The organism is Mycolicibacterium chengduense (assembly GCF_033741155.1).
GTDB lineage: Bacteria > Actinomycetota > Actinomycetes > Mycobacteriales > Mycobacteriaceae > Mycobacterium.
Map to the genome: position 1 here is coordinate 170,198 of NZ_JAWQNH010000006.1, position 54,970 is coordinate 225,167.

The 54,970-nt window shown below is 68.7% G+C and carries 58 protein-coding genes and 1 pseudogene (2 of these 59 cut by a window edge); 34 read left to right on the top strand and 25 right to left on the bottom strand.

Translation table 11 applies throughout. The features are described from left to right. Positions 1-441, top strand: the 3' portion of a protein-coding gene (locus SBI67_RS22745) for a ribonuclease J (protein WP_318982740.1). 1,236 nt of this gene lie to the left of the window's left edge; the window shows 441 of its 1,677 coding nt (coding positions 1,237-1,677); the start codon falls outside the window, past its left edge; its stop codon occupies positions 439-441. Here SBI67_RS22745 and SBI67_RS22750 read toward each other — a convergent pair. The 3 genes from SBI67_RS22750 to SBI67_RS22760 are packed head-to-tail and all read right to left on the bottom strand — an operon-like array spanning position 438 to position 2,472. Beyond that, a complete protein-coding gene (locus SBI67_RS22750; RefSeq protein ID WP_318982741.1) occupies positions 438-1,319 on the bottom strand; it encodes an SAM-dependent methyltransferase in 882 nt (293 codons plus the stop codon). The genes SBI67_RS22745 and SBI67_RS22750 overlap by 4 nt on opposite strands. A gap of 15 nt (positions 1,320-1,334) precedes the next feature. Further along, complete coding sequence (locus SBI67_RS22755; RefSeq protein WP_318982742.1) at positions 1,335-2,153, bottom strand: mycofactocin-coupled SDR family oxidoreductase; 819 nt, start codon at positions 2,151-2,153, stop codon at positions 1,335-1,337. Positions 2,154-2,160: 7 nt separating this feature from the next. Beyond that, a complete protein-coding gene (locus SBI67_RS22760; RefSeq protein WP_318982743.1) occupies positions 2,161-2,472 on the bottom strand; it encodes a putative quinol monooxygenase in 312 nt (103 codons plus the stop codon). A gap of 148 nt (positions 2,473-2,620) precedes the next feature. Between SBI67_RS22760 and SBI67_RS22765 the strand changes: the two genes are divergently transcribed. After that, positions 2,621-5,197 (top strand): FtsK/SpoIIIE family DNA translocase, encoded by a 2,577-nt coding sequence (locus SBI67_RS22765; RefSeq protein WP_318982744.1) that lies wholly within the window; start codon positions 2,621-2,623, stop codon positions 5,195-5,197. Here SBI67_RS22765 and SBI67_RS22770 read toward each other — a convergent pair. Then, positions 5,194-5,676 carry an amino-acid N-acetyltransferase gene (locus SBI67_RS22770; RefSeq protein ID WP_318983028.1) on the bottom strand — a complete coding sequence of 161 codons (483 nt, stop codon included), beginning with the start codon at positions 5,674-5,676 and terminating at the stop codon, positions 5,194-5,196. The genes SBI67_RS22765 and SBI67_RS22770 overlap by 4 nt on opposite strands. Positions 5,677-5,752: 76 nt before the next feature. On the opposite strand from SBI67_RS22770, the gene pgsA reads away from it, so the two are divergent. The 4 genes from pgsA (at position 5,753) to pspM (ending at position 8,426) form a co-directional block, all read left to right on the top strand. Further along, positions 5,753-6,346, top strand: coding sequence for a CDP-diacylglycerol--glycerol-3-phosphate 3-phosphatidyltransferase (gene pgsA, locus SBI67_RS22775; RefSeq protein ID WP_318982745.1), 594 nt, complete (start codon positions 5,753-5,755; stop codon positions 6,344-6,346). Between the two features lie 40 nt (positions 6,347-6,386). After that, positions 6,387-6,722, top strand: a complete 336-nt coding sequence (gene clgR, locus SBI67_RS22780; protein WP_024455542.1) for a transcriptional regulator ClgR — start codon at positions 6,387-6,389, stop codon at positions 6,720-6,722. Between the two features lie 91 nt (positions 6,723-6,813). Further along, on the top strand, positions 6,814-7,617 hold the full coding sequence (pspA, locus tag SBI67_RS22785) for a phage shock protein PspA (RefSeq protein WP_318982746.1): 804 nt from the start codon (positions 6,814-6,816) through the stop codon (positions 7,615-7,617). Between the two features lie 8 nt (positions 7,618-7,625). Beyond that, the gene (gene pspM, locus SBI67_RS22790; protein ID WP_318982747.1) at positions 7,626-8,426 is read left to right on the top strand and encodes a phage shock envelope stress response protein PspM; all 801 of its coding nucleotides are present in this window, start codon (positions 7,626-7,628) and stop codon (positions 8,424-8,426) included. A 1-nt stretch (position 8,427) separates the two neighbouring features. Here pspM and SBI67_RS22795 read toward each other — a convergent pair whose 3' ends face one another. Beyond that, complete coding sequence (locus tag SBI67_RS22795) at positions 8,428-8,841, bottom strand: DUF5313 domain-containing protein (protein WP_266045917.1); 414 nt, start codon at positions 8,839-8,841, stop codon at positions 8,428-8,430. Beyond that, positions 8,838-9,281 carry a limonene-1,2-epoxide hydrolase family protein gene (locus tag SBI67_RS22800; protein ID WP_318982748.1) on the bottom strand — a complete coding sequence of 148 codons (444 nt, stop codon included), beginning with the start codon at positions 9,279-9,281 and terminating at the stop codon, positions 8,838-8,840. The genes SBI67_RS22795 and SBI67_RS22800 overlap by 4 nt, the downstream gene beginning before the upstream one ends. Before the next feature lie 43 nt (positions 9,282-9,324). Between SBI67_RS22800 and SBI67_RS22805 the strand changes: the two genes are divergently transcribed. The 4 genes from SBI67_RS22805 (at position 9,325) to recX (ending at position 12,402) form a co-directional block, all read left to right on the top strand. Next, a complete protein-coding gene (locus tag SBI67_RS22805) occupies positions 9,325-10,497 on the top strand; it encodes a glycosyltransferase (protein ID WP_318982749.1) in 1,173 nt (390 codons plus the stop codon). A gap of 9 nt (positions 10,498-10,506) precedes the next feature. Beyond that, the gene (locus SBI67_RS22810; RefSeq protein WP_024455548.1) at positions 10,507-10,698 is read left to right on the top strand and encodes a DUF3046 domain-containing protein; all 192 of its coding nucleotides are present in this window, start codon (positions 10,507-10,509) and stop codon (positions 10,696-10,698) included. Between the two features lie 158 nt (positions 10,699-10,856). Beyond that, positions 10,857-11,900 (top strand): recombinase RecA, encoded by a 1,044-nt coding sequence (recA, locus tag SBI67_RS22815; protein ID WP_024455549.1) that lies wholly within the window; start codon positions 10,857-10,859, stop codon positions 11,898-11,900. Then, positions 11,869-12,402, top strand: coding sequence for a recombination regulator RecX (gene recX, locus SBI67_RS22820; protein WP_318982750.1), 534 nt, complete (start codon positions 11,869-11,871; stop codon positions 12,400-12,402). Before recA ends, recX begins: the two co-directional genes overlap by 32 nt. 64 nt (positions 12,403-12,466) lie before the next feature. Here recX and SBI67_RS22825 read toward each other — a convergent pair whose 3' ends face one another. Beyond that, on the bottom strand, positions 12,467-13,222 hold the full coding sequence (locus tag SBI67_RS22825) for a 3-oxoacyl-ACP reductase family protein (protein ID WP_318982751.1): 756 nt from the start codon (positions 13,220-13,222) through the stop codon (positions 12,467-12,469). Between the two features lie 119 nt (positions 13,223-13,341). On the opposite strand from SBI67_RS22825, the gene SBI67_RS22830 reads away from it, so the two are divergent. Further along, the gene (locus SBI67_RS22830; RefSeq protein ID WP_318982752.1) at positions 13,342-13,929 is read left to right on the top strand and encodes a TetR/AcrR family transcriptional regulator; all 588 of its coding nucleotides are present in this window, start codon (positions 13,342-13,344) and stop codon (positions 13,927-13,929) included. Here the strand turns inward: SBI67_RS22830 and SBI67_RS22835 are convergent. From SBI67_RS22835 to SBI67_RS22850, 4 genes are read right to left on the bottom strand one after another with little or no spacing between them, the layout of a single operon-like run. Further along, a complete protein-coding gene (locus SBI67_RS22835; protein WP_318982753.1) occupies positions 13,926-14,795 on the bottom strand; it encodes an amino acid ABC transporter permease in 870 nt (289 codons plus the stop codon). The genes SBI67_RS22830 and SBI67_RS22835 overlap by 4 nt on opposite strands. Before the next feature lie 10 nt (positions 14,796-14,805). Next, entirely contained in the window at positions 14,806-15,486 is a 681-nt protein-coding gene (locus SBI67_RS22840) for an amino acid ABC transporter permease (RefSeq protein WP_318982754.1), read from the bottom strand. 14 nt (positions 15,487-15,500) lie between these two features. Beyond that, positions 15,501-16,328, bottom strand: coding sequence for a glutamate ABC transporter substrate-binding protein (locus SBI67_RS22845; protein WP_413232549.1), 828 nt, complete (start codon positions 16,326-16,328; stop codon positions 15,501-15,503). After that, positions 16,328-17,056, bottom strand: coding sequence for an amino acid ABC transporter ATP-binding protein (locus SBI67_RS22850; protein ID WP_266046033.1), 729 nt, complete (start codon positions 17,054-17,056; stop codon positions 16,328-16,330). The genes SBI67_RS22845 and SBI67_RS22850 overlap by 1 nt, the downstream gene beginning before the upstream one ends. Positions 17,057-17,155: 99 nt before the next feature. On the opposite strand from SBI67_RS22850, the gene miaB reads away from it, so the two are divergent. Together miaB and SBI67_RS22860 are read left to right on the top strand one after the other, a co-directional pair. After that, positions 17,156-18,676 carry a tRNA (N6-isopentenyl adenosine(37)-C2)-methylthiotransferase MiaB gene (gene miaB, locus SBI67_RS22855; RefSeq protein WP_318983029.1) on the top strand — a complete coding sequence of 507 codons (1,521 nt, stop codon included), beginning with the start codon at positions 17,156-17,158 and terminating at the stop codon, positions 18,674-18,676. Next, positions 18,664-19,242 carry an Rv2732c family membrane protein gene (locus tag SBI67_RS22860; RefSeq protein WP_318982756.1) on the top strand — a complete coding sequence of 193 codons (579 nt, stop codon included), beginning with the start codon at positions 18,664-18,666 and terminating at the stop codon, positions 19,240-19,242. Before miaB ends, SBI67_RS22860 begins: the two co-directional genes overlap by 13 nt. On the opposite strand, the gene SBI67_RS22865 is transcribed toward SBI67_RS22860, so the two are convergent. Next, complete coding sequence (locus tag SBI67_RS22865) at positions 19,243-20,580, bottom strand: DUF349 domain-containing protein (RefSeq protein ID WP_318982757.1); 1,338 nt, start codon at positions 20,578-20,580, stop codon at positions 19,243-19,245. A 188-nt stretch (positions 20,581-20,768) separates the two neighbouring features. Here SBI67_RS22865 and SBI67_RS22870 point away from each other — a divergent pair, with 188 nt between their 5' ends. From SBI67_RS22870 to hflX, 5 genes are read left to right on the top strand one after another with little or no spacing between them, the layout of a single operon-like run. After that, positions 20,769-21,641, top strand: a complete 873-nt coding sequence (locus SBI67_RS22870) for a DMT family transporter (protein WP_318982758.1) — start codon at positions 20,769-20,771, stop codon at positions 21,639-21,641. 16 nt (positions 21,642-21,657) lie between these two features. Beyond that, positions 21,658-22,383, top strand: a complete 726-nt coding sequence (locus tag SBI67_RS22875; RefSeq protein ID WP_318982759.1) for a class III extradiol ring-cleavage dioxygenase family protein — start codon at positions 21,658-21,660, stop codon at positions 22,381-22,383. After that, on the top strand, positions 22,380-23,282 hold the full coding sequence (miaA, locus tag SBI67_RS22880) for a tRNA (adenosine(37)-N6)-dimethylallyltransferase MiaA (RefSeq protein WP_318982760.1): 903 nt from the start codon (positions 22,380-22,382) through the stop codon (positions 23,280-23,282). Before SBI67_RS22875 ends, miaA begins: the two co-directional genes overlap by 4 nt. Then, the gene (dapF, locus tag SBI67_RS22885) at positions 23,279-24,145 is read left to right on the top strand and encodes a diaminopimelate epimerase (RefSeq protein ID WP_318982761.1); all 867 of its coding nucleotides are present in this window, start codon (positions 23,279-23,281) and stop codon (positions 24,143-24,145) included. The genes miaA and dapF overlap by 4 nt, the downstream gene beginning before the upstream one ends. Before the next feature lie 52 nt (positions 24,146-24,197). Continuing rightward, positions 24,198-25,604: a GTPase HflX gene (gene hflX / locus SBI67_RS22890; RefSeq protein WP_318982762.1), complete on the top strand. Its 1,407-nt coding sequence runs from the start codon at positions 24,198-24,200 to the stop codon at positions 25,602-25,604. Here the strand turns inward: hflX and SBI67_RS22895 are convergent. Next, complete coding sequence (locus SBI67_RS22895) at positions 25,601-27,250, bottom strand: PE-PPE domain-containing protein (protein ID WP_318982763.1); 1,650 nt, start codon at positions 27,248-27,250, stop codon at positions 25,601-25,603. The genes hflX and SBI67_RS22895 overlap by 4 nt on opposite strands. Positions 27,251-27,405: 155 nt before the next feature. On the opposite strand from SBI67_RS22895, the gene SBI67_RS22900 reads away from it, so the two are divergent. Genes SBI67_RS22900 through SBI67_RS22915 form a run of 4 tightly spaced genes read left to right on the top strand, consistent with a single transcriptional unit; the run spans position 27,406 to position 31,874 of the window. Continuing rightward, on the top strand, positions 27,406-28,611 hold the full coding sequence (locus tag SBI67_RS22900) for a thiolase family protein (protein ID WP_318982764.1): 1,206 nt from the start codon (positions 27,406-27,408) through the stop codon (positions 28,609-28,611). Continuing rightward, entirely contained in the window at positions 28,612-29,022 is a 411-nt protein-coding gene (locus SBI67_RS22905) for a Zn-ribbon domain-containing OB-fold protein (RefSeq protein ID WP_318982765.1), read from the top strand. 12 nt (positions 29,023-29,034) lie between these two features. Further along, complete coding sequence (locus tag SBI67_RS22910; protein WP_318982766.1) at positions 29,035-31,263, top strand: acyl-CoA dehydrogenase family protein; 2,229 nt, start codon at positions 29,035-29,037, stop codon at positions 31,261-31,263. A gap of 8 nt (positions 31,264-31,271) precedes the next feature. Then, on the top strand, positions 31,272-31,874 hold the full coding sequence (locus SBI67_RS22915; protein ID WP_318982767.1) for a TetR/AcrR family transcriptional regulator: 603 nt from the start codon (positions 31,272-31,274) through the stop codon (positions 31,872-31,874). Here SBI67_RS22915 and SBI67_RS22920 read toward each other — a convergent pair. Next, positions 31,847-34,129 carry a molybdopterin guanine dinucleotide-containing S/N-oxide reductase gene (locus tag SBI67_RS22920; RefSeq protein ID WP_318982768.1) on the bottom strand — a complete coding sequence of 761 codons (2,283 nt, stop codon included), beginning with the start codon at positions 34,127-34,129 and terminating at the stop codon, positions 31,847-31,849. The two genes, SBI67_RS22915 and SBI67_RS22920, sit on opposite strands and share 28 nt — an antisense overlap. A 97-nt stretch (positions 34,130-34,226) precedes the next feature. Between SBI67_RS22920 and SBI67_RS22925 the strand changes: the two genes are divergently transcribed. After that, entirely contained in the window at positions 34,227-35,384 is a 1,158-nt protein-coding gene (locus tag SBI67_RS22925) for an acyl-CoA dehydrogenase family protein (protein WP_318982769.1), read from the top strand. A 134-nt stretch (positions 35,385-35,518) separates the two neighbouring features. Continuing rightward, a complete protein-coding gene (locus SBI67_RS22930; RefSeq protein ID WP_318982770.1) occupies positions 35,519-37,633 on the top strand; it encodes a sunset domain-containing protein in 2,115 nt (704 codons plus the stop codon). A 7-nt stretch (positions 37,634-37,640) separates the two neighbouring features. Here SBI67_RS22930 and lexA read toward each other — a convergent pair whose 3' ends face one another. Further along, entirely contained in the window at positions 37,641-38,315 is a 675-nt protein-coding gene (gene lexA, locus SBI67_RS22935; RefSeq protein WP_266045892.1) for a transcriptional repressor LexA, read from the bottom strand. 248 nt (positions 38,316-38,563) lie between these two features. On the opposite strand from lexA, the gene SBI67_RS22940 reads away from it, so the two are divergent. Both SBI67_RS22940 and nrdR read left to right on the top strand, forming a co-directional pair. Beyond that, positions 38,564-39,142 carry a LysM peptidoglycan-binding domain-containing protein gene (locus SBI67_RS22940; protein ID WP_318982771.1) on the top strand — a complete coding sequence of 193 codons (579 nt, stop codon included), beginning with the start codon at positions 38,564-38,566 and terminating at the stop codon, positions 39,140-39,142. Between the two features lie 74 nt (positions 39,143-39,216). Beyond that, positions 39,217-39,681 carry a transcriptional regulator NrdR gene (gene nrdR, locus SBI67_RS22945; RefSeq protein WP_318983030.1) on the top strand — a complete coding sequence of 155 codons (465 nt, stop codon included), beginning with the start codon at positions 39,217-39,219 and terminating at the stop codon, positions 39,679-39,681. Between the two features lie 30 nt (positions 39,682-39,711). On the opposite strand, the gene SBI67_RS22950 is transcribed toward nrdR, so the two are convergent. Genes SBI67_RS22950 through SBI67_RS22960 form a run of 3 tightly spaced genes read right to left on the bottom strand, consistent with a single transcriptional unit; the run spans position 39,712 to position 42,509 of the window. Continuing rightward, positions 39,712-40,413, bottom strand: a complete 702-nt coding sequence (locus SBI67_RS22950; RefSeq protein WP_318982772.1) for a PhzF family protein — start codon at positions 40,411-40,413, stop codon at positions 39,712-39,714. Between the two features lie 27 nt (positions 40,414-40,440). After that, entirely contained in the window at positions 40,441-41,463 is a 1,023-nt protein-coding gene (locus SBI67_RS22955) for an alpha/beta fold hydrolase (RefSeq protein ID WP_318982773.1), read from the bottom strand. A 44-nt stretch (positions 41,464-41,507) separates the two neighbouring features. After that, positions 41,508-42,509 carry a proteasome assembly chaperone family protein gene (locus SBI67_RS22960; protein WP_318982774.1) on the bottom strand — a complete coding sequence of 334 codons (1,002 nt, stop codon included), beginning with the start codon at positions 42,507-42,509 and terminating at the stop codon, positions 41,508-41,510. Positions 42,510-42,663: 154 nt separating this feature from the next. Between SBI67_RS22960 and SBI67_RS22965 the strand changes: the two genes are divergently transcribed. After that, positions 42,664-43,431, top strand: a complete 768-nt coding sequence (locus tag SBI67_RS22965) for a trypsin-like serine peptidase (RefSeq protein ID WP_318983031.1) — start codon at positions 42,664-42,666, stop codon at positions 43,429-43,431. Between the two features lie 13 nt (positions 43,432-43,444). Here SBI67_RS22965 and sthA read toward each other — a convergent pair whose 3' ends face one another. Then, a complete protein-coding gene (gene sthA, locus SBI67_RS22970; protein WP_266045887.1) occupies positions 43,445-44,860 on the bottom strand; it encodes a Si-specific NAD(P)(+) transhydrogenase in 1,416 nt (471 codons plus the stop codon). A 243-nt stretch (positions 44,861-45,103) separates the two neighbouring features. On the opposite strand from sthA, the gene SBI67_RS22975 reads away from it, so the two are divergent. From SBI67_RS22975 to SBI67_RS22985, 3 genes and pseudogenes are all read left to right on the top strand, one after another. Then, complete coding sequence (locus SBI67_RS22975; protein ID WP_318982775.1) at positions 45,104-46,489, top strand: hemolysin family protein; 1,386 nt, start codon at positions 45,104-45,106, stop codon at positions 46,487-46,489. Next, a pseudogene (locus SBI67_RS22980) lies at positions 46,482-47,514 on the top strand (hemolysin family protein). Before SBI67_RS22975 ends, SBI67_RS22980 begins: the two are co-directional and overlap by 8 nt. A gap of 91 nt (positions 47,515-47,605) precedes the next feature. Further along, positions 47,606-48,625, top strand: a complete 1,020-nt coding sequence (locus tag SBI67_RS22985) for a DUF4192 domain-containing protein (RefSeq protein WP_318982776.1) — start codon at positions 47,606-47,608, stop codon at positions 48,623-48,625. Positions 48,626-48,628: 3 nt separating this feature from the next. Here SBI67_RS22985 and SBI67_RS22990 read toward each other — a convergent pair whose 3' ends face one another. From SBI67_RS22990 to SBI67_RS23000, 3 genes are all read right to left on the bottom strand, one after another. Then, a complete protein-coding gene (locus SBI67_RS22990; protein WP_318982777.1) occupies positions 48,629-49,327 on the bottom strand; it encodes an iron-dependent transcriptional repressor DtxR in 699 nt (232 codons plus the stop codon). A 134-nt stretch (positions 49,328-49,461) separates the two neighbouring features. Next, the gene (locus SBI67_RS22995; RefSeq protein WP_266045882.1) at positions 49,462-50,421 is read right to left on the bottom strand and encodes a sigma-70 family RNA polymerase sigma factor; all 960 of its coding nucleotides are present in this window, start codon (positions 50,419-50,421) and stop codon (positions 49,462-49,464) included. Between the two features lie 185 nt (positions 50,422-50,606). Continuing rightward, positions 50,607-50,990 (bottom strand): DUF3099 domain-containing protein, encoded by a 384-nt coding sequence (locus tag SBI67_RS23000; protein WP_318982778.1) that lies wholly within the window; start codon positions 50,988-50,990, stop codon positions 50,607-50,609. Positions 50,991-51,045: 55 nt separating this feature from the next. Here SBI67_RS23000 and SBI67_RS23005 point away from each other — a divergent pair, with 55 nt between their 5' ends. Next, positions 51,046-51,282, top strand: coding sequence for a DUF3039 domain-containing protein (locus SBI67_RS23005; protein ID WP_024449762.1), 237 nt, complete (start codon positions 51,046-51,048; stop codon positions 51,280-51,282). Here SBI67_RS23005 and SBI67_RS23010 read toward each other — a convergent pair. Together SBI67_RS23010 and SBI67_RS23015 are read right to left on the bottom strand one after the other, a co-directional pair. Continuing rightward, complete coding sequence (locus SBI67_RS23010; RefSeq protein WP_318982779.1) at positions 51,272-52,216, bottom strand: YihY/virulence factor BrkB family protein; 945 nt, start codon at positions 52,214-52,216, stop codon at positions 51,272-51,274. The two genes, SBI67_RS23005 and SBI67_RS23010, sit on opposite strands and share 11 nt — an antisense overlap. Positions 52,217-52,233: 17 nt before the next feature. After that, a complete protein-coding gene (locus SBI67_RS23015) occupies positions 52,234-52,425 on the bottom strand; it encodes a DUF7455 domain-containing protein (RefSeq protein ID WP_024449764.1) in 192 nt (63 codons plus the stop codon). Positions 52,426-52,560: 135 nt separating this feature from the next. Here SBI67_RS23015 and SBI67_RS23020 point away from each other — a divergent pair, with 135 nt between their 5' ends. Next, a complete protein-coding gene (locus SBI67_RS23020; RefSeq protein WP_318982780.1) occupies positions 52,561-52,935 on the top strand; it encodes a DUF952 domain-containing protein in 375 nt (124 codons plus the stop codon). On the opposite strand, the gene SBI67_RS23025 is transcribed toward SBI67_RS23020, so the two are convergent. Next, complete coding sequence (locus tag SBI67_RS23025; protein ID WP_318982781.1) at positions 52,917-53,291, bottom strand: RidA family protein; 375 nt, start codon at positions 53,289-53,291, stop codon at positions 52,917-52,919. The two genes, SBI67_RS23020 and SBI67_RS23025, sit on opposite strands and share 19 nt — an antisense overlap. Positions 53,292-53,309: 18 nt before the next feature. On the opposite strand from SBI67_RS23025, the gene SBI67_RS23030 reads away from it, so the two are divergent. Together SBI67_RS23030 and SBI67_RS23035 are read left to right on the top strand one after the other, a co-directional pair. Beyond that, positions 53,310-54,104: an SDR family NAD(P)-dependent oxidoreductase gene (locus SBI67_RS23030; protein ID WP_318982782.1), complete on the top strand. Its 795-nt coding sequence runs from the start codon at positions 53,310-53,312 to the stop codon at positions 54,102-54,104. A 148-nt stretch (positions 54,105-54,252) separates the two neighbouring features. After that, positions 54,253-54,970, top strand: the beginning of a protein-coding gene (locus tag SBI67_RS23035; protein ID WP_318982783.1) for a PecA family PE domain-processing aspartic protease. It continues 2,777 nt past the right edge of the window; 718 of the gene's 3,495 nt are visible here — the first part of the coding sequence; its start codon is at positions 54,253-54,255; the stop codon falls past the right edge of the window.

Genomic DNA, 54,970 nt, shown 5'->3' on the forward strand with positions numbered 1-54,970 from the left:
ACCGGGGTGCCGCCGGAGAACATCATGCTCGCCGAGAATGGGGTGAGCGTCGACCTGGTCAACGGTGTCGCATCCATCGCGGGTGCGGTGCCGGTCGGCAAGATGTTCGTCGACGGGCTGATCACCGGTGATGTCGGCGAATCGACACTCGGGGAACGGCTCACGCTGTCTTCGGGTTTCGTCGCCGTCACCGTCGTGGTCCGACGGGGCACCGGCAAGCCGGCCGGGCCCGCGCATCTGCACTCGCGGGGCTTCTCCGAAGATCCCAAGGCGCTGGAACCGGTCGCCCTCAAGGTGGAGTCTGAGTTGGAACGCCTTGCCGCAGAACAGGTCACCGATACCGCCCGGATTGCTCAGGCGGTGCGGCGCACCGTGGGCAAGTGGGTGGGGGAGACCTACCGGCGACAGCCGATGATCGTGCCGACGGTCATCGAGATCTAGTCACGCACGCGCTCGGCCACCGCGGACCACTCGATGGGGGAGGCGGCCAGGTTGCGCCCGGTGGGCCGGATGTAGGTGTCGCGGTAATAACTCGGGCCCGCCTGCTCCAGCAGTCGCCATCCGTACCCGGTCAGCATCTCCTCGACGCGTTCGGGGACGAAACCCGACTTCCACACCTGCCGGCGCTGACGGAACCTGCGGTACAGCGATCGCGAGTCATACAGGTTGGTGCCGTCGATGAAATCCTGGCGCACGTAGGTGAAGATCAGCCGACTGCCGGGCGCGGCGGCGCGCAACTGCAGGAAGGTGGCGTGCAGTGCGGCGGGGGTGAGGTACTGGGTGACACCCTCCCAGATGAACAGGGTGCGGCCGCTGTCGCGGAAACCGTTGTCGGCCAATGTGGTCATCACATCATCGCGCTCGAAGTCCACGCTCACCAGCCGCACCGACGGCGGCACCGCACCCAGGACGCGCTGTACCGTCGCGGTTTTGCGGTCGATATTGATCTGCTGGTCCACCTCGTAGACCGGCAGATCGCTGTACCGGGCGATCCGGTAGGGCCGGGTGTCCAACCCGGACCCGAGGATGACGATGGCATCGAACTCGGTGACGGGATCGGAAACCCGTTCGTCGATATAGCGTTTTCGGCACACGATGCCCGTCCACATGCCCGGCGCCGAGCGGTCCGAGGCGGCCAGCAGCGCGCGACGCAGCGGCCCGAGACCGGCGAGACGCACGAGAGCGCGCAACCGGCCAGGCAGGAACGAGGCGGCCAGGTCGTCGTCGACCAGGCGGCGCTGTGGCGGTTCGTGATGCTCGAGGGCCGACAGCACCATCGGTCCGAAAGCCGTCTGCGCCTCCGGATTGGCTGCCCCCATCGGTCCCCCTCGCGCCTAGCGTTTGTTCACGAACCCCGCATCCACCGGCAACGCCACCCCGGTGACATACCGCGCCGCGTCGGACACCAACCAGTACACCGCATTCGCGATGTCTTCGGGTTCCAGGGTCTGCACCGGCAACGCATTGGTCATATCCGGGCCGCGGAACTCCTGCTGTGCAATACCCTCCAGCCAGGACCGGGTGAAGTCGTTGTCGATCATCGGCGTGTTCACCCCGGCGGGGTGCACCGAATTCACCCGGATGTTGAACTGCGCCAAGAAGTTGGCGTACACCCGCATCAGGCCCACGATGCCGTGCTTGGCGGCGGCGTAGCCCACCGCCCCGGCGATCGGCGAGCCCAGACCCACTAGCCCGGCCACCGAGCTGGTCAGCACCATCGCCCCGCCGTTGCCGAACTTGATCATCGGCTTCATCGCGACGTCGACGGTGTGGTAGACGCCGGTGAGGTTCACGTCGAGCACGTCCTGCCACGCGTGCTCGTCGGCCATCGGCGCGATGCCCGCGTTGGCGACGACGATATCGAGCCGGTCGCCGAGGGCCTCGGTACCCGCGCGCAGCGCCGTCTTGAGCGATTCCCGGTCCCGGACGTCGGCCGGCACGGCGACGATGCGCCGTCCGGTCTCCTCGACCAGCTTCACCGTGGCCGCCAAATCGTCGGGGGTGGCCAGCGGGTACGGCACCGATGCAATCTGCTCGCACAGGTCGACGGCGATGATGTCGGCACCCTCGGTCGCCAGTTTCACCGCGTGCGCGCGGCCCTGGCCACGCGCCGCACCCGTGATGAAGGCGACCTTGCCGGTCAGAGATCCCATGCGGGCGCTACCGCAGCTTGCCCTTGGCCGGGTCGCCGGCGACCACCGGGGCCAGCATCTTGATATCCGGCGCCCCGGCGAGGTGTTCGCCGATGGTGGCGAACAGGGTCCCGATCGCCGGTGCGGTGCCGTGCGTCGTGAGCGCTTCCTGATCGGCCCACTGCTCGACGAAGACAAAGGTGCCATCGGCCTCGTGCAGCGAGTACAGCTCGCACCCCGGCTCGGCGTGCACCGCCTCGATGGCGGTCGTGCAGGCATCGCGGACCAGGTCGACGGACTCGGGTTTGGCGGTCAGCGTGGCGACGACGACAACGGGCATGGGTGACTGACTCCTCGGTGAAGGTGACCGGACAGGTGTCTAGCGTACCGAGCATTGGTGGCGCAGGTCACGGCCCGTCGATTGCAACCTATCTGTGACCTGTGTGGCTGATGGTAAGGATGGGGCTCTTGCGACTAGGCTTGGACCTATGGCCAACAAGACCGCAGCCAGGTCCACGACCCGTTCGACCAGGTCAAAGGCCGGTTCGGCGAGCTCCGCCCGCGGCCGCGCCAAGCCTGCGCGGCCCGCCGCGGCGCGCAGAAAGCCGGCCAAGCCCGCCCCGCGACGGACGTCGTCGCCCCTGGCCGGCGCCGGAGCCGCCGTCGGCCGTGGCACCCGCGCCGGGTGGATGATGCTGGCCAAGGGGGCCGGTTCCACCGCCCGCTCGGTCGGGCGCGCTCGCGAACTGGAGCCAGGACACCGCCGGGACGGCATCGCCCTGGCATTACTCGGTGCCGCCGTGATCGTGGCGGCCAGCTCCTGGTTCGACGCGGCCCGCCCCGTCGGGGGCTGGGTGGACGTCGCCGTTCGCACGGTGATCGGCGCAGCAGTGGTGTTGGTGCCGCTGATCCTCGGTGTGGTCGCCGTGGTGCTGATGCGCACCGAACCCGACCCGGACGTCCGGCCCCGGCTGATCCTCGGATCGGCGATGATCGCGCTGCCCGTGTTGGGCCTCTGGCATATCTGGTCGGGCGCCCCGCAGGATCCCGAAGCGCGCCGCCAGGCCGCCGGGTTCGTCGGCTTCGCCATCGGCGGGCCGCTATCCGACGGCCTCACCGTGTGGATCGCCACGCCGCTGCTGGTGATCGGGGTGCTGTTCGGGCTGTTGCTGGTGACCGGTACGACCATCCGCGAACTGCCGGACACCTTGCGCGACATGTTCCAGACCAGGGCTTACGACGATTACGACGAAGACGACGAGTACTACGACGACGATGACGCGGCCGCACCGGCCGACGATTTCTCCGATGGCTACTACGACGATCCTGCCGGCTACGGCGACGGGGACGTGCAGACCTGGCCCACCGCCGAGCTGTCCCGCCCTGCCGGCACACCGATGGACAACTACCCGCTGCCCGAGCCGATCGAGGCAGAGGCCGAGACGCTCCCCGAGCCGCGTGCCATCGAAGCGCCGAAACCGGCCCGCAAGAAGCCGGAAGCGCCGAAGAAGAAGCCGGACGACACGCTCGTTCTCGACCGCGTCGTCGAGGGCCCGTATGTGCTGCCCTCGATGGACCTGTTGGTCGCCGGTGAGCCGCCGAAGAAGCTCACCGTGGCCAACCAACACATGACCGATGCGATCACCTCGGTGCTGCAGCAGTTCAAGGTCGACGCCGCCGTCACCGGCTGCACCCGCGGCCCGACCGTCACCCGGTACGAGGTCGAACTCGGCCCGGGGGTGAAGGTCGAGAAGATCACCGCGCTGCACCGCAACATCGCCTACGCGGTGGCCACCGAGAGCGTCCGCATGCTGGCCCCGATCCCGGGCAAGTCGGCCGTGGGCATCGAGGTGCCCAACACCGACCGCGAAATGGTGCGCCTGGCCGACGTCCTGACCGCGCCCAGTACCCGCCGGGACCACCACCCGCTGGTGATCGGCCTCGGCAAGGACATCGAAGGCGACTTCATCTCGTGCAACCTCGCCAAGATGCCGCACCTGCTGGTCGCCGGCTCGACCGGCTCGGGTAAGTCCAGCTTCGTCAACTCCATGCTGGTGTCGCTGCTCGCGCGGGCCACCCCGGAAGAGGTCAGGATGATCCTGATCGACCCGAAGATGGTGGAGCTCACCCCGTACGAGGGCATCCCGCACCTGATCACGCCGATCATCACCGAACCGAAAAAGGCCGCCGCGGCGCTGGCCTGGCTGGTCGAGGAGATGGAACAGCGCTACCAGGACATGCAGGCGTCCCGGGTGCGGCATATCGACGTCTTCAACGAGAAGGTCCGGTCCGGGGAGATCAGCGCGCCCCTGGGCAGCGAACGGGTCTACAAGCCCTACCCCTACATCCTGGCGATCGTGGACGAGCTCGCCGACCTGATGATGACCGCGCCGCGTGATGTCGAAGAGGCCATCGTGCGGATCACCCAGAAGGCCCGCGCCGCCGGGATCCACCTGGTGCTGGCCACCCAGCGCCCGTCCGTCGACGTCGTCACCGGCCTGATCAAGACCAACGTGCCGTCGCGGCTGGCGTTCGCCACCTCGTCGCTGACCGACTCGCGCGTCATCCTGGATCAGCCGGGTGCGGAGAAGCTGATCGGTATGGGTGACGGCCTGTTCCTGCCGATGGGCGCGAACAAGCCCACCCGCATGCAGGGTGCGTTCATCACCGACGAGGAGATCCACGCCGTCGTCGAGGCCACCAAGTCCCAGGCCGAGCCCGAGTTCGTCGAGGGCGTCACCAAGGCCAAGCCCGCCGGTGGCGACCGCGGCGATGTCGACCCCGACATCGGCGACGATATGGACGTCTTCCTGCAGGCCGTCGAACTGGTGGTGTCCTCGCAGTTCGGCTCCACCTCGATGCTGCAGCGCAAACTGCGGGTGGGCTTCGCCAAGGCCGGCCGGTTGATGGACCTGATGGAGACCCGCAACATCGTCGGGCCGTCCGAGGGCTCCAAGGCGCGCGAGGTGCTGGTCAAGCCCGACGAGCTGGCGGGCACGCTGGCGCTGATCCGCGGGGGCTCGGACGCCAACGGCGGCAGCGACGAGGACGAGCCGGACTTCTAGAGGGTGAGCAGCATCCTGGTGTTGCCCAGGATGTTCGGCTTCACGTAGGACAGGTCGAGGAACTCCGCGACGCCGGTGTCATACGAGCGGCACATCTCCTCGTACACCTCGGCGGTCACCGGGGTGCCCTCGATCTCGGCGAACCCGTGCCGGCCGAAGAAGTCGGTCTCGAACGTCAGCACGAAGATGCGCTGCAGGTGTAACTCGCGCGCCACATCCAGCAGTTGGGCCACCACCCGGTGCCCGACGCCCTTGCCGCGCACCTTGGGATGCACGGCCACCGTGCGTACCTCGCCGAGATCGGCCCACAGCACGTGCAGGGCGCCGCAGCCCACGATCTCGCCGTCGAGCTCGCCCACCCAGAACTCCTGGACCGCCTCGTACAGGTTGACCAGGTTCTTCTCCAGCAGGATCTTGCCCGCATAGATGTCCACGAGCGCCTTGATGGCGGGTACATCCGAGGTGCGGGCCCTGCGCACAATCAGGGGATCGACCGGCTGAGCAGGCGCCTCATTCACAGCAGCGAGAGTATCGGCAACCGCAACCGATATCCTGATGCCCGTGCCGGGCCAACCAGATACAGATCCCACGGTGCCCCGCGCGTCCGTCGCCAACGTCGCCAATCTGCTGACCGGCATGCGCCTGGTGCTGGTGCCGGTGTTCGTCTACGCGCTGTTCATCGGTGACGGACATGAAACAGTTTGGCGCACAGCCGCATTCGTGATCTTCACGGTGGCCGTCATCACCGACCACTTCGACGGTGCGCTGGCCCGCAGTTACGGCATGGTCACCGAATTCGGCAAGCTGGCCGACCCGATCGCCGACAAACTGCTGATCGGCGCGGCGTTGATCGGGCTGTCGGTGCTCGGTGACCTGCCCTGGTGGATCACCGTCGTCATCCTGGTCCGTGAGATCGGCGTCACGGTGCTGCGGCTGGCGGTGCTGCGGCACGGGGTCATCCCGGCCAGCCGGGGCGGCAAGCTCAAGACCCTGGTGCAGGCGATCGCCATCGGCCTGCTGATCCTGCCGCTGTCGGGGGTGTGGCTGACCACCGCGATGGCCATGATGTGGTTGGCCGTTGTGCTCACCGTGGTGACCGGCGTCGACTACGTGGTGTCGGCGGTCAAGGATTCCCGGATGCGTTCCTGATCTCGGGAACCGACGGCGCACCGGTCGCGTTGACCCAGGTATGACCAACACATTGCTGCGCGAGGTTATCGGCGACGTGCTGCGGCACGCGCGGACCACCCAGGGCCGGACGCTGCGTGACGTGTCCGACTCCGCCCGGGTCAGCCTGGGCTACCTGTCCGAGGTGGAACGCGGCCGCAAGGAGCCGTCCAGCGAGCTGCTCGCCTCGATCTGCGATGCCCTGGACGTCCCGCTGTCGCGGGTGCTGACCGACGCGGGTGAGCAGATGGCGCGTCAGGAGGCCGGCGCGGCCAACGCGATGGGCCGCATCGACGTGACCACCAAGGTCGTCATTCCCCAGGTCGCCGCCCAGGTTCCGTCGATGGCGGTGGCCTGACGTGCGGGTGAACCGATAGGTTGGCATCAAGCAAACCCGCAGACTCGACAGACACAGCGGACTCGACAGACACGAAGGCGGAAACGTTCCCATGGCCAATCCGTTCGTCAAGGCGTGGAAGTACCTCATGGCGCTGTTCAACTCGAAGGTCGACGAGTACGCCGACCCGAAGGTGCAGATCCAGCAGGCCATCGAGGAAGCGCAGCGTCAGCACCAGGCGCTCACCCAGCAGGCCGCCCAGGTGATCGGCAACCAGCGGCAGCTGGAGATGCGGCTGAACCGCCAGCTGGCCGATATCGAGAAGCTGCAGGCCAATGTGCGGCAGGCGCTGACGCTGGCCGATCAGGCCACCGCCGCCGGTGACGCCGCCAAGGCCACCGAGTACACCAATGCCGCCGAGGCGTTCGCCGCACAGCTGGTGACCGCCGAGCAGAGCGTCGAGGACCTCAAGGCGCTGCACGATCAGTCGCTGCAGGCCGCGGGCCAGGCCAAGAAGGCCGTCGAGCAGAACGCCATGGTGCTGCAGCAGAAGATCGCCGAGCGCACCAAGCTGCTCTCGCAGCTGGAGCAGGCCAAGATGCAGGAGCAGGTCAGCGCCTCCCTGCGGTCGATGAGCGAGATCGCCGCGCCCGGCACCACGCCGAACCTCGACGAGGTGCGGGAGAAGATCGAACGTCGCTATGCCAACGCCATGGGTGCCACCGAGCTGGCCCAGAACTCCGTGCAGGGGCGCATGCTCGAGGTTCAGCAGGCCAGTGTGCAGATGGCCGGCCATTCTCGGCTGGAGCAAATCCGCGCCTCGATGCGCGGTGATCAGCTGCCCGCGGGTGGTGCCGCTGCCGCGCCGGCCGCCACTCCGCCGGCCGCGGCTCCCGAAGACCGTCTGTCCCAGTAGGTTTCGTCATGGTGGGGAACTCGGCACACGGTCGACGGGAACTGATTTCCGGGCTGGTCCAGCGCGGTGTGGACACCGCGGCGGAGTTCTCCGATGTCCTGTCGCAGAAGCTGGCGTCCCTCGCCGACCCGCGGGCAAAACTGCTGCGTAAGCGCCGGTGGGCGCGTCGACTCGGCTGGTTCTTCGCGGGTGCCACCGCGTTCTGGGTGGCGGTGACCGGCCTGCTCGCGTCGTGGAGCACCCCGGTATGGGCGCTCATCGTCACCGGCGCGATTGCGGCGGCTGCCGCGTTCCCGGCGACCCTGCTGTTCCTGCGTTACCGCTGGCTGCGCCGCGAACCGTTGCCCGAGACCGGCGCGCCCCGGCGGTTACCGCCCCGCGGGTCGGCGGCGCGGGCGCCGATGGTGGCGCTGGCCTCCGCCGAACGCGGGCTGTTGTCGCTGCTGGGGGTGTTGCAGCGGTCCGGGTTGCTGCCCGCCGACGAGTTACGCGAGATCTCCGCGGTGGCGGCGCAGACGGCGTCGGCGATGGCCGCGACGGCCGGCGAGGTGACGGCCATGGAACGGGCCGCCGCGGCGTCCCCGCAGTCCCGGGCGCACCTGACCCCGACCATCCGCGCGTTCGCTGTCCAATTGGACTCAGGTGCCCGCCAGTACAACGAAATGGTCACCGCGGCAGCGCAATTGGTGTCATCGGTGGATTCGCCGATGACGGCGCAGCGGCACCGCAACGAACTGACCGGGGCCACCGACCGGTTGCAGGGCTGGGCGCAGGCCTACGGCGAACTGGGCCGGCTGCGCGGCGCCTGAACTACAGGTCGTGCGTGCCCGTCTCGACACCATCGGGGCGCGGCCCGAACCGTTCGATGTACGAGCGGTGCTTGTCGGCGTCCTTCTCTCGCTGGATCTTGTCGATCAGGTTCGGATCCAGGCCGTGCACCCGCAGCATGTGCTTGCGCCAGATCTTGTTCAACGCATGCGAGAAGTAGATGAACGGGATCAGGATCGGGATCGTCATGCTGGCCCGCGTGACGAAGTCGATGGGGACGAACCAGAACGGGATGAGGATCAGCACGGCCGGGATGAGGACCCGCAGCATCACCCGTCGGGTGGCGCCCGGGCCGGTGAGGTCGTTGCGGACCCAGTCCAGCATCGAATCCGGCAGTCGCCGGTTGCAGCAGTAGCCGATCAGCTGGAACAGGTTGGGCTTGGTGCGTTCGGTCATGTCAGTGCCGGACGCAGCGCGGGGATCACGGCGCCGACCAGGCCGCGTACGACGGCCTTGGCGAAGTCGAACTGGTCGAAGTAGTCCCGCCACAGCGTGATGCGCCCGTCGTGCACCTCGAACACCCCGCACACCCAGAACTGCAGCCGCACCGGCCCGAAAATCAGCACATCGGTGCGCTCATTGAGCACCGATGCACCATCGGCCGCCGAGCGGTGGATCAACACGTCGAAACCCAGGCTGGGCCGGTCCATGGCGCGGAACAGCTTGATGGTGCGGCGGCGGCCGTACACGGTGGGGAAGCCGACATTCTGGTAGACGAGGTTCTCGTCGAGGAGCTCGGCGGCGGCATCCAGGTCGGGTGCGCGCAGGGAGTTCAGGAACGCCGTGACGGTGGCGATATTGTCGGCCCCGACCGGGACCACCTGCTGCTCGGTCATGTCCCTCAGGGTAGAGGGTCTCAGGGTGTGGCAGGGTGGGCGCGTGCGTGTCGCGGTGGTGGCCGGGCCGGATCCCGGGCATGCGTTCCCGGCGATAGCGCTGTGCCTGCGATTCCTGGCTGCCGGTGACGTCCCGACCCTGCTGACGGGTGACCGGTGGCTGCCCACCGCGCGCGCCGCCGGGGTGGATGCGGTGCCGCTGGCCGGTCTGGATGTGCGCGAGGGCGACGACGACGGTGACGCCGGGGCCAAGATCCACCGGCGTGCGGCTCGCATGGCGCTCGACAATATGCCCGTAATACGTTCGCTGGCACCCGATTTGGTGGTCTCCGACGTCATCACCGTGTGTGGTGGGCTGGCTGCCGAACTGCTCGGCCTGCCCTGGGTGGAGCTGGACCCGCATCCCTTGTACCGGCCGTCGAAGGGGCTGCCACCGCTGGGCAGCGGCCTGGCGCCCGGCACCGGTGTGCGCGGGCGGCTCCGCGATACGGTGCTGCGGGCGCTGACCGCGCGGTCGGTGCGCGACGGTGAGCGGCAGCGCGCGCAGGCGCGGCTCGGAATCGGGCTGCCCGGGCCGGACCCGGGCCCGTTGCGCATGCTCATCGCCACGCTGCCCGCCTTGGAGGTGCCCCGGCCGGATTGGCCCGCCGCAGCGGTCGTGGTGGGGCCGCTGCATTTCGAGCCGACCGCCGACGTGCTGGAACCGCCGGCCGGTGTCGGGCCGCTGGTGGTGGTGGCGCCGTCGACCGCCTCCACCGGGGCCGGCGGGATGGCCGAGGTGGCGCTCTCGGCGCTGGCCCCGGGGCGCAGTGTGCCCGCCGGTACCCGGGTGGTGGTCTCCCGACTGGGCGGTGCGGAGCTGGACGTCCCGCCGTGGGCGGTGGTCGGTCTGGGCCGGCAGGACGAGCTGCTGGGTGCGGCCGACGTGCTGGTGTGCGGTGGCGGGCACGGCATCGTGTCCAAGGCGCTGATGCACGGCGTCCCGCTGGTGACGGTGCCCGGTGGTGGCGACCAGTGGGAGATCGCCAATCGTGTTGCGCGCCAAGGAATCGGTCCGTTCGTCCGGCCGCTGACGGGGGAGTCGCTGGCGGCGGCGGTGTCCGAGGTGCTGTCGCGACCCTCGCACCGGGCGGCGGCCCGCCGCGCGGCGTCCGGTATCGCGGAGGTGGCCGATCCGGTACGGGTGTGCCATGACGCGCTGTCGGCGGCTGGGTAGGTTGGTGGCGTGCGGCTCACCGAATTCCACGAACGCGTCAGCGCTCAGTTCGGCTCGGCGTACGGCGCCTCGGTGCTCGTCGACCACGTGTTGAGTGGGATGGGGCGCACCGCTGCACAGGCCATCGAGGCCGGTGTCGAGCCGCGGGACGTGTGGCGGGCGCTGTGCGCCGACTTCGAGGTGCCGCGCGAACAGTGGTGAGACGGGAGGTGCTTCCGGCGTGTCTCACTTGCCTTCGAACACCTGTTCGTTAGGGTGGTGAGCGTTCGACTGAGCTGACTTGTCGGTGGCTGGCCCTAATGTCGCAGTCAACCGACCGGAACACCGGTCAACCGAACGACTACCGGAGAGGTATCACCATGGCACCACAGGCTCCCGACCGCGAAAAAGCGCTCGAACTGGCGATGGCGCAGATCGAGAAGAATTACGGCAAAGGCTCGGTCATGCGCCTCGGCGAGGAGGTGCGCCAGCCCATCTCCGTCATCCCGACCGGATCCATCTCCCTGGACGTGGCGCTGGGTATCGGCGGCTTGCCGCGGGGCCGGGTCATCGAGATCTACGGACCGGAATCCTCCGGTAAGACCACCGTCGCGCTGCACGCGGTGGCCAATGCGCAGGCCGCGGGCGGTATCGCGGCGTTCATCGACGCCGAGCACGCGCTGGACCCGGAATACGCCAAGAAGCTCGGCGTGGACACCGATGCGCTGCTGGTGTCCCAGCCCGACACCGGTGAGCAGGCGCTGGAGATCGCCGACATGCTGGTGCGCTCCGGCGCACTGGACATCCTGGTCATCGACTCGGTGGCCGCGCTGGTGCCGCGTGCGGAGATCGAGGGCGAGATGGGCGACAGTCACGTCGGTCTGCAGGCCCGCCTGATGAGCCAGGCACTGCGCAAGATGACCGGTGCGCTGAACAACTCCGGCACCACCGCGATCTTCATCAACCAGCTGCGCGAGAAGATCGGCGTGATGTTCGGCTCGCCCGAGACCACCACCGGTGGTAAGGCGCTGAAGTTCTACGCCTCCGTTCGCCTGGACGTCCGGCGGATCGAGACGCTCAAGGACGGCACCGACGCGGTGGGTAACCGCACCCGGGTGAAGGTCGTCAAGAACAAGGTGTCCCCGCCGTTCAAGCAGGCCGAGTTCGACATCCTGTACGGCCAGGGCATCAGCCGGGAGGGCTCGCTCATCGACATGGGTGTCGAGCACGGCTTCATCCGCAAGTCCGGTTCGTGGTTCACCTACGACGGCGAGCAGCTGGGGCAGGGCAAGGAGAACGCCCGAAAGTTCCTGCTGGAGAATGTCGATGTGGCCAACGAGATCGAGAAGAAGATCAAGGAGAAGCTCGGCATCGGTGCCGTGGTGACCGACGATGACGTTCTGCCCGCCCCGGTCGACTTCTGAGACGGGGCCCGCTGAGGGACCCAAGCGCGAGGAGCAGGCGCGGGACGTGTGTCTGCGCCTGCTCACCGTGCGGGCCCGCACCAGGGCCGAGTTGGAAGCTGCGCTGACCAAGCGCGGCTACCCCGATGACGTCAGTGCCCGGGTGCTGGACCGGTTGGTCGAGGTCGGGTTGGTCGACGACGCCGCATTTGCCGCCGAGTGGGTCCGCAGCCGGCGAACCAATGCCGGAAAAGGCAAGCGCGCCTTGCTCGCCGAGTTGCGCACCAAAGGTGTCGATGCAGACGTCATCGCCGAAACCCTCGACGGCGTCGACGCGGGGGAGTGGCAGGTGCAGGCCGAGCGGCTGGTGGCCACCAAGCTGCGCCGGGAAAACCTCGACGACGAAGCCAAGGTCACCCGACGTCTGGTCGGCATGCTGGCCCGCCGGGGGTACAGCCAGACCATGGCCTTCGACGTGGTCAAAACGCAACTGGCCCAGGAGCAGGCGCGGCGGGCCGTCTAGGCGCGAATCGCGTCCTAAATGACGAATCCTCCGCGCGTCCTAGATGACGAATCCTCCGCGCGTCCTAAATGACGAATCCTCCGTCGATGTTCCACGTGACGCCCGTGACGTAGCTGGCCTCCGGTGCGGCGAGATAAGCCACGGCGCTGGCGATGTCGCTGGGCTGACCGTAGCGGCCGACCGCGATGAACGGTCGCACCTGATCGGAGAACCCGCCTTCTTCGGGGTTCATATCGGTGGCCACCGGGCCGGGCTGAATCGTGTTCACCGTGATGCCACGCGGCCCGAGTTCCCGGACCAGACCGCGCGTCAGGCCCGCGACCGCCGCCTTGGTGAGCGCGTACACAGACAGTCCAGCCATGGGCGCTCGGTCGGCATTCACGCTGCCGATCGTGATGATCCGGCCGCCCCCGTCCAGGTGTGGAATCGCTCGCTGGATCGCCGCGAACACGGCGCGTACGTTCACCGCGATGAGCCGGTCGAACTCCTCGAGCGGAAACTCCTCAATCGGGCCGGCGGTCGCGATGCCGGCATTGTTGACCAGAATGTCGATGCCGCCCAGGCGCGAGACGGTCTCGTCGACGGCCGCATTGACCGCGTCGGCGTCGGCGCTGTCGGCCTGGATCGCGACCACCGTCGCGCCGGTGGCATCGAGTTCGGCGGCCAGCGCCTCGGCCGGCTCCGGCGAGGAGTTGTACGTGAAGGCGACGGCCGCGCCATCGGCGGCCAACCGCCGCACGATCTCGGCGCCGATACCGCGCGACCCACCCGTCACCAGGGCGCGCTTACCGCTCAGGGGTGTCGTCGATGTCGTGGCCATGGGATCCTCCGCTGCTGGGATGGTTCTTTCGAACTGATTGGTTACTAAGTACAGTCAGCTCAAGCCGCCACCGGGCCGGATCATTCCGAACTGTGGCGCGGGTCACATAAGGAGGTCGGATGGCGATCGGACGGCCGCGCGAGTACGACCCGCACACCGTGCTGGAGACCGCGACGCGGTTGTTCTGGGAACACGGCTACGACGGTGTGTCCATCACCGACCTGACCGACGCCACCGGCATCAACCGGCGCAGCCTCTACGCCCAATTCGGGTGCAAAGAACAGCTTTTCCGAGAAGCTGTGCAGCATTACGTCACCGGGCACGGCGGTTACGCGGCTGCGGCACTGGCGCAACCCACCGCGTGGGAGGTGGCCTACGCGATGGTGCACGGGGCCGCGGACGCGACCACCACACCGGGGCAACCGCACGGCTGTCTGCTGGTGCAGAGTGCACTCGCGGTCGCCCCCGACGCCACCTGTCTGCGGGCCGACCTCGCCGACATGCGGTCCGCGGGGGTGCAGGTCCTGGCCGAGCGGTTCACCGAAGCCCAAGCCGCCGGGGAGATTCCCGGTGAGGATCCGGTCGCCCTGGCCCGGTGGATCGCCTCGGTCTGTCAGGGCATCGCAGTGCAGGCCGCCAGCGGTGCGACCCGAGCCGAGGTCCATGCCCTTGCCGACCGGGCGCTGAAGGCGTGGCCGGCAGATTAGACCGCCGAGCCGTCCTGGACGAACTCCTTCGGCGTCACCGGCTCCGGGCCTTTCTTGGATCGGCGCAGCCGCGCCTCCAGCCAGGTCGCGAACCAGGACAGGCCGAAATTGAGGCTGATCATCAAGACGGCGATCACCATCAGCGCGGGAATCAGGTTGCCGTACGACGTGCCCACGCTGGTGCCCTGCCGCACCATCTCGATGAACGTGATCTGGTAGCCGATGGCGGTGTCCTTGAGCACCACCACCATCTGTGACACCAGCACCGGCAGCATCGAGGTGATGGCCTGCGGCAACAGAATCGAGCGCATGGTCTGCAGCCAGGTCAGGCCCAGCGCCGAGGCGGCCTCGGCCTGACCGCGCGGCAGCGCGTGCACACCGGTGCGCACGATCTCGGCGATCACCGCGCCGTTGTACAACGTCAGGCCCGTCACCACGCCGGCCAGCGCCAGTTGCTTGGACGGGAACACGTCGTACTCGGCGAACAAGGCATACGCGAACAGCATCATGATGAGCACCGGTACCGCCCGGAAGAACTCGACCACTGTCGCGCAGGTCCAGCTGATCCAACGCACCGGTGACAACCGGCCCACGCCCAGCACGCACCCGAGCACCAACGCCAGCACGATCGACAGCGCCGCCGCCGTCAACGTGCCCTGCACGCCCTCCAGGATGTAGTTCTTCCAGAGGTTGGCCGTCAGGAACGGCTCCCACTTGGCGGCGGTGAACTGGTCGGCCGCCGCGAACTTCCAGATCACCCAGGCAAGGATCGCCGCGAACGCCACCACCGTCAGTACGGCGGTGATCATGTTGCGCACCCGGGCCCGCGGCCCCGGCGCGTCGTAGAGGACCGATGCCCCGCTCATCTGGACCTCCTCATCGCAAAACCGCCCAGCGCTTGCCCAACCACCCGAACAACAACCCCATCGGCAAGGTCAGGATGACGAACCCGGCGGCGAAGATCGAGCCGACCAGCAGCAGCGCCGCGGTGTTCTCGATCATCTCCTTCATCAGCAGTGCCGCCTCGGCCACCCCGATCGCCGAGGCGATCGTGGTGTTCTTGGTCAGCGCGATCAGCACCGAACCCAGCGGGATGATCACCGCGCGAAAAGCCTGCGGCAACAAGATGATCCGCAAGTTCTGGCCGAACGTCAGGCCGAGCGACCGGGCCGCCTCGGCCTGCCCGATGGGCACCGTGTTCACCCCGGAACGGATGGACTCGCAGACGAAGGACGCCGTGTAGACCGTCAAGCCGAGCACCGCGAGCCGGAACCCGCTGTCGGCGATCGACGTCGGCGACAGCGGATCGGCCAGCGTGATGTGCAGGGTGTTGCCCAGCCCGAGCGAGCAGAACACCAAGATCAGCGTCAGCGGGGTGTTGCGCACCACGTTGACGTAGCCGGTGCCCAGCGCCCGCATCACGGGAACGGGAGACAGCCGCATCGCCGCCAGCAGGGTGCCGAGCACCAGCGCGCCGATGGCCGAGTACACCGTCAGCTGGATCGTCATCCAGAACGCGGCGAGGATCCGGTCCTGGTATTCGGTGAAGATCGCCACGGGCCCTGCGCGGTCTACTTGTCGACGGTCGGCGGCGCGGGTGCGGTGATACCGGCCGGCCCGAGATTCTTGTCGAACGCCGTCTTCCAGGCGCCGTCGGTCTCCATCTTGGTGATGGCGTCGTTGATCTTGGTCCGCAGCTCGGTGTCACCCTTCTTCAGGCCGATGCCGTACCGCTCCTCGGAGAACGGCTTGCCGACGATCTTGAAGGTGCCCGGACTCTGCGCCGCGTAGCCGGCCAGGATCACCTCGTCGGTGGTGACGGCGTCGATCGCACCGGTCTTGAGCGCCTCGACACACGCCGAGTACGTGTCGTACTGCTGCAGCTGCACGCCCGGGTACTTGTCCTTGATCCGCTGTGCGGGCGTCGACCCGCTGACCGAGCACAGTTTCTTGTTGTTCTGCAGCGACTCCGGGCCGGTGATATCGGTGTTGTCGGCCTTGACCAGCAGGCTCTGCCCGGTGATCAGGTAGGGCCCGGCGAAGTCCACCTTCTCCTTACGGGCATCCGTGATCGAGTAGGTGGCCACGATGTAGTCCACCTGCCCGTTCTGGATCAGGTTCTCGCGCTGGCCCGACGGCGCCTCCTTGAACTCGATGTCCTCCGGCTTGTACCCGAGCTGGCCGGCCACATAGGTGGCGACATCGACGTCGAAACCGCTGAACGTGCCGTCCGGGTTCTTCAGCCCCAAGCCGGGCTGGTCGTACTTGATGCCGACGGTCACCTTCTTGCTGTCGTCACCGCCGCCGCAGGCGGCCAGGGCGAACGGCATCGCGGCGGCGACCAGCGCGGCGGTGACCATCCGGAATCGCAGGGACATGGAGCGCTCCTTTGGTTGCATCAGTGATTCAGGATCTTGCCGAGGAAGTCTTTGGCCCGGTTGGACTGCGGATCGGTGAAGAAGCGTTCGGGTTCGGCGTCCTCGACCACGGCGCCGTCGGCCATGAAAACCACACGCTGGGACGCCCGCCTGGCGAATCCCATCTCGTGGGTGACCACCAGCATCGTCATCCCCTCGGAAGCCAGGTCGGTCATCACCGCCAGCACCTCTTTGATCATTTCCGGGTCCAGCGCGCTGGTCGGCTCGTCGAACAACATCACCTTCGGGTGCATGGCCAGTGAGCGGGCGATCGCCACCCGCTGCTGCTGCCCGCCGGACAACTGAGCCGGGTACTTGTCGGCCTGGTTGGCCACCCCGACCCGTTCCAGCAGCGCCAGCGCCTCCGTCCGGGCCTTGTCCTTGTCGGTTTTGCGCACCTTGATCGGCGCCAGGGCGACGTTTTCCAGGATCGTCTTGTGTGCGAACAGGTTGAACGACTGGAACACCATGCCCACATCGGAGCGCAGCTGCGCGAGCTTGCGCCCCTCCTCGGGCAGCACCTGGCCGTCGATGGCGATGGTGCCCGAGTCGATGGGTTCGAGCCGGTTGATGGTGCGGCACAGGGTCGACTTGCCAGAACCCGATGGGCCGAGGATCACCACCACCTGGCCGCGTGGCACGTCGAGGTTGATGTCCTTGAGTACATGGAGGTCGCCGAAATGCTTGTCGACGCCCTGTATCGAGATCATCGGGACCGAGGTCGCGGTGGTCATGGGTCCTGACCCTACCCAGGTAACGCTCAGCTTGGGGCGTATCGGCGCGCCCGTAACATGATTGTCGTGACTTCGATGATGGCGCGTGCGGACGAGGCGTCCCCCGGCGTCGACGCGCGCCCACGCACCTACCAGGTGCGCACCTACGGCTGTCAGATGAACGTGCATGACTCCGAGCGCCTGGCCGGCCTGCTCGACGCCGCGGGTTATGTCCGCGCTGCCGAGGGAACCGACGCCGACGTCGTGGTGTTCAACACCTGCGCGGTGCGCGAGAACGCCGACAACAAGCTCTACGGCAATCTCAGCCATCTCGCCCCGCGGCGCAGCGCCGACCCGAACATGCAGATCGCCGTCGGCGGGTGCCTGGCGCAGAAGGACCGCGACACGGTGCTGACCAAGGCGCCCTGGGTGGACGTGGTGTTCGGCACCCACAACATCGGCTCGCTGCCGGTGCTGCTGGAACGCGCGCGCCATCAGCGGGTGGCGCAGGTGGAGATTGCCGAAGCGCTGCAGGAGTTCCCGTCGGCCCTGCCGGCGTCACGCGAATCCGCTTACGCGGCATGGGTTTCCATCTCGGTGGGCTGCAACAACACCTGCACCTTCTGCATCGTCCCGTCGCTGCGCGGTAAAGAGGTGGACCGCAGGCCCGGCGACATCCTGGCCGAGGTGCAGACCCTGGTCGACCAGGGTGTGCTCGAGATCACCCTGCTGGGGCAGAACGTCAACGCGTACGGTGTGTCGTTCGCCGATCAGGACGTCCCGCGCAATCGCGGTGCCTTCGCCGACCTGCTGCGCGCCTGCGGGCGGATCGACGGTCTGGAACGCGTGCGATTCACCTCACCGCACCCGGCCGAGTTCACCGACGACGTGATCGAGGCGATGGCGGCCACCCCGAATGTGTGCCCGACGCTGCACATGCCGCTGCAGTCGGGTTCCGATCGGGTGCTCAAGGCGATGCGCCGGTCCTACCGGGCCGAGCGTTACCTGGGCATCATCGACCGGGTGCGGGCCGCGATCCCGCACGCCGCGATCACCACCGACATCATCGTCGGATTCCCGGGGGAGACCGAGGACGATTTCGCGGCCACCCTCGAGGTGGTGCGCCAGGCCCGGTTCGCCAGCGCGTTCACCTTCCAGTACTCCAAACGGCCCGGCACGCCGGCCGCCGAACTGCCCGATCAGCTGCCGAAAGCCGTTGTCAGCGAACGGTATCAGCGCCTGATCGCCCTGCAGGAGGAGATCTCCTGGCAGGAGAACAAGGCGCAGATCGGTAGCACCGTCGAAGTCCTGGTGGCCGCCGGTGAGGGGCGCAAGGACGCCGCCACCGCGCGGATGTCCGGCCGTGCCCGCGACGGCCGGCTGGTGCACTTCGCCCCGGGGCAGGCCGACATCCGGCCGGGCGATGTCGTCACCACCGTGATCACCGGTGCCGCGCCGCATCACCTGATGGCCGACGGTGCGGTGTGCAGCCACCGCCGCACCAGGGCCGGTGACGCGCATGCCGCCGGGCAGCGCCCGGTGACCGGTATCGGCCTCGGCATGCCGAGCATCGGCGCGCCCCCCGCGGCCGCGGCCACGACGGGATGTGCCCGATGAGCGACAAGGAATTCGAGGCCTACAAGGGCGATATCGAGGCCGTCGAGCGGCGCGTCGCCGCCGAGATCGACCCGGGCGCCCGCGCCGTGGTGGTCGCCGTATTGGTGTTGGTGGTGGCGCTGTCGTTCGCGCTGCCGCACATGGGATCCACCCGTGGGCTGGACGTGTTGGTCGGCGACCAGACCGCGATCAACGACGGCGTCGCCCTGCCGTCGCGGGTGTTCGTCTGGCTCACACTCGTTTTCGGTGTCGGCTTCTCCATCGCGGCGCTGCTGACCCGGCGTTGGACGCTGGCCTGGATCGCCCTGGCTGGCACCGCGGTGGCCTGCCCGGCCGGCATGCTGGCGGTCTGGACGCGCCAAACCGCCACCCACGGCCACCCCGGCCCGGGAATCGGCTTGATCATCGGCTGGATCGCGGTGATCCTGCTGGCCTACAACTGGGCACGGGTGGTGTGGTCACGCACCGCGGTGCAGTTGGCCGCCGAGGAGCAGCGCCGCCGCGCCCTCGCGCAGCACCAGAGCAAGGGTCTGCTCGACGATCTCGGCGACGACGAGAAGGCCTAGCTAGCGCTTCTTGCTGACGGCCTCGGCCGCGGTCTCGGCCCACTCCCGCCACTGCGCGGCGCTGGCCCTGGCCTGCTCGGCATCCTTGGTCCGCCCGGCCGCCGCGGCCTTCTCGGCCTGCTTCTCGAACTGCTCGGCGCGCTCGCGGAACTGTGCGGCACGGGCCACCGCCTCGGCGTCCACCTGGCTCACCGCCCCCGCGTCGCGCACCTTCTTCTCGACCGCGCGCAGCCGGCGTTCCAGTTCGGCCGAGCGTTCCCGCGGCACCTTCCCGATGGCATCCCACTTGTCGCCGAGCGCCCGGAAGGCGGCCCTGGCCGCGTCCGGATCGCTGACGTCGATGGCCTCGGCCTCGGCCAGCAGCGCTTCCTTGGCCGCGGCGTTGGCCCCGAACTCGGCGTCACGCTCGGCGTTCACGGCGTTGCGCGCGGCGAAGAAGGTGTCCTGGGCGGCCTTGAAACGGGCCCACAACGCGTCGTCGACATCCTTGGCGGCCCGGCCCGCCGCCTTCCACTGCGCCAGCAGATCCCGGAAGGTGGCGGCGGTCGCGGCCCACTCGGTGGAACCGCTGAGCGCTTCGGCCTTCTCGCACAGCGCTTCCTTGGCCTGCCGCACACCCACCCGTTCCCGGTCCAGGTCGGCGAAGTGCGAACCGCGGCGCCGGTTGAACGCCTCCCTGGCGGCCGAATACCGCTTCCACAGTGCATCGTCGGTCTTACGGTCCAACCCGGTGATGGTGCGCCACTCGTCGAGGATGTCGCGCAGCCGGTCCCCGGCGGCCTTCCACTGGGTCGAGTTCGCGGCGATCTCTTCGGCCTCGGCGGCCAGCGCCTCCTTACGTGCGGTCTGGGTGGCGCGGTGTTCGTCGCGCCGGGCGCGTTCGGCCGCCGCGGCGTCACCGGCATGCTCGACGATGGCGGTCAGCCGGGCGTGCACCGCGTCCACATCGCCCAGCACGGCGGCGGTGGGCAGCCCCTCCAGCAGCGCGGCGGCGGCGGTCTTGATCTTGCGGGCATCACCGCTGCCCGAGGCCAGTCGCGTCTCCAGCAGGGCCACTTCGGTGTGCAGATCGTCGTAGCGGCGGCCGAAGTGGGCATAGGCGGCCTCGGCATCACCGGCCTGCCAGGACCCGATCACACGTTCGCCGGCCGAGCTGATCAGCACGACCGTGCCGTCGGGTTCCACCCGGCCGAACCGGTGCGGATCCACGGCCGGGGTGGTGGGCGGTACGACAGCTGGGGTCGCGGCGGCGGCAGCCGGTTTCGGGCCGGGCCGGGGGCCAGGGCGGGGACCTGGGCGCGGTGCCGGCTTGGGGGCCCCTGAATCGCTGGTCGTCATGACTTTTCTCCACCTCCACGCGGGCTGACCCGCACCTGCCGCGCGACGCGGCGCCAATAGCTTCCGCCCGCTATTGAAACAGGTCACCGGCCCACATGCGTACGGCTTCGCCATCGACCGGGTCCCTCGGTTGCCAGATCACCGTCATTGGCGGCACGCTCAGCCCAGCTGAGAGGACGGAGGCACCGATGCACAAAGCGGATATCGCCGCTCTGCTGGCGCTGGGCGCCGCGTTCTTCATCGCCGTGGGCGACGTCATCCACCAGCGGTCGGCTCAGCAGGTGAGCGACGAATCCGTGGGCCACCTGCGGCTGTTCGCGCAGCTGCTGCGCGACCGCCGGTGGTGGCTGGGCAGCCTGGTGGCCGCGGTGGGTTTCGGACTGCAGGCCGCCGCCCTGGGATTGGGGTCGGTGCTGCTGGTGCAGGCCCTGCTGGTGACCTCACTGTTGTTCGCGCTTCCGATCAACGCGCGCCTGACCAACCGGCGGGTGACCCGGTTCGAATGGGTCTGGGCCGCGCTGCTCGCCGCCTCGGTGGCGGTGATCGTCACGGTCGGAAACCCGACGGCGGGGCATTCCCGGGCGTCGGTGCAGGTGTGGCTGGCTGTCGGGGCGGTGCTGGGTCCGGCGCTGGTGCTGTGCATCATCGGGGCGCGTATCTGGTCGGGGACGGTGTCGGCGATCCTGCTGGCGTGCGTGTCCGGCTCCCTGTGGGGACTTTTCGCGGTGCTGACGAAAGGGGTGGTCGACCGCCTCGAACACGGTCTCCTGGCCGTGCTGAGCACCCCGGAGCTGTACGCGTGGGCGCTGGTGGCCATCGCCGGGACGGGCTGGCAACAGGCCGCGTTCCGGGCCGGGACGCTCACCGCGTCACTGCCGGCGATGACGGTGGCCGAACCGGTGGTGGGGTCGATCCTGGGCATCGTCGTGCTCGGTGAGGCACTGCGGCCCGGCGATGCGGGCTGGATCACCTTGGCGGCAGCGGTGCTGGTCATGGTGGTTGCGACGGGGGCGCTGGCCCGCGGCGAGGCCGGTTGGGCGCAGGAGTCCGCCCGCACCTAGCGATAACGTGGTCCGGGTGTTGGCCGCCATCGCCGTGATCCCGTCGGCTCCCGTATTGGTGCCCGAACTTGCCGGAACGGCCGCCGACGTGGCGGCCGAACTCGCCCCGGTGCGCACCGCCGTGCTGACCGCGGCCGCCGCGCTGCCGTCGCGCTGGATCGTGGTCGGCACCGGCGCCGACACCGTGCGCATCGGGCCCGATGCCGTCGGCACCTTCGCGGGATACGGCGCCGACCTGCGGGTGCAGCTCGCCCCGGGCGCGACCGATGCCCTTGCCGAGTTACCGCTGTGCGCGCTGATCGCCGGCTGGGTGCGCGGCCTCGCGGCGCCGGGCGCGCGCGCCGAGGTCCGGGTGTACCGCCACGACCTGGATGCCGACGCCGCCGTGGCCGCCGGCGCCGCCCTGCGCGCCGAGATCGATGCCGCCGCCGACGCCGTCGGAGTCCTGGTGGTGGCCGACGGCGCCGCCACCCTGACCCCGTCGGCACCCGGTGGTCACGACCCGGATTCTGTTGCGGTGCAGTCGGCGTTGGATGACGCGCTGGCCGCAGGCGATACCGCGGCACTGTCCCGGCCGGGCACCGGCGTGGTCGGCCGGGTGGCCTATCAGGTGCTGGCCGGGCTGGGCGCGCCCGCCGAAGCCACCGAGCTGTACCGGGGTGCGCCCTACGGCGTCGGCTATTTCGCCGGGGTGTGGCGGCCCGCGGGCTGGACCCTGGCGACCGGGGGATCCGCACCGTGACCCGGCCGGTGGCCGTGATCGGGCCGACGGGGACGGGCAAGTCGGCGCTGGCGCTGGATATCGCCGAGCGGCTGGGCGGCGAGATCGTCAACGCCGACGCCATGCAGCTGTACCGGGGGATGGACATCGGCACCGCGAAGTTGGCCGTCGAGCAGCGCCGCGGCATCCCGCATCATCAACTCGACGTCCTCGACGTCACGGTCAACGCATCGGTCGCCCGCTATCAGGAACGTGCCGCCGCCGATATCGAGGCGATCCTGGGCCGCGACGCGGTGCCCGTGATCGTCGGCGGCTCGATGCTCTACATCCAGTCGCTGCTGGACCAATGGTCGTTCCCGGCCACCGACCCGGCGGTGCGGGCGCGCTGGGAAGCCCGGCTGGCCGAGGTGGGGGTGGCGGCGCTGCACGCCGAGCTCGACCGCGTCGACCCGCAGGCTGCCGCCTCGATCCTGGCCACCGACGGGCGGCGCATCGTCCGCGCGCTGGAGGTGGTGGAGCTGACGGGCCAGCCGTTCGCCGCGTCGGCACCGCGGATCGGCACCCCGCGCTGGGACACCGTGATCATCGGATTGGATTGGGAAACCGAGCTTTTGGACGAGCGGTTACGGCAGCGCACCGATGCGATGTTCGACGAGGGGCTGATCGCCGAGGTCACCGGACTGATCGCGGTGGGGCTGCGCACCGGGGTGACGGCCTCCCGCGCACTCGGCTACGCGCAGGTTTTGGCCGACCTGGACGCCGGCGGCGACGGCTCGGCGGCGCGCGAACCCACCTTCATGGGCACCCGCCGCTACGTGCGCAGGCAGCGGTCCTGGTTCCGCCGCGACCACCGGGTGAACTGGCTCGACGGTTCGGCACCGGACCTGGCCGATACCGCGATCGCTATCCTGGACAGGTGAGGTTTGCGAAAGGGCACGGCACACAGAACGACTTCGTCGTGCTCCCCGACCTCGACGCCGCCCTGGACCTGACCCCCGAAGCCGTCTCCGCGCTGTGCGACCGGCGCCGCGGGCTCGGCGCCGACGGTGTCCTGCGCGTCACCACTGCCGGCGCCGCCCTGGCGGCCGGGGTTTTCCCGGCGCTGCCCGAAGGGGTGGCCGCCGGGGACTGGTACATGGACTACCGCAATGCCGACGGGTCGATCGCCCAGATGTGCGGTAACGGGGTGCGGGTGTTCACCCACTACCTGCGTGCCGCCGGACTGGAACACCGCGACGAGTTCGTGGTCGGATCACTGGCCGGGCCGCGCCCCGTCGTGGTGCACCGGCACGACGATGTCAACGCCGAGGTGACCGTCGACATGGGCAAGGCCAACGTGCTGGGCAGCGGCTCGGCGGTGGTGGCCGGCCGCGGCTTCGACGGGCTGGCCGTCGATGTCGGCAATCCGCACCTGGCCTGTGTCACGGACCTGAGCGCGACGGCGCTGGCGGTGCTCGACGTCGCAGCACCGGTGTCCTTCGACGCCGCGCAATTCCCCGAGGGCGTCAACGTCGAGGTGCTCACCAAGTCGGTCGGTGGCACCGTCTCGATGCGCGTACACGAGCGCGGTGTCGGCGAAACCCGTTCCTGCGGAACGGGAACCGTGGCCGCCGCGGTTGCCGCACTGCAGCACGCGGGGGAGAGCACCGGCACGCTGCGGGTCCGCATTCCCGGCGGCGAGGTCACCGTCACCGTCACCGAGGCCACCAGCTATCTGCGCGGCCCGTCCGTGCTCGTCGCGACCGGCGAGCTCGCCGACCAGTGGTGGCGCAACCCGGCGTGACGAAATTCGGATGCACCGTCGCGGGCCGGCATGACACCATCGGAAGCCGCCCATGACACGACCTGAGAACTCCGTCCCCAGCACCGGCGATCTCGCCCTGGAAGACCGCACGGCACTACGCCGGGTGGCCGGTCTGTCCACCGAACTCGCCGATATCACCGAGGTCGAATACCGCCAGCTGCGCCTGGAACGCGTCGTGCTGGTCGGGGTGTGGACCGAGGGCAGCGCCGCCGATGCCGATGCCAGCCTTGCCGAGCTGGCGGCCCTGGCCGAGACCGCGGGATCGGAAGTCCTCGAGGGACTGATCCAGCGTCGCGACAAACCCGACCCGTCGACCTATATCGGCTCCGGCAAGGCGCAGGAGCTGCGCGAGACCGTGCTGGCCACCGGCGCAGACACCGTGATCTGCGATGGCGAACTGTCCCCGGCCCAGCTGAACGCGCTCGAGAAGGCGGTCAAGGTCAAGGTGATCGACCGCACCGCGCTGATCCTGGACATCTTCGCCCAGCACGCGACCAGCCGGGAAGGCAAGGCGCAGGTATCGCTGGCCCAGATGGAGTACATGCTGCCGCGGCTGCGCGGCTGGGGTGAGTCGATGTCGCGGCAGGCCGGTGGCCGGGCCGGCGGTGCCGGCGGCGGGGTGGGCACGCGCGGCCCCGGTGAGACCAAGATCGAGACCGACCGGCGTCGGATCCGTGAGCGAATGTCCAAGCTGCGCCGCGAGATTCGCGATATGAAGAAGGTGCGCGACACTCAGCGTGGCAAACGGCGCGCGGCCGATATGCCGTCGGTGGCCATCGTCGGCTACACCAACGCCGGCAAATCGAGCCTGCTCAACGCGCTGACCGGGGCGGGTGTGCTGGTGGAGAACGCCCTGTTCGCCACCCTGGAGCCCACCACGCGGCGCGGACAGCTCGACGACGGCCGCCCGTTCGTGCTCACCGACACCGTCGGGTTCGTCCGGCACCTGCCGACCCAGCTGGTCGAGGCCTTCCGCTCCACGCTGGAAGAGGTGGTGGACGCCGACCTGCTGGTGCACGTCGTCGACGGTTCCGATGCCAACCCGATGGCGCAGATCAGTGCCGTCCGTGAGGTGATCCGCGATGTGTACGCCGACTACGACGGGGAGCCCGCGACGGAACTGTTGGTGATCAACAAGATCGACGCCGCAGACGATCTGGCTTTGGCCCAGTTGCGCCGCGCCCTGCCCGATGCGGTGTTCGTCTCCGCGCACACCGGCGAAGGGCTCGATCAGCTGCGCGAGCGGATGGCCGCCCTGGTCGCGCCGACGGACACCGCGATCGACGCGACCATCCCGTATGACCGCGGGGATCTGGTGGCCCGGGTGCACGCCGACGGCCGGATCGAGAGCACCGAGCACACCGCCGAGGGCACCAGGATCGTCGGGCGGGTGCCGATCCCGCTCGCCGCGAGCCTGCGCGACTACCTGAACGGTTAGGCGGCCGCCTTCGCGGTGGCGCCGCCGTCCTTCGCCGGCTCAGACGTGGATTCGCCGGTGGCTGCCGGCTTCTCGGCCTTCTCCGGTTCGGATCCCTCGGGTGTGGTCGCCGGCTTGGTGGCCGGTTCGGTGCCGGGCTTGGTGGCGTCGGTGGACTTGACACCGTGCTTTCCGGTCAGCGCCTGGCCGAATTGCCGAACGAGCTGGGCCAGTGGACCCGTGCCGATCGGGCCGCGCACCTTGGGCCGCACCGGTTCCGGTGTGGTGGCGGGCTGGGTCGTCTTGGCGTCGGTGGGCTCGGCTTCCGTAACGGTGTCGTCGGGCACCGTCTTCGTGGTCCCGGAGGCGGTGTCGTCGGTCTTGGTGGTGTCGCCGGTCTTGGCGTCGCCGGCCTTGGTGGTGTCGCCGGTCTTCGCGATGTCGGCGGTCTTGGCCACGGTCAGATTCGCCGTCGCACTGGCTGCCGCCACGCTGGTGGTCGTCGTCGTGGTGACGGGCTGCGGGGCCTTGGGCGTCTTGACGCCGATATCGGCCAGGGCGGCCTGCACGCCCTCGCCCAGGGCCTTGATCACGTCGCCGGCGAGTTTGACCGGGTTGATGTTGAGCGGGATCAGCCGGAACGGCGCGGGCACACCCGGGCTGAGGCTGCGGTCGTAGCCGGTGTCGATGAGCACCCGCAGCACCGGTTCGAGCAGGTCGACGATCGGTTTGATGATGAAGCTGGTGTGGGTGAAGCCGCCGAACTCCAGGAATGGGCGTACCAGCGGCAGCGTCTTGGTCGGGATGGTGATGTAGCGGGTGTCCCCGTACTCGGTCTGGTTGGCCGGGTCGGCCAGTTCGGCGGCCAGTTCGTCCGGGGTGTACCCGTCGGGCAGCTCACCGGGGGAGCTCTTGCCGTCGGGCGACAGATACGTGCCGTGCACGTACCAGAATCCCGCGATCGCGTTCAGGGTGGCCAGCGCGTTCAGCGGATACAGCGGGAAATCGGAGACACCGTCGTATTGGAATGCGATATCGGTGGCGCAGATGTGATCACAGGTGTCGGTCGGCGCGGGCAGCCCGAACGTGGCGTCCAGGATTGGAACGTGGCCGAGGAAGGCCAGCCGTTCGAAGAGCCCGCCGTTGGGCCGGTTGGTGTTGCCGATCATGACGAAGGACAGGTAGTTCTGGTCTTTCGGCAGGTTCCCGAGGTTGCGCTTCTCGCGGCTGACGATATTGCCGCCCTGCGAGTAGCCGAAGATGACGACCGGGGTGTTCGGCTGGTCCTGCGCCAGGGTGTTCACCAGCGTGGAGTTGAGGTTGGTCAGCCCGGCCCCCGTCGACACATCCCATTTGGCGCCCTTGAGGCCGCCCCAGCCGGGCAGCGGGATCGGCCAGAACTGAGCCGGATAGTCGATGGGTGTCAGGTCGCAGTTCGCCGTGCTGGTGCACCCGGAGGGGGCCCAGCCGTCGGACGGGGCGATGTAGTACTTGAGCGCATTGGTCATGTAGTCCTGCACCTCACCGGCTTTGGGGGTGCCGGTGCCGGGCACGATGAGGGCGGTCGCGGCCAGCGCCACGGCCATGCCCAGGGCCGACGCGATGGTCAGGGCGACCGCGGTCAGCAGTGCGAAAACGGTCAGAACGGATCGTCGTGCGATATGCATCTGCCCACCTCGGGATCGGACGGCACGTGCCACCAGCGATCGTCGCACCGCGGGCGCGTGACGGAGACGTAAACAGCGAATTTGCGTATCGTGTCGGAATTGAAAGTAGAATCTGATTCTAATATTCGCGGTGACGCTGAGGGAGGGAGTGCCGGATGGGACTGCGGGGCGAGGCCGCGATCGTCGGCTTCCACGAACTACCGGCCACCCGAAAACCGACCGGCAAACCGGAATTCATCATCGAACAGTGGGCCCGGCTGGCCGCCGCGGCGATCGCCGATGCCGGCCTGTCCGCCGATCAGGTCGACGGGCTGGTCACCTGTGGGGTGATGGAATCTCAGCTGTTCGTCCCGTCCACCGTCGCCGAATACCTGGGCCTGGCGGTCAACTTCGCCGAGATCGTCGACCTCGGCGGGGCGTCCGGCGCGGCCATGGTGTGGCGCGCGGCGGCGGCGATCGAACTGGGCATCTGTCGGGCGGTGCTGTGCGCCATTCAGGCCAACTACCTGACCCCGATGTCCCAGCAGCGGCCCTACGACCCGGGGGACGCCCTGTATTTCGGTGCGTCCAGCTTCCGGTACGGCTCGCCGCAAGCCGAGTTCGAGATCCCCTACGGCTACTTGGGGCAGAACGGGCCGTACGCCCAGGTCGCCCAGATGTACGCCGCCGCATACGGTTACGACGAAGCGGCGATGGCCAAGATCGTCGTCGACCAGCGGGTCAACGCCAATCACACTCCCGGCGCGGTGTTCAAGGACAAACCGCTGACCATCGCCGATGTGCTGGACAGCCCCGTCATTGCCTCACCGCTGCACATGCTGGAGATCGTCATGCCCTGCATGGGCGGGTCGGCGGTGCTGATCACGAACGCCGAGTTGGCCCGCGCGAGCCGCAACCGGCCGGTGTGGATCAAGGGTTTCGGTGAACGGGTGCCGTACAAGTCGCCGGTGTACGCCGCCGATCCGCTGCAGACGCCGATGATCACGGTCGCGGGTTCGGCGTTCGGGATGGCCGGCCTGACGCCCGCCGACATGGACATGGTGTCGATCTACGACTGCTACACCATCACCGCGCTGCTGACGCTGGAAGACGCCGGCTTCTGCGAAAAGGGCAAGGGCATGCAGTTCGTCACCGACCACGACCTGACCTTCCGCGGCGACTTCCCGATGAACACCGCCGGCGGGCAACTCGGTTACGGCCAGCCCGGCAATGCCGGCGGCATGCACCATGTCTGCGACGCCGCCCGCCAGCTCATGGGCCGGGCGGGACAGACGCAGGTGCCCGACTGCCACTGCGCGTTCGTCTCCGGCAACGGCGGTGTGCTCAGCGAACAGGAAGCACTCGTGCTGGAGGGCGACTAGATGACCACCGCGATGAGCAGACCGTTACCCCTGCCCACCCCGACCTCGGCGCCGTTCTGGGACGGGCTGCGCCGCCACGAGATCTGGATCCAGTTCTCGCCCTCGGCCGGGACGTACGTCTTCTACCCGCGGGTGCTGGCGCCGGGCACGCTGGCCGACGATCTGGAATGGCGCCGGATCTCCGGTGCCGCAACGTTGGTCAGCTTCGCCGTCGCCCAGCGACCGGTGGCACCGCAGTTCGCCGACGCGGTGCCGCACCTGCTCGCCGTCGTGCAGTGGCGGGAAGGGCCGCGGCTGGCCACCGAACTGGTCGGCGTCGATGCCGACCAGTTGCGGGTGGGCATGCCGGTGGCCCCGGTGTTCACCGACCTGCCCGACATCACGTTGTTGCACTACACCGCGGCGCGCTAGGAAGGACTATCCGTGGCCTTGGCACTGACCGACGAACAGGCCCAGATCGCCGCTGCGATGGCGGGTTTCGCCGCGCGACACGGTGGCCTGGAGCTCACCCGGGCCCAGTTCGACGATCTGGCGGCCGGCCGCCGGCCGCGGTTCTGGGACGCGCTGGTCGATCAGGGCCTGCACGCGGTGCACCTGCCCGAGCGGTTCGGGGGACAGGGCGGCGGGCTGGCCGAGGCTGCCTGTGTCGTCGAGGCTGCCGGGTACGCATTGTTGCCGGGGCCGCTGCTGCCCACCGTCATCGCCGGTGCCGTCGCCGCCACCGATGCGGGGCCGGTCGCGCGCGCCGTGGTCGAGGACATCGTGGCCGGGCGCACCGCGACGGTGATCCTGCCGCAAGCCGGTCAACTGCGTGCCGTCGCGACCCGCGACGGCTGGCGGATATCCGGCGCCACCGGTCCGGATATCGGGGTGTGCGGGGCCGAGCGCCTCCTGGTCAGTGCCGCCACCGAGGCCGGTGAGGTGCTCTGGATCTCGTTGGACGCCAGCGCCTCCGGGGTGCGGGTGCTGGCACAGACACCCACCGACCTGACCCGCGATGTGGGGGAGCTGCACGTCGCCGATGTGCCGGTGTCCGATGGTGACGTGCTACGCGATGTCGACGCGGTGCGGGCGCAATGCCTGGCGGTGAGCATGCTGGCGGCCGAGGCAGCCGGTATCGCGCGCTGGTGTGTGGACAACGTGGTGGCTCACCTGAAGGTGCGCGAACAGTTCGGCAGGCCGATCGGATCCTTTCAGGCGTTGCAGCACAAGGCCGCCATGCTGTTCATCAACAGTGAGCTGGCCGCGGCCGCGGCATGGGATGCGGTTCGCGCCGCCGACCAGTCCATCCCACAGCACCACATCGCGGCTGCCGGTGCGGCCATCGTGGCGGTGGGCCGGCTGCCCGAACTCGTCGTGGACGCACTGACCATGTTCGGCGCCATCGGCTATACCTGGGAACACGACCTGCATCTGTACTGGAAACGCGCGATCAGCCTGGCCGCGGCAGTCGGATCCAGTGCCGAGTGGGCGCAGACCCTCGGCGATCCGGCGGCGCCCGGCCGCGACTTCACCATCGAAATCGCCGATGTCGAGCCAGATTTCCGAGAGGTCGTGGCCGCGGCGCTGGACCGGGCCGCGCTGCTGCGCAACGACACCCCCGGCCGGCAGAACCCGGAGTATGCGGAGTTCTGGACGGGCCCCCAGCGCACCGCGTTGGCCGACGCCGGGCTGATCGCACCGCACCTGCCCGCTCCGTGGGGATTGGATGCCACCCCGGCTGGGCAGCTGATCATCGACGAGGAATTCGAGAAGCGCCCGCACCTGGTGCGGCCGTCACTGGGCATCGCGGAATGGATCCTGCCCACCGTGTTGGCCGCCGGATCCGACGCGCAGCGGGCGCAATTCGCCGTACCGACGTTGCGTGGCGAGCTCGGGTGGTGCCAGTTGTTCTCCGAGCCGGGTGCCGGTTCGGATCTCGCGGCACTGACCACCAGGGCCACCAAGGTCGACGGTGGCTGGCTGGTGAACGGCCAGAAGGTGTGGACCTCGTCGGCGCAGCGCGCCGACTGGGGTGCCCTGTTGGCCCGCACCGATCCGGATGCCAAGAAGCACAAGGGTATCGGGTACTTTCTGATCGACATGGCTACCCCCGGCATCCGAGTGCGGCCGTTGCGCACCGCGAGCGGGGAGGCGCATTTCAACGAGGTGTTCTTCGACGCCGTGTTCGTCCCGGACGCCATGCTGGTGGGCGAGCCGACCGACGGCTGGTCGCACGCGCTGGCCACCATGGCCAACGAGCGGGTGGCCATCGGCGCCTACGTCAAACTGGACAAGGAGCGCGAGCTGCGAACGCTCGCGAGCCGGGCCGGCGAGGCGGCCGAGGTGACCATGGTCCGCCAGGCGCTCGGAGAGGTCAGAGCCGCATCGAATGCGATTGCCGCTCTTGGGGTACGGGACACGCTCAATCGCCTGGCCGGCCACGGGCCGGGGCCGGCCTCCAGTATCGGCAAGGTGGCGACCGCGCAGATCGTGCGCCGCGTCACCGCCCACGCGCTGGCTTTCAGCGGACGCGCGGCGCTGGTGGGTGGCGCCGAACAGTCGGCCGTTGCGCATACCCTGATGATGCCCGCCGAGGTGATCGGGGGTGGCACCGTCGAGATTCAGCTCAATATCATCGCGACGATGATCCTGGGACTACCGAGGAGTTGAGCCTGCGGATGACCGTGAGCACGGACCTGCCGGGTTACAAACAGGCGCGCCGGTCGCAGATCGTGGCGGCGGCGACGGTGGCGCTCAAGGAACGCGACTACGAGCAGATCCAGATGCGCGATGTCGCCGAGCGGGCCGATGTGGCGCTGGGCACGCTGTACCGCTACTTCAGTTCCAAGGAGCACGTCTACGCCGCGGTGCTGATGGAATGGGCGCAGCCGGTGTTCGTCGCCGCGACCGAGGACACCCGCCCGGCCGAACGCCGGGTGCGCGAGAAGGTGCGTGGCATCATCACCAGCTTCGAACGCTGGCCGTCCTTCTTCAAGGTGTGCATGCTGTTGCAGCACACCACCGATGCCAACGCCTTGCCCCTGATGCGGCAGTTCGCCGAGACCGCGCAGCGCACCCTGGCCGCCGACTTCGCCGCCCTGGGGCACCAGGAGTCCTTCGACACCGCGATCATGTTGTGGGGCATCATCAACACGATGCTGACCGGCGCGATTCACAACGGTTATCCGATCGGGGATGCGTACCGGGTCGCCGACGGGTTCATCGATCTGGTGGCTGCGCGCCTACCCGCGGATCAGCGCTCGGTGATCACCGGCGGCTGATGGGCCCGCACCGGGGGCAGCGGCCCGGTGAACTTTTCCACCTGCACCAGCACATGCGCCCCGGTGCAGCCCCGCGCCAGCGCCGAGGTGCCGACATCGTCGGTCAGCACGTTCGGATTGCCGTGCACGCACATCGAATCCGGATCGGCCGGGTCCAGCGGATCGAACCAGGCACCCGTCGACAGCTGCACCACCTTGGCGCGCAGGCCGGCGTCGGTCACCAGCCCAGCCAGGCAGGCGCCGCGGTCGTTGAACACCCGGACCACATCCCCGTCGGCGAGCCCGCGTTCGGCGGCGTCCTCGGGGTGCATCCGGATCGGTTCGCGCCCGGCCACTTTGGACTGCTGGCTGAGCGCACCGGTGTCGAGCTGGCTGTGCAGCCGTGACGCCGGCTGGTTGGCCAGCAGATGCAGCGGATAGGTGGCGGCCCGTGCACCGCCGAGCCATTCCGTCGGCTCGAACCAGGCCGGGTGGCCGATGCAGTCGGCGTAGCCGAAACCGTCGATATCGGCGGAGAAGATCTCGATGCGTCCGCTCGGGGTGTTGAGGCGGTGCGTGTGCGGGTCGGCGCGGAAATCCGAGAGCAGGGTCAGGCCCGGTTCGGTGGGCAACCGCAGTGCGCCGTCGGCCCAGAACTGGTCGAACGACGGAACCGCGAAATCCAGCCCGGCCGACCATTTTTCGTACAGGTGAACCAACCATTGGCGGGCCGTGCGGCCCTCGGTGAAGGCGTCCCCGATACCGAGCCGGCCGGCCAGCGCGGCGAAGGTGTCGTAGTCGTCGCGCGACTGCGCGTGCGGACGAGCCAGGGCAGGCATCGCCACCAGCAGCGGATCGTTACGCGAGCCCGAGAAGTCGTCCCGTTCGTAGGCGGTGGTCGAGGGCACCACGATATCGGCGTGTTTGGCCATCGCGGTCCAGTACGGGTCGTGCACGACGGTGGTGTCCGGTCGGGCCAGGGCGCGGCGCAACCGCGGGATGTTCTGGTGGTGGTGGAAGGGATTACCGCCGGCCCAGTACACCAGCCGGATATCGGGGTAGGTCAGTCGCAGCCCGTTGTAGTCGTATTCGTCGCCGGGATGCAGCAGCATATCGCTGATCGCGGCGACCGGGATGAACGTCGACACCGGGTTGTGGCCCTGGGGCAGTGCGGGCAGCCGCAGCCGCAGCGGGGCCAGGCCGGGTTCGTTCATCGACCCGTATCCGTGCCCGAATCCGCCTCCGGGCAGCCCGATTTGGCCCAGCATCGCGGCCAGGGTCAGCCCCATCCAGGGCGCCTGCTCGCCGTGCCGGATGCGTTGCAGCGACCAGCTGACGGTGACCAGGGTGCGACTGGCGGCCATCCGCCGGGCCAGCGCAATGATGTCGGGCGCGGCGATACCGCTGAGCCGTGACGCCCACTCCGCTGACTTCGGCACCCCGTCGTCGGCGCCGAGCAGGTAGCGCTCGAACCGGTCGTAGCCGGTGCAGTACTCGTCGAGGAACTCGCGGTCGGCCAGCCCCTCGGTGGCCAGCACGTGGGCCAGCGCCAGCATGACGGCAACGTCGGTGCCCGGCACGGGCGCGTGCCACTCACATTCGCCGTCGATATCGTCGCGCAGGGGCGAGAAGGACACGATCTGCCCGCCGCGGGCCCGGAACCGGCGCAGGGCGTCGCGCGCGGGGTGTGCCGTGGTGCCGCCGTGGTTGATGCCGGTGTTCTTCAGCGCGATCCCGCCGAAGCACACCAGCAGGTCGGTGTGTTCGACGATGACGTCCCACTGGGTGGAGCGCTTGAACAGGTCGTCATGGGTGCCGACCACGCGGGGCATGATGGCGCCGGTGGCGCCCAGGCTGTAGGAGTGCCGCGACGAGGTGTAGCCACCGAGCAGTTTGAGGAAGCGATGCACTTGGCTCTGGGCGTGGTGGAACCGACCGGCGCTGGCCCACCCGTAGGACCCGCCGTAGATCGCCTCGTTCCCGTGGCGGTCGATCACCCTGCGCAGTTCAGCGGCCAGCAGCTCGGTGAGCTCCGCCCAGGAGACCGCGACGAACTCGTCGGCGCCGCGGGCGGTGCTGGGACCGGGCCCGTCGCGCAGCCATCCGCGCCGCACCGCCGGCCCGGTGATGCGGGCCCGATGCCGCAGTGAGCCCGGCAGGTTGGCGAGCAGGGGTGACGGGTCGGTGTCACCGGCCAGCGGTGTCACGGCGGTGATATCACCGTCGCTCACCTCGGCGGTGAAGGCACCCCAGTGGGCGAGGCTGGCGCGGGACACGCACCAATCCTAGGGGGATGCCCCGAGCTCCCTACCAACCATCTGGTTGGTATATGTTGGGCGCCACACCGCACATCCCCGTACCGGAGGTCCCACCATGGGTGTCATCAAGTTCGAGCGCACGCTGTTCGAACCGGAGCACGACCTGTTCCGCGAGTCCTACCGCGCGTTCCTCGAGCGGCATGCCACGCCGTTCCAAGAGGAATGGGAGAAGGCCAAGATCGTCGATCGGGAGGTCTGGCGCGAGGCCGGTAAGCAGGGCTTTCTCGGGATGGCAGTGCCCGAGGAGTACGGCGGCGGCGGCAATCCGGACTTCCGCTACAACGTCGTGGTCACCGAGGAGACCAGCGCGGGTCGGCACAGCGGACTCGGTTTCACGCTGCAGAACGACGTCATCGCGCCGTATCTGCTGGAGCTGGCCGACGACGAGCAGAAGAAGCGCTGGCTGCCCGGCTTCTGCAGCGGGGAATTGATCGCGGCGATCGCAATGACCGAACCCGGCACCGGCAGCGACCTCCAGGGCATCAAGACCCGCGCGGTCAAGCAGGGCGACCACTACATCCTCAACGGATCGAAGACCTTCATCACCAACGGGATCCACGCCGATCTGGTGATCGTGGTCGCCTGCACCGACCCGGACAAGGGGGCGCAGGGCTTCAGCCTCTTGGTGGTCGAACGTGGCATGGCCGGCTTCGAGCGGGGCCGTCATCTGGACAAGATCGGGCTGGAAGCGCAGGACACCGCCGAGCTGTCGTTCACCGACGTGGCGGTGCCTGCCGAGAATCTGCTCGGCGAGGAGGGGATGGGGTTCCTGTACCTGATGCAGAACCTGCCCCAGGAGCGGATCAGCATCGCCGTGATGGCCGCCGCCGCGATGGAGGCGACGCTGGAGGCCACGCTGCAATACACCAAGGAGCGCAAGGCGTTCGGCAAGCCGATCGGCAGTTTCCAGAACAGCCGCTTCCTGCTGGCCGAGCTGGCCACCGAAGCCACCGCCGTGCGGATCATGGTCGACGAGTTCATCCGGTTGCACCTGGACCGCAAACTGACCGTGGACCAGGCCGCGATGGCCAAGTGGTACTCCACCGAGGCCCAGGTGCGCCTGGTCGACCGGTGCCTGCAGTTGCACGGCGGTTACGGCTACATGCGTGAATACCCCATCGCCAGGGCCTTCCTGGACTCCCGCATCCAGACCATCTACGGCGGAACGACCGAAATCATGAAAGAGATCATCGGCCGCGGCTTGGGCGTCTGACGCCCCCGCGGCGGAACGCGGCCGCCCGACACGCTTCCGGTACAGGTCTCGATATCCCACGAGATGACGTCTCGCTGTCGCAGAGTTGACGAAAGCGATACTTTCGTGGGGTTTGCACGAGTTCGGGAGGACCGATGACCAGGCAGCGAACCCGGCTGCGCACCGCCGCCGGGCGGGCGTTGCTGGGGTTGGCGGGGCCGGTGATGGTGGCAGCCATGGTGCTGTACGCGGCACCGGCCTTTGCCACACCCGAGAGCGACGCGGATGCGGCGATCAGCGCGGCGTGGGACGGGTCCGGTGGTGACACCGGTCCGCTCGGCGCCAAGGACGGCGATGTCTACGCGGTCGGCGCGGGCTTCGGTCAGAACTTCGCGGGCGGCAAGATCTTCTTCACCCCGGAGACCGGCGCCCACATCATGACGGGCGCGATCCTCGACAAGTACCAGGCCCTGGGTGGGCCGGCGGACAGCGATCTGGGCTTCCCGACCATCGACGAGGGGCCGGGTCGCGCACCCGACAGCCGCAACACCACCTTCAGCGCGGCGGACAAGCCCGTCATCTTCTGGACACCGGACAACGGGGCGCGGGTGGTGCGCGGTCCGATCAACGCCGCCTGGGACAAGCTCGGCGGTTCGGCCGCGGTGCTCGGGGTGCCGTCCGGGGACGAGACGTCGCGCGGGGACGTGATCTCGCAGCAGTTCACCGGTGGTGAGGTGTCGTGGAACCGCAAGACCAAGCAGTTCACCACGAACCCGCCCGAGCTGGCCGACCAGCTTGCCGGGCTGGAGGTGCCCTCGGACGCCACGTCGGAGATCGCCGCCGCGCGCCGCGCGGCCGGGGGTGCGCTCGGCCCGCTGGGCGCGCCGGACGGCGGGCAGTACCCCATCGGCTCCGACGGTGTGGGACAGAACTTCGCCGGCGGCAAGATCTTCTACAGCCCGGCCACCGGCGCCAACGTGGTGACCGGGCAGGTACTGGCCAAGTACGAGAGTGTCGGGGGCCCGACCGGCGATCTGGGATTCCCGACGGCCAGCGAGGCCGACGGGGGACTGGCGCCGGCCAGCCGGTTCGTGCCGTTCGCCGCCGCCGACCAGCCCGTCATCTTCTGGACGCCCGACTTCGGCGCGGTGATCGTGCGCGGGGCGATGAATGCCGCCTGGCAGAAGCTCGGCGGGGCGACCGGTGAGTTGGGCGCCCCCAAGGGCGACCAAACCGAGAATGGTGACGTCGTCAGTCAACAGTTCAGCGGCGGCAGTATCTCCTGGAATCGGACGACGCACGATTTCAGCACCGAACCTGCGAGCCTGCAGTCGCGACTGGCCGGACTCGAGGTACCGGGCGCGGATGCGCCGAAGGCGCCGGCCGCTGAGCCCACCGGTGGCGACGGCAAGAAGTGGTACGCCTGGAGCTGGTGGTGGCTGCTGGGCCTGATTCCGCTGCTGGCGTTGATCGGCCTGATCGCGGTGGCGGTGCTGCGCAATCGGCGTTCCCGCGACGAGCACTTCGCCGGCGACCATTACGACGAGTACGAGTCCGGCTACCACGAGGGGTACCAGCCCGAGGGTTACGAGCACGCCGGTTATGACAGCGCCGGATACGGCCAGACCGGTTTCGACAGGGAGCGCGGCGAGGCCGGACGTGACGATGACGGCTACGACTCGCACGAGCCCGACGACTACGAGAGCGGCCCGGCCGGCTTCGGTCAGGAACCCGGTGGGTACGCGCCGCACAGCCCGTGGGCGTTGTCGACGCCCACGGCCGACGATGCGACCGAGGCGGCCGACCCCGAGGATGTCGATGACGCCGACTTCGTCGACACGGCGCCGACGCGCATCGAGTCCGATGCCCCGGACGACGTACCCGCAGACGCCCCCGCAGAGGAACCCACCGCGGTACCCGCTGCCGAACCCACCGCAGAACCGTCGATCGAGGCCGACACCGAACCGCCGACGACGGGGGTGAGCCTGGCGGGCGGCCTGCCTCCCGTTCCGCGCTCCACCTACGAACCCGACTTCCCGAGCGGGCGGCATGCGGCCATCGAGATCGAAGAACCGGATCCGGCGCGCACCGCGGTGCGGCCGGCCGGTAGTGATCCCTTCCGCGCGCCCGACGGCTACCTGGTCAAGGCCGATACCGGCACCGGCCTGTACTGGACTCCGGGAACGCCCGGGTACGACCAGACGCCGGCCGAGATCTGGTTCGCCAGCGAGGAATTCGCGGTGACGAACGGATTCGTCCGCGCGGAGTGACCGCGCGTCAGATCTTGCGGATGACGGTCACGACCTTGCCGAGCACCACCGCGTCGTTGCCGGGGATGGGGTCGAACGCCGGGTTGTGCGGCATCAGCCAGACCTGACCGCTGGTCCGTTTGAAGGTCTTGACGGTGGCCTCACCGTCGATCATGGCGGCGACGATATCGCCGTTGTCCGCGACGTTCTGCTGGCGCACCACGACCCAGTCCCCGTCGCAGATGGCAGCGTCGACCATCGACTCGCCGACCACCTTGAGCAAGAACAGCGAGCCTTCGCCGACCAGTTCGCGCGGTAGCGGGAAGACATCCTCGACGGCCTCCTCGGCCAGGATCGGCCCGCCCGCGGCGATCCGGCCCAGCACCGGCACGAAAGTGGGCTCGGGTAGCGCATCCGATCCGGCGACATCGGTGGCCACGATCGGCGTCACCGCGTCGTCTGCGCCGCGGACATCCACCGCACGCGGACGGTTGGGGTCGCGGCGCAGATAGCCCTTGCGCTCCAGGGTGCGCAGCTGGTGGGCCACCGATGACGTGGAGGTCAGACCGACCGCGTCCCCGATCTCGCGGATGCTGGGCGGATACCCGCGACTGGTGACCGACGCGCGGATGACCTCGAGGATCGTGCGCTGCCGCTCGGTGAGTCCCGACCGCGGTTCAGGGGTGTCGGTGTGCTCGCTCATGGCGCCGAATCTAGTCGCACCACCGGCATTAATCAAACATGTGTTCGAGGCGTGTCGCCTCTAGGGCAGGCCTGGGGCCTGTGGGACCTATGAGGCTGCTGTGGCCTATGTGTTCTGAGGGACTTGTCGGTGGGTGCCTTTATCGTTTGCAACAGTTCGATCACATGTTCTACCCATCGAACACGTGATCGACTATCTTCGAACACAAGAGCGAACAACCGGCAGGAAATCCCAGGAAAGGCGACACGATGACCGTCATGGACACCCGATTCGGCACCGAATTCGATGATGCGTTCGATCCCCGCTGCGATCCCCGCTGCGATTCGCGCTTCGAGGCTCAGTTCGAGGCGCCATTCGAGGACCGCGACTTCGGGCGGGCCCGGGTGGCGCTCCGTCGGCCCGCTGCTGCCGAGGTGTGGCCTTTGCCGCGCGATGTCGTCGTGCGCCGTCGCCGTCCGCAGGTGCGCCGGCCGGCCGGGGCTGCGTTCGGTTACCGGGGCACCGGTGTGCTGATGTCGCGGGCATCGCGCCGCCGGCGTCCGATCACCCCGGTCACCACCGTCGTGCTGGCGTTGATCGCCGCGGCGATCACGGTCTGGCTGGGTCTGGTGGCCCAGGTGGGCGGCGGCGTCGGCGACACCGCGGTGCAGGTGCCCACCCGACTCTCGGTCGTCCAGGTCGAGGCGGGGGAGACGCTGCAGCACGTGGCGCAGCGGGTCGCGCCCGACGCACCGGTGAGTTCGGTGGTGGACCGCATCAAGGAGCTCAACAAACTGGACTCGAGCGCGGTGCTGGCCGGCCAGACCCTCATCGCGCCGATCGGCTGAGCCGCCCGAGCGTGGTGCAGGTAGGCTCGGAGACGTTCGATCTGGTCGACATGCGGCACGGCGAAGGAGCGGTGATGCACTGTCCGTTCTGCCGCCACCCGGATTCCCGCGTCGTCGACTCCCGTGAGACCGACGAGGGCCAGGCCATCCGCCGCCGGCGCTCCTGCCCGGAATGCGGCCGCCGGTTCACCACCGTGGAAACCGCCGTGCTCGCCGTGGTGAAGCGCAGCGGAGTCACCGAACCGTTCAGCCGTGAGAAGGTCATCAAGGGCGTGCGCCGCGCCTGCCAGGGCCGGCAGGTCGACGATGATGCCCTGAATCTGTTGGCCCAACAGGTCGAGGACGCCGTCCGGGCCGCGGGCTCACCCGAGATTCCCAGTCACGAGGTCGGGCTGGCCATCCTCGGACCGCTACGGGAACTCGACGAAGTCGCCTACCTGAGGTTCGCCTCGGTGTACCGCTCGTTCAGCTCGGCCGAAGACTTCGAGCGCGAGATCGCCGAACTGCGCGCGCACCGCAAGGTGACCAGTCCCGGCTGACCGTCGGGTGCTGCCGGCAACCCGGCGCCGTCAGTCCAGCACCGTATTCCCGTCGTGCACGACGCGGCCGCCGACCTTCACCCAGCCCTGCGGATCCCACCAGGTGTCGATCCGGGACCCCTTGCCTTGGGTGATGTGCAGATCGCGGCTGAGATAGTCGGTCATGCGGACCGCGGCCGCGCCGGTCGCCTCATCCTCGACGATGCCCAGATTCGGGGCGAACATGCGCGAGCGCAGCTCGCCGGCGGCGGCATCGGTCCACGCCCAGACGTAGTGCTCGACATCGCCGGTGTAATCGCCCGGGTCGGCAGTCAGCACCTCGTCGGCCGACGCCAAGTCGTAGATCGCGAACTCCGGCGCCCACTCGGCCCGCGCGCTGATCACGGTGAGGTCGGCACCGGAATCGTCGGTGCGGTACTCCACCTGCACCAGGCCGGCCGGCACCTGCAGGGTCCGAACGGGGATGCCGCGTGCGCGCAGCCACCACGCCGCACCGACGGTCGGATGGCCGGCGAACGGAAGCTCGACGGCGGGGGTGAAGATATGCGCGCTCGCCGTCGTCGCACCAGGGGCGGGTACGTCGACGAAAATGGTTTCGCTGTAGCCCAATTCGGTGGCCAACCGTTGCCGGTCAGCCGGGTCGACGGTCGCGGCGTCGACCACGCCGAGCGGATTGCCGAACTCGCCTTCGGGATTGGTGAATACACGCAGCACGCTCACTTCGACCGCCATGCCACCGATCGTAGGCGGGAACGCGCGTCAGGTGGCGCTTCGCTCGTCCCCGCCGATCGCGTCGAGCACCGCCACCCGGGTGTCCAGCGACCCGCTGATCGCCTTCTCGCTGATGCCCGAACGCAACAACTGCCGCAGCAGTTCCTGGTCGTAGGGAGCCGGCTGGGTCGAGTCGATGAAACGTTCGACGATATGGACGAAGCGATCCGGGTCGTCGTGGAACGGGAAATGCCCGGAACTGTCGAAGATCTCCAATTGCGATCCGGGCATCGCGGAATGTGCAAGGTGCGCGTGACTGACCGGGATGACCGAGTCCTTCTTGCCCCATACGAGCTGAACCGGAACCGATTCCGTCAAATAACATCGGTCCAGCATGGTGACCACCTGGCCGCGCCAGTCGACGACCGCCCGCAGGGTGCGCGCGAACGCCGAGGAGGCGGTCGGCTCGGGCAGGTCGTTGAGCACCCGCAGCATGTCGGGCAGATCGCGCCCGACGCCCGTCGAACCGAACAGCGCGCCGCCGATCCGTCCGGCCGTCTGCAGGGCAGGTAACACCAACGGCAAACGCAGCAGCGCCAGCGCCTCGCTGCCCATCGGCAGCGAGGCGATCCGCAGGGCGACGTTGACATCCTTGGTGACTCCGCCGGAACCGACCAGCACCAGTCGGTCGACCAGCTGGGGGAACTGGTAGGCGAACTGCATGGCCACCCCACCACCCAGCGAATGGCCGACGACTGTCACATGGTCGATGTCCAGAACGGACAACAGATCGCGCATGCCGTTGGCGTAGGCGGCCACCGAATAATCGGCGCGCGGCTTGTCGGACTGGCCGTGACCGAGCAGGTCAGGGGCGATGACCGTGAACCGCTGCGCCAACGCGGTCTGCACGGTGTGCCACGTCGTGGAGTTGTCACCGATCCCGTGGATCAGCAGGATCGCCGGTCCCGACCCGCAGATCCGGAACGCACGGCGATAACCGTGGATCGTGCGGAACTGCAGGGTGGGCGTGGTCTCCCGCACCGGCCGAAGCTTGGTTTTCCGTTCGGTCATCTCCGCCATGTCCTTCCCCGACCTCGATGCCGAAGTGGTATCGGCTAGGTGTCGTCCTGGCTGTCAGGGAAACCGTCGGAGAAGCCTTCTCTGAACTTGTCGTTCGCCTGTTGTGCCAGGAACCGCTCGAACTCCGCACCCAACTCGTCACCGCTGGGCAGATCCTCATCGCGGGCTAACAACGATCGGTTTTCCTGAGCGGCGACGAATGCATCGTACTGGCGCTCCAATGCCGTCACCACCTGAGCGACCTCGGCGCTCGCCGCCACCTGCTCGTTGATCTTGGTGTGCACGTCCGCCGCGGCTTCACCGAGCGCGGCGAGCGGGATCTGCAGTCCCGCGCACCGGGCGGTCTCGGCCAGCAGGGTCTCGGCGGCCGGCGGGTAGGGAGTTTGCGCCAGATAATGCGGCACATGCACGGTGAAGCCGAGCGCGTCGTGACCGTGCTGGCCCATCCGGAACTCCAGCAGGTTCGACACACTCGCCGGCACCTGGACCTCGCCGACCCACGGGGTGTACTCGCTGATGAGTTCCTTGTCGGTCGCGTGCGCGGTCAGCGTCACCGGCCGGGTGTGCGGCACCGCCATCGGGATGGTGCCCAGCCCGATCACCTGGCGGACACCGAGCCGCTCGGCCAACAGCCGCACCGCCGTGATGAACCGCTCCCAACGCAGGTCCGGCTCCAACCCGGCCAACAGCAGGAACGGGGTGCCCACGCTGTCCCGCAGCGCATACAGGTTCAGTTCGGGTTGCTCGTAGCCGGTGAAGTGATCGGTTTTGAAGGTCAGCAACGGCCGCCGGGACCGGTAGTCGAGCAGTTCGTCGATCGCGAACGATGCCACCAGTTCGGTGTCGAGCGTGTCCTTCAGGTGCTGGGCGGCCAGCCGGACGGCGTGCCCCGCGTCCGAGAACCCCTCCAGCGCATGGATCAGTACCGGACCGCGCCCGTCCGAGGCGGACAGTTGCGGAGCGGGGAACTCCAGCTCGTACATGCCCGTCTGGTCGGGTTGATAGTGCGGTTCAGGGTGACCTGATTGATCGGCCATGTGCTTCACCTCCTCGTCACCAGATTGTCTCGTATTTTGCCCTTGAAACAGCGTGCGGCCCCCGGCTATGCCCCACCTGTCCCGCCTCAGCCGCTTCGTCTCATGTTCTCCCAGCGCGTTCACCAGGTTTCTCGGGCAGGATCATGGCGTGCGGATGACGATGCGGGTGACGGCGCTGGCGCTGGCCGGGGCGCTGGTCGCCGGCTGCGCGGCCGCGCCGCAGGCCCGTCGCTTCACCACCGTGCAGGCCAGCACGCCCGTGGCGGTTCCCGTCGTGCCCGACCGGCGCATCGGCGCCCTCTTCGTCGGTGGTGGTGATCTGCATGCCTGCACCGCGGCGGTGCTGGACTCGCCGGCCGGTGACCTGATCCTGACGGCGGCGCACTGCCTGGACGGGGGACCGGACGCCTCCTTCGCGGCCGGGTTCGCCGGCGCCGCTGACCCGGACCAGCTGTGGCACCTCGACACCATCTATCTGGACCCCCGGTGGAGCGCCAACCAGAACCCCCGCGCCGATTTCGCCGTCGCACGGGTGAGCCGGGGCAGCGGCGGCTCGGTGGCGGCCGCCGTCGGGGGCGGGTTCCGGCTGGGAACGGCACCCAACCCGGGAACCGACGTCGCGGTCACGGGTTATCCGATGGGCGTGGGGGGCGGCCCGATCGGCTGTCACGCGCCGACCAGCACCACCAAGGCGGGCTACCCGTTGTTGCGGTGCGGCGGTTTGGTGGACGGCACCAGTGGTTCGCCGTGGCTGGTCGGTTCCACCATCACCGGGTTGACGGGCGGGCTCGACGGCGGTGGGTGCGCCGAGAACCTGTCCTATTCACCGCCGTTCGATCACACCGCCGAAGAACTGCTGATCCGCGCGGAGGCGCAGGGCCCCGGCGACCAGGCCCCGGATTCCTCGGCCGACGACTGCTGACGGCCGACGACTGTTAACGCTTGAACTGGCTCAGCGCGCGCAGCTTGTTCATCACGTCCAGTGCCGCCACCTTGTAGGCCTCGGAGAACGTCGGGTAGTTGAACACCGCGTCGACCAGGTACTCGACGGTGCCGCCGCAACCCATCACGGCCTGCCCGATATGCACCATCTCGGTGGCGTTGGTGCCGAAGATGTGCACCCCGAGCAACCGCAGATCCTCGGTGGACACCAACAGTTTCAACATGCCGTAGGAGTCGCCCGCGATCTGACCGCGGGCCAGCTCGCGGTACCGCGACACACCCACCTCGTAGGGGATCGCATCCTTGGTCAGATCCACCTCGGTGGCACCGACGTAGGACACCTCGGGAATCGAATAGATGCCGATCGGCTGCAGGTCCATCATGCCCTTGGTGGGCTCGCCGAACGCGTGGTAGGCCGCCAGCCGGCCCTGCTCCATCGAGGTCGCGGCCAGTGCGGGGAAGCCGATCACGTCACCGACGGCGTAGATGTGCTCGACCTTGGTGGCGAAGTTGTCGTCGACGAAGATGCGGCCCCGGTTGTCGGCCTCCAGGCCAGCGTTGGCCAGGTCCAGGTGATCGGTCTGGCCTTGCCGCCCGGCGGAGTACATCACCGTCTCGGCGGGGATCTGCTTACCGCTGGCCAGTGTGGTCACGGTGCCGGCGGCCCCGACGTCGACCGCGGTCACCTCCTCGCCGAACCGGAAGGTGACGGCCAGGTCACGCAGGTGGAAGCGCAGTGCCTCGACGATTTCCGGGTCACAGAACTCCAGCATCGACTCGCGCTTCTCCACCACCGTCACCTTGGTCCCCAGCGCGGCGAACATGGAGGCGTACTCGATGCCGATCACCCCGGCGCCGACCACCACCATCGACGTCGGGATGGCCTTGAGGTCGAGGATGCCGTCGGAGTCGAGCACCCGGTTCTCGTCGAACTCGACACCGCTGGGCCGGGCCGGTTTGGTTCCGGTGGCGATGACGATGTTGGCGCCGCGGATCGTGATCCGCTCGGCGCGGCCGGGGTCGTCGACCAGCAGGGTGTGCTCGTCGACGAACCGGCCGTGCCCGACGTAGAGCTCGACCCGGTTGCGCATCAGCTGCGAGCGCACCACGTCGATCTCCTTGCCGATGACGTGCTGGGTGCGGGCCAGCAGATCGGCGGGGGTGATCTTCTCCTTCACCCGGTAGCTGGCGCCGTAGAGCTCACGCTGGCTCATCCCGGTCAGATAGACGACGGCCTCGCGCAACGTCTTGGACGGAATGGTGCCGGTGTTGACGCACACCCCGCCGAGCATCATGCCGCGCTCGATGACCGCCACCGATTTCCCCAGTTTGGCGGCGGCGATGGCCGCCCGCTGACCGCCGGGACCGGAACCGATGACAACCAGGTCGTACTCCTGCATGGAACCCATGGGTGCAGTCCTACGCCCGACCCCGCCATGGCGCACGCCGACGCGGCAAAATTCATGTGAACTTTGCGCACCGAGCGCCAGATGTCGCCGGCCGGGAACTTCCTGCTGGTGTCGTTCGTCTTTCGTCGTGACGGAGTTTCCGACCACAGAGAGCACCATGCGACGCGCCAAGCGCAAACCCCGAAGACCCCGCCGCCGGCCCGTTGAGGCCGGCACCACCAATCTCACCGCGCTGGTGCCCCGATGCTGACCGCGCTCGGAATCCTCGTCGGCATTCTGGTGGTCTCCGCCATCACCGCGCTCACCGGCTATTTCGTCGCCCAGGAGTTCGCCTATATGGCGGTGGACCGGTCACGGCTCAAGGCGCACGCCGAGGCCGGTGACAGCGGAGCCGCCCGGGCGCTGCAGGTCACCCGCCGCACCTCTTTCATGCTCTCCGGCGCCCAGTTGGGCATCACGGTCACCGGTCTGCTGGTCGGCTACGTCGCCGAACCGCTGATCGGTGCGGGGCTGGGCCAGCTGCTCGGCGGCGTCGGTGTGCCGCTGGGTCTGGGTATCGCGATCGGCACGGTGCTCGCCATGGTCTTCTCGACGGTGGTCCAGATGGTCTTCGGTGAGCTGTTCCCGAAGAACCTGGCCATCGCCCGGCCCGAACCGGTGGCCCGTCGGCTGGCGCTGTCCACCACCGTCTACCTCGGGGTGTTCGGCTGGCTGATCAAACTCTTCGATGCCTCGTCGAACGTGCTGTTGCGCGCGCTGCGCATCGAACCCGTGCACGATGTCGAGCACTCGGCCACCGCGCGCGATCTCGAGCACATCGTGGCCGACTCGCGGCAGGCCGGGGATCTTCCCGAGGAACTGTCCACCCTGCTCGACCGCATCCTGGACTTCCCGACCCGCACCACCGAACATGCGATGATCCCGCGTGCCCGGGTCGATGTCGTCGGCGCCAACGACCCGGTGGACGGGGTGCTGGCGAAGATGGCCACGGGGCACACCCGGTACCCGGTGATCGGCGAATCGCCCGACGACCTGGTCGGTGTGGTGCATCTGCACGACTTGTTGGGTATCGACGATCCGTCGGCCACGGCGGGCGGCTGCTGCCGCCCCGCGGTGCTCGTGCCGGAGACCTTGCCGCTGCCGGCCGCGCTACGTTCGCTGACCGACGCCCACGCCGAGATGGCGTTGGTGATCGACGAATACGGCGGTTTCGCGGGCGTGCTGACCATCGAGGACCTCGCCGAGGAGTTGGTCGGCGAGATCGACGACGAGCACGATAGCGAGAGTGCCGAGGACGACATCGCACGCCGCGGCGACGGCTGGCTGGTGCGCGGCGACGTGGCGCTCGACGAGCTCGGCCGCACCGTCGGGCATGACCTGCCCGAGGGCGATTACGAGACACTGGCCGGTCTGCTGATCGCCGAGTTCGGCGGTCTGCCCGCTGCCGGCGCGCGCATCTCGGTCGACCTGGGGGTCGAACCCGCCGGGCTGATCGCCGATCACCCGCCGCTGCGCCGGCGCCTCGAGGCGACCGTCGAGACCGTCGAAAAGCATGTTCCGGCAAGCGTTCTGGTGACCGTGGTCGACGTCCCTTGCGATCCGCGGGAGCGGGGGCCCGTCGATGAGTAATCCGTGGACCGTCGTACTGGTCACCGTCGGGCTGATCGCGGCCAGCGCCTTCTTCGTCGCGGTGGAGTTCGCCCTGATCGCGGCCCGCCGGCATCGACTCGAGGATGCGGCCCCCCCGCAGTCGTTCGGCACGCGCGGCGCTGCGGTCGGCCTCGGAGCTGTCGGTGCTGCTGGCGGGGTCCCAGCTGGGCATCACGATCTGCACGCTCGCACTCGGTGCCGTCACCAAACCCGCTGTCCACCACTGGCTCACGCCGGCCATCGCGAGCTGGGGTGCACCAGCGTGGCTGGCCGACGCCGGCGGCTTCGTGCTGGCGTTGGTCATCGTCACCTTCCTGCATCTGGTCGTGGGTGAGATGGCCCCCAAGTCCTGGGCCATCGCCCATCCGGAGCGGTCGGCGACCATGCTGGCGTTGCCGATGCGGGCGTTCATGTGGGTGACCCGCCCGCTCATCGGCACGTTGAACCGGCTGGCGAACTGGTGCCTGCGCAGGGTCGGTGTCGAACCTGTCGATCAGGTTGCCACCGGCCAGGATCCCGACGCGCTGCGGCACCTGGTGGAGCACTCGGCCACCGTCGGCACCCTCGACGAGCGCTACCACGGTCACCTGGTGAGCGCGCTGGAGCTGGAGGCGCTCACCGTCGGTGAGATGGTGCGCGCCGGCGCGGCGCCCAGCAGTGTGCGCTCGACGGCCACGCCTGCCGAGATCCAGGCCGAGTCCAGGCGCACCGGGCACCTGCGTCTGCTGGTCCGCGACAACGGCGCGATCCTGGGTGTGGTGCACGTCCGGGACACCGTGGCGGCCTCCATCGAGGCGACTTCCATCGAGGTGACGGCCGCCGACGTGATGCGCCCGGCGCTCATGGTGGCGGCCCGGACCCCGGTCTATGCCGCGCTGCGGACCATGCGGGAGACCCGTAACCACCTGGTGGTGGTCACCGATGCCGACGGACATGTCCTGGGATTGATCACGCTGACCGACGTGCTGCAGCGACTGCTGCCGACGGCGGATGCCGCGCGCTGAGTTACTCACAGTTGCGGATTGATCCACAGCCGCCCCCGCTGGCGGGGGTCGGTGTCGGTGACCCGTCGGCGGCTGCCACCACGATCGAGGTATGACACGACAACCTCGCGGATTCGACCTCGGTCGGCCCGCAACGCTGATCGCCGCGCTGCCGGCGGTACTGGGATTCGTCCCCGAGAACTCGCTGACGGTCGTCACCCTCGACGGTGGCAATCTGGGCTGCGTCATGCGGGTCGATCTGTCGCCGGGCCTGGTCGGTAACACCGCGGCGCTGGCGGAGGTGGTGGCCGCATCCGGTCATCACGGCGCGCTCGCGGTGATCGTCGACGAGCGCCGTGCCGAGCACGGGGAGCTGGCCGACGATCTGCTGCTGTCGATGGCCGACGAAGGCATCGATCTGCATGCCGTCCTGCTGGTCGACCGGATCGCCGCCGGCGGCCGATGGTCGTGTGTTTGTGGGTGCGGGGCACACGGGGTCATCGACGACCCGGAGTCGTCACCGTTGGCTGCCGCTGCCGTGCTCGACGGTCGCCGGCTCTACCGGCGCCGCGATGATCTGCTGGCGGCCATCGAGGTCGCGGACGGCCCGCGGGGCGAGCGGATCGCGGAGGCGTTGCGGTCGGCGCGCCCCGAGTCGCCCGGTGCCCGGACGGCACGCCGCGCAGTCAAGGCGGCGATGGCGCTCGCCGCACGGGTCGGGGCCGGTGAGGACCCGGCGGACGCCGATATCGTCACCGTCGTCGCGGCCCTGCGCGATCCCCGGGTGCGCGACATGCTCTACGCGCTGGCGGTCGGCGCCATGGCGGCCGATGCCGAGGCATTGTGGGGTCTGTTGGCCCGGCTGCTGCCTGCTCCGTGGCGACCGGAAGTGCTGACGCTGCTGGCCTTTTCGGCCTACGCGCGCGGGGACGGACCGCTGGCCGGGATCGCGTTGGAGGCCGCGATCATGCTCGATCCAGCACACCGGATGGCCGAGATGCTGGACTGCGCACTGCAGTCCGGGATGCGGCCGGAGCAGATCCGTGAGTTGGCGCTGTCCGGCTATCGGGCCGCGGGCGCACTCGGAGTGCGGCTCCCACCGCGGCGCGCGTTCGGCCAGCGTGCCGGGTGAGCGTCAGGCCTTTTCGACCTTGACGGCGTGCGCCATGTGATGCGGCAGTTCGACCTCCTGATGCCCGGGAATCAGGATCAGCACACCGCCGCCGGGCTCGTCGCTGACCTGGACGGTGACCCTGGCATTGGGCACCACGCCGGCGTCCTTGAGACGGCCGATCAGTTCGACGTCGCCCTGGACGTGTTCGGTCAGTTGGCGCACCACCACCGCGACCGGCGATCCGGACGGTAATTCGGTGAGCCGCACCAGGTTTGCGTACTCACTGGCGCCGGTTTCACCGTAGCCGAGCTCGGACAGGCCCGGGATCGGGTTGCCGAACGGTGAGGTGGTCGGGTTGTTGAGCACCTGCAGCAGCCTGCGCTCCACATCCTCGCTCATCACGTGTTCCCACCGGCAGGCCTCGGCGTGCACTTCCTCCCACGGCAGACCGATCACATCGACCAGCAGTCGTTCGGCAAGGCGGTGTTTGCGCATCACGGAGACGGCCAGATTACGGCCCTTCTCGGTGAGCTCGAGGTGGCGGTCGCCCGCCACGTGCAACAGGCCGTCGCGTTCCATCCGGGACACGGTCTGGCTGACGGTGGGCCCGCTCTGGTCGAGACGTTCCGCGATCCGGGCACGCAGGGGCACCACGCCCTCTTCCTCGAGGTCGTAGATGGTCCGCAGATACATCTCCGTGGTGTCGATCAGATCGTTCATGCGCTACCTTCCAAGCCCTCCGTCGCTTGTCGAGTCTACCGGTCGGGCTGCTTGAGCAGGGCCTCAACATCCTCCGGGCGCAATGTGATGCCCGCCGCGCGGGGCGCGACGGGCATCACCGGGAAGGGGTCGTGTCAGCTGGCGTAGGACCGCAGACGTTCGGCACGTTCGCCGTTGCGCAGCTTGGCCATCACCTCGCGCTCGATCTGGCGGACCCTTTCGCGGGACAGCCCGAACAGCTTGCCGATCTGGTCCAGGGTGCGCGGCTGGCCGTCGTCCAAGCCGAACCGCAGCCGGATGACCTGCTGCTCACGCTCGTCCAGGGTGGTCAACACGTACCGGATATCGGTGTGCAGCAGCTCGGAGATCACCGCATTCTCCGCCGACATCGCCTCGGCGTCCTCGATGAAGTCACCCAGCGGGGCCTCCTCGTCGGTGCCGACCGGCATGTCCAGGCTCACCGGGTCGCGGCTGTGCTCAAGCAGATCGTTGATCTTCTCCACCGGGATACCGGACTCTTCGGCCAGTTCCTCGTCGGTGGCCTCCCGGCCCAGGTTCTGGTGCATCTCGCGCTTGATCCGGGCAAGCTTGTTGACCTGCTCGACCAGGTGCACGGGCAGCCGGATGGTGCGGCTCTGGTCGGCCATACCGCGCGTGATGGCCTGGCGGATCCACCAGGTGGCGTACGTGGAGAACTTGAAACCCTTGGTGTAGTCGAACTTCTCCATGGCCCGGATGAGGCCCAGGTTGCCCTCCTGGATCAGGTCCAGCAAGGGCATACCGCGTCCGGTGTAGCGCTTGGCCAGCGACACCACCAGGCGCAGGTTGGCTTCCAGGAGGTGCCTGCGGGCGGAGTCGCCGTCGCGGACCACGGCGGCCAGATCCTTCTTGCGGGCGTCGCCGAGACGCTTGCGGGTGTCCAGCAGGTGCTGGGCGTACAGGCCCGCCTCGATGCGCTTGGCCAACTCCACCTCGTCCGCGGCGGTCAGCAGCGCGGTCTTACCGATGCCGTTGAGGTACACACGGACAAGATCGGCGGCTGGGCTCTGGGCGTCCAGGTCGCTGTCGATACGGCTGGTGCTGGCGATCGCCATTTACGGCCTCCTGATCGGCTGGAACTATCACTGCGTTCAACGTCCGTACAGGGCTCAGAGTTCCCGCTGCTTCCCGAAGTCACACCTACTGACCTGCGGTTTTTTCCCGACGACCTGAGATTCTCCTGAGAAGTGCGCAAGAAGCGCACTCAGGTGGGAAATGCGGGCGGCAGAAGGCGCCGGTGTCAGGAGATACCGGCGTCCGGGTCGACACGTCGCGCGGGTTCCAGCGCCGGGCGCTCGGCGGTGGGGAACAGGGGAGTGCGGCGCGGGCCGGCCGCCTCATAGCGGCGCGGCTCGGTGGCCTTGCGCGGCGGGCGGTCGTTGGCGATCAGCACGGCCATCCACGGCAGGGGAACGGACAGCACGATGATGCCGAGGGAGATCAGACCGTTGTGCCAGATGCCGTAGGCCACCGCGGCGAGCACCAGGGCGGGGATGCGGAACGCCATCAAGGTGAAGTACTTGCGCATCCTGGCGCGGTGCTGCTCTTCGTAGGGCAGGGCGGCGCGGGTGATCAGGATCGGGCGACCGTCGTCGTCGAAACTCAGCTCCGGGCCGTGTTTCATAAACTCCACTGTCCCACATCTTCGGACCGGCGCGGGGGCCGGGCACAATAGAGGGATGCAGACCCAGACGATCGAACGCCCGGACACCGACGAACGCGTCGACGACGGGACCGATGACGATGCCCCCAAGGTCTTCCATTACGTCAAGAAGGACAAGATTGCCGAAAGTGCCGTCATGGGGACGCATGTCGTGGCCCTGTGCGGTGAGGTGTTCCCGGTGACCAAGGCGGCCAAGCCCGGTTCCCCGGTGTGCCCGGATTGCAAGCGGATCTACGAGCAGCTCAAGAAGTAGCGCCGGTGCCGCCGTTGCGGGTGTCGGTGCGCTCCTCGATCCACTCCCGTAACCGGTGCGCATGCGTGTCCGGTGCCGGCCACTCCTCCTGAACCGCCGCGTTCAACTCGGCGCCGATCATGATGGCGAAGCCGAGCAGGAAGGCGAACAGCAGGAACGCGATCGGCGTGGCCAGCGCACCGTAGGTGTAGCCGGTCGCGGTGATCCAGGTGAGGTAGATCCGCAGGCCCACCGTCGCGATGAGGAAGACGGCGGTCGCCAGCACCGCACCGACCAGCAGCCGGTGCGTGGGCAGCGGTGCGGGCAGCGACACCCGGTAGAGCACGGTCGCCGCCAAGATCAACACGATCACCAACACCGGGTAGTAGCCGTACTGCAGCACGTTGTCCCAGCTCTCCGGAATGGATTCGGAGATCTTGCGCGGGCCCAGCGCGATGAACGGCGCGGTCAGCACCGCGCACACCAGCATCACCACGTACAGCCCGAGCGCGTAGAACCGTTGGCGCACCGGATGGCGCAGCGGCGTCTGGTCATGCGCCTCCACCACCGAATCGACGAACGCGGAGATCGCCGAGGAGCCGGCCCACAACGAGATGACGAAGCCGAGGGACACCACCTCGCCGCGGGCACCGCGGACGATGTCGTAGATGGTCGGCGCGATGATCTCGTTGACGACGTTCTGCGAGAAGAACCGCCCCGACGTCCCGATCAGCTGCTCCTCGATGGCCGGCAGGGTGTCCGGCCCGAACAGCGGAGCCAGGTACGCCAGGCTGCCCAACATGCCCAAGAGCAGTGGCGGTAGGGACAACGCACACCAGAACGCCGCCTGCGCGGCCTCGGAGAAAATCGAGTCGTCCCACGCCTTGGACAGCGTGCGCTTGGTGATGGGCCAGATGTGGTGGCGGGTGGGTTTTGCGGGGGGCTGGTCGCTCATGACCAGTCCAGCATTCCCTACGCGTCGACCGGCTTGACCTCCAGCACCGCGGCCAGTTCGATCAACTTGGCTTCGTGCTCGTTGGCGTGGTGCTGGCAGAACAGAAGTTCCGCGCCCGAGGGGAGGGTGGCCCGCACTTGCGCCGCCGCACCGCAGCGGTCGCAGCGATCGGCCCGGGTCAGTTCCGGACTGGTCAGGATTGCGTTCACGGCACGTCCTCCGTTCAGCTTGATGCGTGCTTCTACTGTGTCAGACGTATGAGGTTCCGGCCTTGTTCCCCCACGGTTCACCGGTGTGTCGTGTCTCACGGCGCGCTCCCGTTGCGGGGCGGGCACGCTGGGCGCATGATCCGCGACTCCGAGGTGCTCGTCCATCTGTGCTCGTCTCAGGAATGGCTGGCCGCCCAAGGCGCGGGCGAACACCGCCCGGCCTCACTGGCAGATGTCGGTTTCGTCCACCTCTCAGCCCCTGAACAGGTTCATCTGCCCGCCAACCGGCTGTACGCCGGACGCACCGACCTGGTGTTGCTGGCCGTCGATCCGAGCAAGCTGACCGACCCGGTGCGCTGGGAACCCGGGGTGCCGACCGATCCGGAATCCATGCTTTTCCCGCATCTGTACGGACCGTTGCCGGTGGCCGCTGTGACAAGTGTCACGAGCTATCTGCCCGGCGATGACGGGCAGTTTGCCCAGTGCAGCGCTCAGCTGCCACCCAGGTAGGCGTCGGCTTCAATCTCGACGAGCAGTTCCGGCGCGATGAGCGCACTGACCTCGACCATCGTGGTCACCGGCCGGATATCGCCGAAGAACTCGTTGTGCACGGCGCCGATCTCCTGCCAACGGGAGATATCGGTGACGAACATCCGGGTCCGTACCACGTCCGACAGGGCGGCGCCGGCGTCGCTCAGGGCTGCCTCGATGCGCCGCAGCGCCGCGCGGGTCTGCTCGGCGGGCGACGCCCCGGGGGCGGTGGTCCCGGACACCGCCACGTGATCCCCGATCCGCACTGCGCGCGAATAGCCAACCGTGGCTTCGAATTCCGATCCGGAGGCGATATTGATCCGCGAGTCTGGCACGGCGTCTAGGTTAGGGGAGTGCGGGTCGCGGTGGTCACGGGTGCCAGCAGGGGTGCCGGTCTCGGTATCGCCGGCGCGCTGAGCGCCCGCGGCTGGCGGGTATATGCGACCGGTCGGACCATCACCGAAGCCCCGCCCGGCGGCGTCGCGGTCCGGGTGGACCACGCCGACGACGACGCCGTGGCCGCGCTGTTCGCGCGGATCGACGCCGACGAGGGCGGGTTGGACCTGCTGGTGAACAACGCCGCCGTCGTGCACGACGAGCTCACCGGTTCGAAACCGTTCTGGCAGAAGCCGATCGGGCTCGGTGATGTGCTCGACGTCGGGCTGCGGTCGGCGTATGTGGCCTCCTGGCATGCCGCACCGTTGCTGCTGCGCCGGCCGCGCGGGCTGATCGCGTTCACCTCGTCGCCCGGTTCGGTGTGCTACATGCACGGTCCCGCATATGGGGCGCAGAAGGCCGGGATCGACAAGATGGCCGCCGATATGGCCGTCGACTTCCGCGGCACATCGGTGGCGTGTGTGTCGCTCTGGATGGGCATCCTGCTCACTGCCCGGCTGCGCGCCGCGTTCGCCGGACATCCGGACGCCCTGGCCGAGACGGCCCGGCATGCCGAGACGCCGGAGTTCACCGGTCGCCTGATCGACGCATTGTTCGACGATCCCGAGCTGGCCGGCCGCAGTGGGCACACCGTGATCGGTGCCGAGTTGGCGGTGCAGTACGGCATCACCGACGAAGACGGCCGTCAGCCCCCATCGCACCGCGACATGCTGGGAGCCCCCCGGGAACCGAGCTCGGTGGTGGTGCGTTGACCCGAGCCGAGCCCGCCCGAAGCTGTCAGTTTGCTGGGAGTCGGCGCCGCGACACCGTCGTCGGCCTCGGTCTACGGCCATAATTCTGCGAGCCACCGCCGCAGATTTGGGTTCTCCTCCCAAGTCGAATCAGCTTGAGGAGGAGTCGATGACGCGTCGAGCACGCCACCGCGAGCCGTTCGCCTGGCTCGGCGCCGGCGCCGTCACGCTGGGGATGGGCGCGGCGCTGGCCGGCGTTCCGGCCCTTGCCCATGCCGATGCCCATGCCGACGACACGACCGCATCGTCGACGACCTCCGGCACGGGCACGGAGTCGGATTCGACGCCCGCGGCGGCAAGCACACCCGCCCACGTGTGGCAGCTGCCCGTCCTGAGTCTGCCGAAAAGTCTGAACCTCCCGAAAAGCCTGAACCCACCGAAGAAGCCGCACCGGCCCGCGCACCAGGACTGGGCCACGCACGACGCGGCCGTGAGCCCGAAGCCCGCATCGGGAACCGACGAGCCGCAGAAGCAGGCGACGACGCCCGTGCACCGGGCGAGCAGCCGAAGCGCCGAGGCCGCCGCCGACCCGGGCGCCGGCACATCGCTGCGACCCGTCCCGGCCGCAGCCCCCACGGAAGTTCCGGTGCGGCAGGTGGATTCGTTCGCGCCGCAAGTGGTCGCCAATGTCACCCGGGCCATCGGCGCCGTCGTGCGGGCGCTGGTGTCGCCGTGGTCGGCCAGCGGTACGGGAGGTGGCGGGCCGGTGGACACACCGGTGCAGTGGGTGCTCGCGGCGGTGGCGCGCCGCCAGCTCGGCACGGTCCACACGCCGGCCGCCGCCACCACCGTCAGCGCGCCTGCCGTCGTCGACGCGGCCCCGGTGT

Excerpts from the sequence above, each read along its gene's own strand:
- SBI67_RS22865 (WP_318982757.1), bottom strand. The coding sequence starts at position 20,580 with ATGACGACCAGCGATTCAGGGGCCCCCAAGCCGGCACCGCGCCCAGGT.
- SBI67_RS22925 (WP_318982769.1), top strand. The coding sequence starts at position 34,227 with ATGGGTGTCATCAAGTTCGAGCGCACGCTGTTCGAACCGGAGCACGAC.
- SBI67_RS22895 (WP_318982763.1), bottom strand. The coding sequence starts at position 27,250 with ATGCATATCGCACGACGATCCGTTCTGACCGTTTTCGCACTGCTGACC.
- clgR (WP_024455542.1), top strand. The coding sequence starts at position 6,387 with ATGACCAACACATTGCTGCGCGAGGTTATCGGCGACGTGCTGCGGCAC.
- pgsA (WP_318982745.1), top strand. The coding sequence starts at position 5,753 with ATGCCCGTGCCGGGCCAACCAGATACAGATCCCACGGTGCCCCGCGCG.
- SBI67_RS22760 (WP_318982743.1), bottom strand. The coding sequence starts at position 2,472 with ATGCCCGTTGTCGTCGTCGCCACGCTGACCGCCAAACCCGAGTCCGTC.
- SBI67_RS22850 (WP_266046033.1), bottom strand. The coding sequence starts at position 17,056 with ATGATCTCGATACAGGGCGTCGACAAGCATTTCGGCGACCTCCATGTA.
- recA (WP_024455549.1), top strand. The coding sequence starts at position 10,857 with ATGGCACCACAGGCTCCCGACCGCGAAAAAGCGCTCGAACTGGCGATG.
- SBI67_RS22940 (WP_318982771.1), top strand. The coding sequence starts at position 38,564 with ATGACCGTCATGGACACCCGATTCGGCACCGAATTCGATGATGCGTTC.
- SBI67_RS22950 (WP_318982772.1), bottom strand. The coding sequence starts at position 40,413 with ATGGCGGTCGAAGTGAGCGTGCTGCGTGTATTCACCAATCCCGAAGGC.
- miaB (WP_318983029.1), top strand. The coding sequence starts at position 17,156 with ATGATGGCGCGTGCGGACGAGGCGTCCCCCGGCGTCGACGCGCGCCCA.
- SBI67_RS23000 (WP_318982778.1), bottom strand. The coding sequence starts at position 50,990 with ATGAAACACGGCCCGGAGCTGAGTTTCGACGACGACGGTCGCCCGATC.
- SBI67_RS22860 (WP_318982756.1), top strand. The coding sequence starts at position 18,664 with ATGTGCCCGATGAGCGACAAGGAATTCGAGGCCTACAAGGGCGATATC.
- pspA (WP_318982746.1), top strand. The coding sequence starts at position 6,814 with ATGGCCAATCCGTTCGTCAAGGCGTGGAAGTACCTCATGGCGCTGTTC.
- SBI67_RS22915 (WP_318982767.1), top strand. The coding sequence starts at position 31,272 with ATGACCGTGAGCACGGACCTGCCGGGTTACAAACAGGCGCGCCGGTCG.
- SBI67_RS22835 (WP_318982753.1), bottom strand. The coding sequence starts at position 14,795 with ATGAGCGGGGCATCGGTCCTCTACGACGCGCCGGGGCCGCGGGCCCGG.
- hflX (WP_318982762.1), top strand. The coding sequence starts at position 24,198 with ATGACACGACCTGAGAACTCCGTCCCCAGCACCGGCGATCTCGCCCTG.
- SBI67_RS22845 (WP_413232549.1), bottom strand. The coding sequence starts at position 16,328 with ATGCAACCAAAGGAGCGCTCCATGTCCCTGCGATTCCGGATGGTCACC.
- SBI67_RS22755 (WP_318982742.1), bottom strand. The coding sequence starts at position 2,153 with ATGGGATCTCTGACCGGCAAGGTCGCCTTCATCACGGGTGCGGCGCGT.
- SBI67_RS22765 (WP_318982744.1), top strand. The coding sequence starts at position 2,621 with ATGGCCAACAAGACCGCAGCCAGGTCCACGACCCGTTCGACCAGGTCA.
- SBI67_RS22795 (WP_266045917.1), bottom strand. The coding sequence starts at position 8,841 with ATGACCGAACGCACCAAGCCCAACCTGTTCCAGCTGATCGGCTACTGC.
- SBI67_RS22975 (WP_318982775.1), top strand. The coding sequence starts at position 45,104 with ATGCTGACCGCGCTCGGAATCCTCGTCGGCATTCTGGTGGTCTCCGCC.
- SBI67_RS23010 (WP_318982779.1), bottom strand. The coding sequence starts at position 52,216 with ATGAGCGACCAGCCCCCCGCAAAACCCACCCGCCACCACATCTGGCCC.
- SBI67_RS22955 (WP_318982773.1), bottom strand. The coding sequence starts at position 41,463 with ATGACCGAACGGAAAACCAAGCTTCGGCCGGTGCGGGAGACCACGCCC.
- recX (WP_318982750.1), top strand. The coding sequence starts at position 11,869 with ATGACGTTCTGCCCGCCCCGGTCGACTTCTGAGACGGGGCCCGCTGAG.
- SBI67_RS22900 (WP_318982764.1), top strand. The coding sequence starts at position 27,406 with ATGGGACTGCGGGGCGAGGCCGCGATCGTCGGCTTCCACGAACTACCG.
- SBI67_RS22800 (WP_318982748.1), bottom strand. The coding sequence starts at position 9,281 with ATGACCGAGCAGCAGGTGGTCCCGGTCGGGGCCGACAATATCGCCACC.
- sthA (WP_266045887.1), bottom strand. The coding sequence starts at position 44,860 with ATGGGTTCCATGCAGGAGTACGACCTGGTTGTCATCGGTTCCGGTCCC.
- SBI67_RS22750 (WP_318982741.1), bottom strand. The coding sequence starts at position 1,319 with ATGGGGGCAGCCAATCCGGAGGCGCAGACGGCTTTCGGACCGATGGTG.
- SBI67_RS22830 (WP_318982752.1), top strand. The coding sequence starts at position 13,342 with ATGGCGATCGGACGGCCGCGCGAGTACGACCCGCACACCGTGCTGGAG.
- SBI67_RS22870 (WP_318982758.1), top strand. The coding sequence starts at position 20,769 with ATGCACAAAGCGGATATCGCCGCTCTGCTGGCGCTGGGCGCCGCGTTC.
- SBI67_RS22905 (WP_318982765.1), top strand. The coding sequence starts at position 28,612 with ATGACCACCGCGATGAGCAGACCGTTACCCCTGCCCACCCCGACCTCG.
- nrdR (WP_318983030.1), top strand. The coding sequence starts at position 39,217 with ATGCACTGTCCGTTCTGCCGCCACCCGGATTCCCGCGTCGTCGACTCC.
- SBI67_RS22960 (WP_318982774.1), bottom strand. The coding sequence starts at position 42,509 with ATGGCCGATCAATCAGGTCACCCTGAACCGCACTATCAACCCGACCAG.
- pspM (WP_318982747.1), top strand. The coding sequence starts at position 7,626 with ATGGTGGGGAACTCGGCACACGGTCGACGGGAACTGATTTCCGGGCTG.
- SBI67_RS22985 (WP_318982776.1), top strand. The coding sequence starts at position 47,606 with ATGACACGACAACCTCGCGGATTCGACCTCGGTCGGCCCGCAACGCTG.
- SBI67_RS22965 (WP_318983031.1), top strand. The coding sequence starts at position 42,664 with ATGACGATGCGGGTGACGGCGCTGGCGCTGGCCGGGGCGCTGGTCGCC.
- SBI67_RS23020 (WP_318982780.1), top strand. The coding sequence starts at position 52,561 with ATGATCCGCGACTCCGAGGTGCTCGTCCATCTGTGCTCGTCTCAGGAA.
- lexA (WP_266045892.1), bottom strand. The coding sequence starts at position 38,315 with ATGAGCGAGCACACCGACACCCCTGAACCGCGGTCGGGACTCACCGAG.
- SBI67_RS22995 (WP_266045882.1), bottom strand. The coding sequence starts at position 50,421 with ATGGCGATCGCCAGCACCAGCCGTATCGACAGCGACCTGGACGCCCAG.
- SBI67_RS22990 (WP_318982777.1), bottom strand. The coding sequence starts at position 49,327 with ATGAACGATCTGATCGACACCACGGAGATGTATCTGCGGACCATCTAC.
- SBI67_RS23005 (WP_024449762.1), top strand. The coding sequence starts at position 51,046 with ATGCAGACCCAGACGATCGAACGCCCGGACACCGACGAACGCGTCGAC.
- SBI67_RS22930 (WP_318982770.1), top strand. The coding sequence starts at position 35,519 with ATGACCAGGCAGCGAACCCGGCTGCGCACCGCCGCCGGGCGGGCGTTG.
- SBI67_RS22825 (WP_318982751.1), bottom strand. The coding sequence starts at position 13,222 with ATGGCCACGACATCGACGACACCCCTGAGCGGTAAGCGCGCCCTGGTG.